Origin of the sequence: Buttiauxella massiliensis (assembly GCF_902500225.1) — a bacterium.
GTDB lineage: Bacteria > Pseudomonadota > Gammaproteobacteria > Enterobacterales > Enterobacteriaceae > Buttiauxella > Buttiauxella massiliensis.
This window is the reverse complement of sequence record NZ_LR722660.1, coordinates 57672-115342: the sequence shown is the minus strand read 5'-3', so window position 1 is coordinate 115342 and position 57671 is coordinate 57672. Positions and strand designations below refer to the sequence as shown.

The window sequence follows — 57671 nt, the reverse complement described above, 5'->3', positions numbered from 1 at the left end:
TATGCGCAGAACCAGAAAGAGCTTAAAACTTATTATCAACAGGTAGATAGCCAGGGCGATGCGCTGTGGCGCGGTCTGGCATTAACCCGCGATGACTGCATCCGACGTGATGTTATCAAAGCGCTGATCTGCAACTTCCAGCTTAAATTTGCTGAAATCGAGCAGCTTTGGGATCTGAACTTTGCAGAGTATTTTGCGGAAGATTTGAAGCTACTCGAACCGCTGGCCAACGATGGGCTGGTGGATATCGACGGCAAACATATTCAGGTGACGCCAAAAGGCCGCCTGCTAATCCGTAATATCTGCATGTGTTTTGATAGTTACTTACGTCAGAAGGCGCGACTGCAACAATTTTCCCGTGTCATATAAAACTAAAGGCGGCTTGAAAGCCGCCTTTTTGTTACTCCATTCCCAACTCTTTCAATTTACGCGTCAGGGTATTTCGCCCCCAGCCAAGTAAACGAGCCGCTTCCTGCTTGTGGCCTTGCGTATGCCGCAGTGCCGTCGTTAGCAGTGTGCGTTCCATTTCTGGCTGCGCTTCAGAAAGCAGGTTCTGATGACCGGAACGTAATGCGCGGTCGGCCCATTGCGCCAGTAATGTCGCCCAACTGTCTGACTGAGAATGTGTAGGGCTGTCCGGAACCGTTGTCTCGAATAACTCAGCCGGTAAATCCTGAATCAGCACTTCCTGGCCCGCAGCCATTACTGTTAACCAGCGGCAGGTGTTTTCCAGTTGACGCACGTTTCCGGGCCAGGCCAGGCGCGTTAATGCATTTTCCGTTTCGGGATGCAGCAGTTTTGCTTCCACGCCCAGTTCCTGAGCCGCTACTTGCAAGAAGTGGCGAGTTAGACGCGGAATATCCTCGCGGCGTTCACGCAGCGGTGGCAGATGAACACGAATCACGTTCAGGCGATGGAATAAGTCCTCACGGAATTTTCCTTCCTGCACGCGTAACTCTAGGTTCTGGTGCGTCGCCGCAATGATTCGCACATCAACTTTCACCGGCGCATAGCCACCAACGCGGTAAAACTGCCCATCGGCTAACACGCGCAATAATCGAGTCTGCACATCCAGCGGCATATCACCGATTTCATCGAGGAACAGCGTACCGCCGTCGGCCTGCTCAAAACGGCCCTGGCGAATTTGATTAGCACCGGTAAACGCGCCTTTCTCATGGCCAAACAGCTCGGACTCAATCAAATCCTTCGGGATTGCTGCCATGTTCAGCGCAATAAAAGGTGATTTCACTCGTGGGCTATGTCGATGCAGAGCGTGTGCAACTAACTCCTTACCGGTACCCGATTCGCCGTTTATCAACACACTTATTGATGAACGGGAGAGGCGGCCAATAATTCGAAACACATCCTGCATAGCTGGCGCTTCACCAATAATATCGGTGGTTGGCCCATTAACCTGTACATTGCGCGGTTGCTGCTGTTCCTGATAGTGACTAATGGCGCGCTCAACGAGTGCTACCGCTTCATCAATATCAAAAGGTTTAGGCAGGTAATCGAAAGCGCCTTGCTGATAAGCACTCACCGCAGCTTCAAGATCTGAATGAGCCGTCATTATGATGACCGGCAACATCGGGTGGCGTTGTTTAATCTGCTTTAGCAGCGCCAGGCCATCCATGCCGGGCATGCGGATATCAGATAACAATACGTCCGGGGTCTTGGTTGCAAGAGCGTTCAGAACTTCATTGCCACTCTCAAATGTGGTGCAGCTTAAACCCGCTCCAGTCAATGCGCGTTCCAGCACCCAACGGATGGAGCTATCGTCGTCAACGATCCAAACTATCCCTCGTTGCATAAAGACCTCTACTTACGAATAGGCAGGTAAACCGAAAACTCGGTATGGCCTGGCCAACTGTTAAATTCGATTTTTCCCGAATGCTGATCGATCAAGTTGCGTGCAATAGAAAGACCTAATCCTGTCCCTCCCTCACGTCCGCTCACCATTGGGTAGAATAGTGTGTCCTGCAGATGGGCCGGAATACCCGGACCGTTGTCTTCAATATCAATACGTGCAGCCAGGCGATAGCGAGTGCCGTGCAGAGTAAGCTGAAAAGCGGTACGCGTACGTAACACTATTTCGCCACCATCACTGCCCAGCGCCTGAAGCGCGTTACGCACAATATTCAGTAAAATCTGTTCAATTTGCTCCGGGTCGTGCGCCAGCTCTGGCAAACTTGGGTCGTAATCTCTTACCAGCGTCACATTTGCAGGCAACTCCATCGACACCAGTTTCATCACTCGCTCCGTCACTTTGTGAATACTTTCAGTGACGTGCATCCCCGGCTGTTGTGGGCCTAACAGTCTGTCGACCAGGTTACGCAAGCGGTCAGCCTGCTCAATAATCACCTTGGTGTATTCAGTTAGCGACGGTTCTGGTAATGCTCTGGCCAGCAGTTGGGCTGCTCCACGCAATCCACCAAGCGGATTTTTAATCTCGTGCGCCAATCCACGAACTAAATCTCGGGCGGCAATTTGTTGCGCCTGCTGCAATTGCTCCTGACTTAAGCGGCGTTGGTTATCCATCGGCGCCATTTCCATCAGGATGTACCCTTCAGGTAAACGTTGTGCAGTCAGGGAAAGAATGTGGGAGCGGCTATCAATAACCAGCGTGACTTCGTTATCGGTAAAACCCTGGCCTGCGGTCAGGCTTTCCTGCATCAAACCAACATTGAGCGAAAAGTAACTCAACAGCTCTGGCAGTGGTGTGCCGTACAGCTTGCGCGAACTTTGCGCCAAAAGTTGCTGTGCAGCCGGGTTGGCGTAATGGACCGCCAGCTCGTCATCGACCAGTAAAATGCTGTTGATTAAAGAATTCAGGATCTGCCCAGCATCGGGCAGTGTGCCGGTTGCCATACAGCAGTCTCCGATAATTTGCACTGTGATGGTGCATTATAGTTTCCTGGCGGCAAATAACGTTGCTGCAACAGGTTATTTGTGGATAAAAAAGCCCATCAACGATGGGCTAAAATTGGAGATGACTACTTATTTAAACGCTGTAGTACAGCTCAAACTCAACTGGGTGCGGAGTCATACGCACACGGTCGTTTTCTTCCATACGCAGCGCGATATAAGCATCGATAGCTTCATCAGTGAACACGCCGCCCGCAGTCAGGAACTCGCGGTCTTCGTTCAGGCAGCTCAGTGCTTCTTCCAGAGAGCCAGCAACTTGTGGGATCTCTTTCGCTTCTTCTGGCGGCAGGTCGTACAGGTTTTTGTCCATTGCTTCACCCGGATGGATTTTGTTCTTGATACCATCAAGACCAGCCATCAGCAGTGCTGCGAAGCACAGGTACGGGTTAGCAGCTGGGTCTGGGAAACGCACTTCGATACGACGTGCTTTCGGAGATGCAACAACTGGGATACGGATTGAAGCAGAACGGTTAGCTGCAGAGTAAGCCAGCATTACTGGAGCTTCGTAACCCGGGACCAGACGCTTGTAGGAGTTGGTGGTTGGGTTAGCCAGGGCGTTGATGGCTTTAGCGTGTTTGATAACACCGCCGATGTAGTACAGCGCTTGCTCAGACAGGCCAGCATATTTGTCACCAGCGAACAGGTTTACGCCGTTCTTAGCCAGGGACATATGGCAGTGCATACCAGAACCGTTATCGCCAAACATTGGTTTTGGCATAAAGGTCGCTGTTTTGCCGTAAGCATGAGCAACGTTGTGAACCACATATTTGTAGATCTGAATTTCATCTGCTTTTTTAGTCATGGTGTTGAAGCGGGTAGCCACTTCGTTCTGACCAGCAGTTGCTACTTCGTGGTGGTGAGCTTCAACAACCAGGCCCATTTGCTCCATAGTCAGACACATTGCAGAACGCAGGTCTTGTGCGGAGTCAACTGGTGGAACTGGGAAGTAACCGCCTTTAACAGCAGGACGGTGACCTTTGTTGCCGCCTTCGTATTTGGTGCCGCTGTTCCATGCGCCTTCGATATCATCGATAGCAACGTGAGAACCGGAAATAGAGCTACCGAAACGAACGTCGTCGAACAGGAAGAACTCTGGTTCTGGCCCGAACAGTACGGTATCGGCGATGCCAGTAGAACGCAGGTAATCTTCAGCGCGCTTGGAAATGGAGCGTGGGTCGCGGTCATAACCCTGCATGGTGCCTGGCTCAAGAATGTCGCAACGAATGATCAGCGTAGAATCAGCGAAGAACGGGTCAATGACAGCAGTAGACGCATCTGGCATTAGAACCATGTCTGACTCGTTGATGCCTTTCCAGCCACCAATTGAAGAGCCATCAAACATTTTGCCTTCTTCGAAGAAGTCAGCAGTAACCTGATGAGCAGGGATAGTGACGTGCTGTTCTTTACCTTTGGTGTCAGTGAAGCGCAGATCAACAAACTTCACTTCGTGTTCATTCAGCATCGTCAAAACGTGTTCAGCGGACATACTTAACTCTCCCGGATTTGGTCATTGAATTGGCTTGTTGCCCTGAAATGATTAAAGCGAAATCTGTGCCAACTTTTAAATTACCCCAAAAAGGCGCTATCATGCGCACTATAGTGCAAAAGGGCTGCACCACGATGGATAGTTTGCACCAATGTAGTGCTTCAGTCTGAGATTTGAGCACCATATTGGTGCAATTTTCGTTGTGGCTCCCTTTTTTGCTCCGTGAAAGCGATCACAAACCATTACTTTTTACATTGTTTGTAAAAGTTCTTTGTGATCCTGTTATGTCCTTCGATTAATACGTGTACAATAACGCGCTATTTCTAATGCCTGAGGCAAAGTTGTGATCGAAAATCTGCGTAATATCGCCATCATCGCGCACGTTGACCATGGTAAAACTACCCTGGTTGATAAGCTGCTGCAGCAATCTGGTACTTTCAGTAACGAACGTGCTGAAGCCACCGAACGCGTGATGGACTCCAACGATTTGGAGAAAGAGCGTGGGATTACCATCCTCGCTAAAAACACCGCTATCAAATGGAATGACTACCGTATCAACATCGTTGATACCCCTGGGCACGCCGACTTCGGTGGTGAAGTTGAACGTGTAATGTCCATGGTAGACTCCGTTCTGCTGGTCGTTGACGCAATGGATGGCCCAATGCCGCAGACGCGCTTCGTAACCAAAAAGGCATTTGCCCACGGTTTGAAGCCAATTGTTGTAATCAACAAAGTTGACCGTCCTGGCGCGCGTCCTGACTGGGTTGTTGATCAGGTATTTGACCTGTTCGTTAACCTTGATGCGACCGACGAGCAGCTCGATTTCCCAATCATCTATGCATCAGCATTGATGGGTATCGCAGGTAACGATCACAATGAGATGGCGGAAGACATGACCCCGCTGTACCAGGCGATTGTTGACCACGTTAAAGCACCATCCGTTGACTCTGATGGTCCGTTCCAGATGCAAATCTCCCAGCTTGATTACAACAACTACGTTGGCGTTATCGGCATCGGTCGCATCAAACGCGGTAAAGTGAAGCCTAACCAGCAAATCACTATCATCGACAGCGAAGGTAAAACTCGTAACGGTAAAGTCGGTAAAGTACTGACTCACCTCGGTCTGGAGCGTATTGAATCCACCGAAGCTGAAGCCGGCGACATCATCGCGATTACCGGTCTGGGCGAGCTGAACATCTCCGACACCCTTTGCGATACGCAAAATGTTGAAGCGCTGCCAGCACTGTCTGTTGATGAACCAACTGTTACTATGTTCTTCAACGTCAACACCTCTCCGTTCTGTGGCAAAGAAGGTAAATTCGTTACCTCTCGTCAGATCCTTGACCGCCTGAACAAAGAGCTGGTGCACAACGTTGCACTGCGTGTTGAAGAAACCGAAGATGCGGATGCATTCCGTGTATCCGGTCGTGGCGAACTGCACCTATCTGTGTTGATCGAAAACATGCGTCGTGAAGGCTTCGAACTGGCTGTGTCCCGTCCGAAAGTAATCAACCGTATGATCGATGGTCGTATGCAAGAGCCGTTCGAAAACGTGACTCTGGATATCGAAGAACAGCACCAGGGTTCTGTAATGCAGGCAATGGGTGAGCGTAAGGGCGATGTCAAAGACATGATCCCTGACGGCAAAGGTCGTATCCGTCTGGATTACCTGATCCCAGCACGTGGCCTGATCGGCTTCCGTACTGAGTTCATGACCATGACTTCTGGTACTGGTCTGCTGTACTCCACATTCAGCCACTACGACGACGTTAAGCCAGGCGAAATCGGCCAGCGCCAGAACGGCGTGCTGATCTCTAACGGCCAGGGTAAAGCAGTAGCATTTGCGCTGTTCAGCCTGCAGGACCGCGGTAAGCTGTTCCTGGGTCACGGTGCAGAAGTTTACGAAGGCCAGATCATCGGTATTCACAGTCGTTCTAACGACCTGACTGTAAACTGCCTGACCGGTAAGAAACTGACCAACATGCGTGCGTCCGGTACTGACGAAGCAACAACTCTGGTTCCTGCATTGAAGATGTCTCTGGAGCAAGCTCTGGAATTCATCGATGATGACGAACTGGTAGAAGTGACTCCGACTTCCGTACGTATTCGTAAGCGTCACCTGACTGAAAACGACCGCAAACGTGCGGGTCGTGGTAGCAAAGAAGCGTAAGTTTCTTTCCTGCAAAGCATTGAAGCCCTGCCTGTTTAGGCGGGGCTTTTTTTTGCTTAATAACTCGCAGAACCCGGATCGCTTTTTTATCAGCGATAGTCAAAGCTACCCTTTACCGCTACAGTTATTTGTCCATGCGCAAAGGAGAGGCTTATGCTGTATATCTTTGATTTAGGAAACGTCATCGTTGATATCGACTTCAACCGAGTAATGGGGGTCTGGAGCGATTACAGCCGTGTCCCGCTAGCGAATTTGCAGAAAAGCTTTGTAATGGGCGAGGCGTTTCAACGCCACGAGCGGGGGCAAATTAGCGACGAAGAATTTGCTGCTGCGGTATGCGAAGAAATGGGCATGGCGTTGAGCTTTGATCAGTTCTCTGCCGGTTGGCAGGCTATTTTTGTTGGTCTACGCCCGGAAGTTATTGATGTGATGAACAAACTTCGTGAACAAGGCCATCGTGTCGTTGTGCTCTCTAATACCAACCGCTTACATACTTATTTCTGGCCAGGTGAATACCCGCAAATAGCCGAGGCGGTAGATAAAATCTATCTGTCCCAGGAAATGGGCATGCGTAAACCCGACGTTGAGATCTATCAAAAACTCCTCGAAGAAGAAGGGTTTTCTGCCAGTGAAGCCGTCTTTTTTGACGACAACGCCGATAATATTAAAGGAGCTCAACAGGTGGGGATCACCAGCATTTTGGTGACCGGTAAAAACACGGTGCCCGATTATTTCTCAACAAGCCTATGATAAAAGACGTTCATCGCAAAACGAGCAAGCACCTCAGGCCCTGTATCGCCTGGGGTAAATTGCTCTGGCATCGGATTGACCAGGACAATATGACCACGCTTGCAGGTAACCTTGCTTACGTGTCATTGCTCTCACTGGTGCCTTTGGTTGCGGTAGTGTTTGCGTTATTTGCAGCTTTCCCGATGTTTGCCGACGTTAGCATCCAACTGCGCCATTTTGTCTTCTCAAATTTTCTGCCCGCGACGGGCGATATCATCCAGCGCTATATCGAACAGTTTGTTGCTAACTCCAACAAGATGACTGCTGTGGGGGCCTGTGGCCTTATCGTTACTGCATTGCTGCTGATGTATGCCGTGGATAGCGCGCTAAATACTATCTGGCGCAGCACGCGAACCAGGCCAAAAATATACTCGTTTGCCGTCTACTGGATGATTTTGACGCTAGGGCCGCTGCTGGCAGGTGCGAGTCTGGTGATCAGTTCGTATCTGCTTTCGCTGCGCTGGGTGACGGGCTTTAACAGCACGATTGATATCGTGTTGCGTATCTTCCCTTTGCTGCTCTCCTGGCTGTCATTCTGGATGTTATATAGCATTGTTCCAACCACTCGAGTCCCGGTGCGAGATGCACTGATTGGCTCGCTGGTGGCTGCTCTTTTGTTTGAGCTTGGGAAAAAAGGTTTTGCCCTCTACATCACCATGTTTCCCTCTTACCAATTGATTTACGGCGTGTTAGCCGTGATCCCCATTTTATTTGTCTGGGTCTATTGGACCTGGTGTATCGTGTTGCTCGGCGCCGAAATTACTGTCACTCTCGGTGATTACCGCAAACTCCGTGTCGAAGCACAGCAGGAAGAATTGGAAGAACCATGATTGCATTAATACAGCGTGTCACCCACGCTCGCGTCACCGTGGACGGTGAAGTGACGGGTGAAATTGGCCCGGGACTTTTAGTGTTATTGGGTGTCGAAAAAGAAGATAACGAACAGAAAGCGAATCGCCTTTGCGAACGTGTTTTGGGTTACCGCATTTTTGGCGATGAAAACGACAAGATGAATTTGAACGTTCAGCAAGCCGGTGGCAGCGTACTAGTTGTGTCGCAGTTTACCCTCGCCGCTGATACCGAACGCGGTATGCGCCCGAGTTTTTCTTGTGGCGCAGCACCTGAGCTTGCTGAAGAGCTATATGAATACTTTGTCCAACGCTGTCGACAGCAGGGCATTGTTGCCGAAACAGGTCGCTTTGCCGCCGACATGAAAGTCAGCCTGACCAACGATGGCCCAGTGACGTTTTGGTTACAGGTCTGAATTCGCAGCCTTTACGGTCCCGCGTAACAAGAGAGAGTACATGTATGTATCACCTTCGCGTACCGCAAACCGAAGAAGAGCTTGAGCTCTATTACCAGTTTCGCTGGGAGATGCTACGTAAGCCGTTGCATCAACCCAAAGGCTCCGAGCGCGATGCCTGGGATGCCTTAGCTCACCACCAGATGGTGGTAGATGAAGAAGGCAATCCGGTCGCAATTGGCCGTTTGTATATCAATGCTGATAACGAAGCAGCGATCCGTTTTATGGCGGTTCACCCCTCGGTGCAAGACAAAGGTCTGGGTACGCTGGTGGCAATGACGCTGGAAACTGTCGCGCGCCAGGAAGGGGTTAAACGTGTGGTATGTAGCGCACGTGAAGATGCCGTGGAGTTTTTTGCCAAACTCGGTTTTGAGAATCAGGGTGAAATCACCACTCCTTCCACCACACCTATTCGCCATTTTCTTATGATTAAACCGGTCGCCTCGCTCGATGACATTCTCCATCGCGCAGACTGGTGTGGTCAGTTACAACAGGCCTGGTACGAACATATTCCGCTTAGCGAGAAGATGGGTGTGCGCATCCTGCAATACACCGGGCAGAAATTTATTACCACCATGCCGGAAGCGGGGAATCAAAATCCCCATCAAACCTTATTCGCTGGCAGCCTGTTTTCGCTGGCAACGCTTACCGGCTGGGGGCTGATTTGGCTGATGCTGCGTGAACGCCATCTTGGCGGCACGATTATTCTGGCTGATGCACATATCCGATATAGCAGCCCGATCACCGGAAGACCGGGAGCGATTGCTGACTTAGGCTCGTTGAGCGGCGATCTGGACCGTCTCGCGCGTGGCCGCAAGGCTCGCGTTGCGTTGCAAGTTGAGCTTTACGGTGATGATACGCAAGGCGCTGTTTTTGAAGGTGTGTATCTGGTTCTCCCCGCGAAACCTTTTGGCCCGCTTGAAGAGGGCGGCAACGAAGAAGAATAGTTGAAGGGTTACAGCCCGGCGCTTATGCGCCGGGTACTTCTCCATTCTGCATGGTCTGTTGTACTTGTTTTCCGTCGGCGCTGGTGGCCTGTAGTGTCCCGTTCACCGTGGGTTTCAGTGGTGTTTGAGCTGCAAGGTTACCGGTTACTGAAAGCTGCAAATTACCGTTGCCTTCAAGCGGCAGCGCTGGCCATCCCCATTGCTGCAACACATTTACTGGCACCGCACGCCCGCGCAGATTCATCGCCGCATTTCGTTGTGGAGCCTGCGAGATAGCGCCAGTCGCTTCCAGCATACCTTCACCAGTAAAAGCACTAAGTTCTGTAATAGATATTTGGCTGTCAGCAGCATTCAATGAAATGGATGGGCGGCGAACATCGACGCGGTTAAACGTGGCGGCCGCGGCGTTCAGTGTGGCGTTCCCACTCCATATTCCCCACTGGCTATTGCGCACTACTTCGAGATTGTTCGCCGTGCCATCTAATGCGGTGAGCTGGAACGGGAAGGCGGGATCAATATCGATGATCAAATTGCGGTTTGCCGACAGTTTTTTAATCGTCACAGTGTTTAACCACTGCGGTAAAGGCTCTATCCAGCGTGCTTTCCAGTCAGCTGGCAGCGTATATTCCAGCCCGGCAAAAACCAGCTCATCAAGTGCCAGTTTTTTCTCATTGCGTTGCCATTCGCCTGAGGCGCGAACCATGCCTCTTTCCCAACGGGAAGTGAACTGGCGAATCACAGCGGTTTGCGGGTTAAAATCGATATTCACGATAGGGTCGTTTAGCTGCAACGCACCAATAATAAAATCACTGGCATTCATCGATAAACGCCCGTCATCGCTTTGCCAGCCGCCCTTTGCCAACATCAGGTTGCGCAAACTCAGATCTAAATCGGTTATTGCCCAGTCTTTTCCTTCCATGCGCGCATCTGTCACCTCAAGACTATCGATTTTCAGTGAAGGGACACTGCCAAGAGGGGCCAGGAAATCGGTAATGGATTTATTGGTTTGTAGGCGGATATCGTTGAGCCGTAAGCTGCCAATCTGCCAGGAGCCATCGGCAAGGCGGTTTGCATTACCGGTGAGCGAGCCACGCGCAATGTCTGCACCGATGGTTGAGAGCGTCACCTGTTCGTTATTAATCGCACCTTGCAACAAAACGTTGGTAGCCGGAACACCGTTAAGTGTCATGGAGCCGGCGCTAAATTGAATATCAGCAGTATTACCCAGCACTTTACCTTGCTCTGGCTGCCAGGGTATTACTCCTCCGTTGACGCGTTGAGCGTGCAGATCCCACCCAGTATTTGGGCTGTTGATTGCCATATCGCTCAATTGCAGCATATCGGACTGGAAGGGTAGCGGGGCAGCATTGGGGCTGATATTTAGCGTTCCGTTTTGCAGCAAAATCGTATCGACGTGCAAAGGCTCTGAAAATTGACGTGAGCTCAGGCCAATATCAATATTTTGCGCAACCAGAGTCGCTGGCTGGCCTTTGCGTCCGAAGGTGACGTTTGTCAGCGTGACATGAGTGGGCGATGCCCACTTGTGGTCGATCACTTCAAAAGAGAAATTGTAATCACTCTTCTCATTGACCCAACTACTGATTTGGGATGCTCCCCAACGAGTTTGAAGTAATAAATAAGCGGCTATGAGTGCCACTATTATGACAACCAATAAAGCTATGATCAGCTTTCCTAGAAATTTCATTGTCTTCCATCCCATGAAGTTTCGGTAAGGGTGTTATGCCCCATTTACCGTTATAGCTCAAGGATGGGATTGTCAGGAGGGGTAACACGCGCTGGCGCTAACAAATAACCAGCGCGTGAGGTACATCAATTTTTTTCAGGTGGGAAAATCAGGTTTAACGCGATAGCGGTGATACCACCGGCAGCGATACCGGAGGAGAGCAACGTTTTTAGCCAGTCAGGAGCAAACTGAAGAATCAGTGGCTGCTGTGAAACGCCCATACCCACCGCCAGAGACAGCGCGATAATCATAATCGCACGACGATTTAGTGGCTCGCGGGAGACTATACGCACACCGGAGGCAGCGATCGTGCCGAACATCACGATAGTTGCGCCACCTAAAACTGGCTCAGGAATGTGCTGCACAAACCCACTTACTGCCGGGAACAGGCCCAACACAATCAGCATCAACGCGACGACAAATCCAACATAACGGCTGGCAACACCCGTAAGCTGAATCACGCCATTGTTCTGGCCGAAGCAAGAGTTAGGGAAAGTATTGAATACGGCAGAAACGCAGGAGTTCAGGCCGTTGGCCAGTACGCCTCCTTTCAGTCGCTTCATATAAAGCGGGCCAGAAACCGGTTGCTCGGAGACGTCAGACGTCGCCGTAATATCGCCAATGGTTTCAAGGGATGTCACCATAAAGATCAGCATCAGCGGAATCAGTAGGTTCCAGTCAATGCCCAGGCCGTAGTAAAGCGGCGTTGGCACCATAATTAAATCAGTATTGGTTGATGGCGCAACATCAGGCAGCATGCCCATCGCCCAGGCAAGTGCGTAACCTACTGCCATGGCGATAACCAGCGAAGCCACGCGCAAGTACGGGTTGCGCTGGCGATTCAGAAGAATAATGACCACTAATACTGCGCCTGCCAGCAGCAGATTTTTCGGTGCGCCAAAGGTGTGGTCGCTCATTGCGCCGTAGCCACCGCCAATAGATGTCAGTCCAACCTGAATTAAGGAAAGACCAATAATCATCACAACTACGCCGGAGACCAGTGGCGTGATAATGCGGCGAGCAAGGTGCAGGAAGCGCGATAAAAGCATCTCGGTGCAGCTTGCGAGCATTAAGGTGCCAAAAAGTGCAGCCATCATCGTCGGAACATCAGCCCCGCCATTCTTTAATGCCATGCCACCCATAATCAGCGGTGCGACAAAGTTAAAGCTGGTGCCTTGAATAGACAGAAGCCCAGAGCCTACCGGGCCCCACGCTTTAATCTGGATAATTGATGCCACGCCTGATGCGAACAGGGACATACTGATAATGTGTTGGGTATCTTCTGCTGGAAGTCCCAGAGCCTGGCAAATCAACATCGCAGGTGTGATCACCGCGACAAACATAGCTAATAAATGCTGCCCAGCAGCGAATAGAGTTTGCGGGAGAGGTGGACGGTCCTCCAGGCGGTAAATCAACTCACTGGAACTAGTGTGGGCAATCGGTTGCGCACCTTCAGACTCAACAGCATTAACAGACATTAGAAATTATCCCCTCCCGAAAAAACGGTGATTTTAGCGGACTGAAGGCCAAAAGCAAACGTTTGCTAAGGGTGTTTCCTAAGATAAAAAGTGTATATGCCGAGCTTTTTATATAACTTTCGACTGTTTTTTGGTTAAAATCCAGCTGCTGACTTTTCTAGAACCTGAAATTCCAGTGAAGGATAATTAAAAGCGTCTGTGAGAAATATGCGCAAACAGGAGCACTTCTATGTTTTATCTCGACACCCTTTCTACCCTTGTTGCTGCGACTCTCGTGTTATTACTGGGCCGAAAAATGGTCCACACCATACCGCTATTAAAAAAATACACCATCCCTGAACCCGTAGCGGGTGGACTCTTAATCGCCCTTGCCTTGCTGGTACTCAAAAAAAGTGTCGGTTGGGAATTTGAATTTGATATGAGCCTCAAAGATCCTTTGATGCTTGCCTTCTTTGCCACAATCGGCCTGAACGCCAACCTGTCTAGCTTGCGAGCGGGTGGCAAAGTTGTCGGTATTTTCCTGGTTGTGGTGGTGGGTTTGCTGGTCATGCAAAACGCCATTGGTATCGGTATGGCGAGCCTGTTGGGCCTTGATCCATTAATGGGTTTACTGGCGGGTTCTATTACGTTATCAGGCGGGCATGGTACGGGTGCAGCCTGGAGCAAACTGTTTACCGAACGTTATGGTTTCCAGAATGCCACCGAAGTGGCAATGGCTTGCGCAACATTTGGTCTGGTATTGGGCGGTTTGATTGGCGGGCCAGTGGCGCGTTATCTGGTCAAACACTCCTCAACACCCGATGGCACACCAGAAGATAGCATTGATCCAACCGCATTCGAAAAGCCAGCGGTAGGGCGCATGATCACCTCTATGGTGTTGATAGAAACCATCGCGATGATTGCTATCTGCCTTACGGTCGGTAAGTTTGTCGGCCATCTCATTCAAGGCACCAGCTTCGAATTGCCGACATTCGTTTGCGTGTTATTTGTTGGGGTTATCCTCAGCAACACCATGTCACTGCTCGGTTTCTATCGGGTATTTGAACGTGCGGTTTCCGTATTAGGGAACGTCTGTTTGTCGCTGTTCCTCGCCATGGCGCTGATGAGCCTCAAGCTGTGGGAACTGGCTTCGCTGGCGTTGCCGATGCTGGCAATTTTGACCGTACAAACCATCTTTATGGCGTTGTATGCGATTTTCGTGACTTATCGCTTGATGGGGAAGAACTACGATGCGGCGGTTCTGGCTGCGGGGCATTGTGGTTTTGGCCTTGGGGCAACGCCAACGGCGATCGCCAATATGCAGGCGATTACCGAGCGCTTCGGCCCGTCACATATGGCGTTCCTGGTAGTGCCGATGGTTGGCGCGTTCTTTATTGATATCGTTAACGCGCTGGTCATCAAGATGTATTTGATGCTGCCAATCTTTGGCTAAGCCATCAGGCGTTTGAATAGCGTTCCGTTTCAGGCATCCAGCGTTCAATGAGCGCGGTTGCCTGCTCGGGATAGCGTTCATGAATATGGCGCGCTAGGCGCTGTACTTCCGGGATCATCGCCTGGTCGCGCAATAGATCCGCTACTTTAAACTCGGCACTTCCCGTCTGGCGTGTGCCGAGTAATTCCCCCGGACCACGAATTTCTAAATCTTTCTGAGCAATCACGAAGCCATCGTTGCTATCACGCAGTACCTGTAAACGCAGCTGTGCGGTTTTCGATAGTGGTGACTTGTAAAGCAACACACAGTGAGATGCAACCGCACCACGACCCACACGGCCACGAAGCTGATGGAGCTGAGCAAGACCCAGACGCTCAGGGTTTTCGATAATCATCAGGCTGGCATTTGGTACATCAACACCAACTTCAATAACCGTTGTCGCAACCAGCAGATGAATTGAACCTTCTTTAAAAGCCTGCATCACAGCCTGCTTTTCCTGCGGCTTCATGCGGCCATGAACCAGGCCGACATTCAGATTAGGCAAGGCTATTTTTAGCTCATCCCACGTAACTTCCGCGGCTTGGGCTTCAAGCAGCTCAGATTCTTCAATCAACGTACAAACCCAGTACGCCTGACGGCCTTCATTGCTACACGCTTCTCGCACCCGCTCGATAATATCGTTGCGGCGTGAGTCTGGAATAGCGACGGTTGTTACCGGAGTACGGCCAGGTGGGAGTTCATCGATCGTAGATGTGTCTAAATCGGCGTAAGCCGTCATTGCCAGCGTGCGCGGAATAGGTGTAGCAGTCATGATGAGCTGATGCGGGTGGAAGCCCTGAATCTGGCCCTTTTCCCACAACGCCAGGCGTTGATGAACACCAAAGCGATGTTGTTCATCAATGATAACCAGTGCAAGTTGCGAGAACTGCACCTGTTCCTGGAAGATCGCATGCGTTCCCACCACCATCGACACCTGACCGCTTGCGATCGCGTCCTGTTGAGCGATACGCGCTTTCCCTTTTTGCTTGCCTGCAAGCCAGCCCACTTCAATGCCCAGAGGCGCAAACCACTGGCGGAAGTTATTGGCGTGCTGCTCGGCGAGCAATTCGGTTGGTGCCATCAGGCCCACTTGTTTGCCATGCGCAATCGCACGCAATGCGGCGAGTGCGGCAACCAGAGTTTTACCTGACCCCACATCACCTTGTACCAGGCGCATCATTGGTACATCCAGCGCTAAGTCGTGTTCGATTTCGGCCACAACGCGAGCCTGCGCACCTGTTGGTTTAAACGGCAGAGCAGCCAACAGGCGGTTTTTTAATTCGTCATGATCATGCAAAGGCAGCGCGTGATAACGCTGAGCACCCGCGCGCAGCGCGAGCATGCTCAGGTTATGTGCCAGTAATTCTTCAAGGATTAATCGCTGCTGAGCCGGGTGCTTTCCCGTCTCCAGATCGGCGAGCTGCATTGATGGCGGCGGGCGATGCAGAGTGCGTAGCGCTTCTGGCAGACTCATCATTCCCTTGCTCAAATCAGCCGGTAGCAATTCGGCAATAGCGCAGGTATCCAGTAATTCAAGTGCCTGGTCGGTCAGTTTGCGCAGCGTCGCCTGACGAATGCCTTCCGTCGTCGGGTAAACCGGCGTCAGTGTTTCCTGCAATTCTGGTGTACTGAGGTCGCCCTGAACGCGGTATTCAGGATGAATCATTTCTGCGCCGTGCGTGCCGCGTTTTGCTTCGCCATAGGCAAGCACGCGTTTACCGGTCGCGAGGCTGTTTTTCATTGCCGCGTTGAAGTTGAAAAAACGCATCGTCAGGATGCCGGTACCGTCAGAAATCTGGCAGGTCATCATACGGCGGCGGCCAAAACTGATATTGCAGTTCAGCACTTCACCTTCCACCGTGGAGTAAACGCCTGGCAGCAGGTCATTGATAGGGTAGAGATGGGTACGGTCTTCGTAGCGAAGCGGCAGGTGGAGCAGAAGATCCTGAATGGTGTACAGGCCAATTTTGGCCAGTTTGCCGCTCTGGCTGGCGCCGACTCCGGCAAGCGTGCTTAACGGTATGGCATCCAGCAAACGGCCTTTCATCCAGCTACTCCGCAGATTGCATAGTGGCCCACCATGCGGCATCAGCTTCTATCTCACCTTGCTGATTCACATGTGGGTAGGGCAAACCTTTACGGCGGGAAACTCGCGCCAGTACAGGGTAGCCGCCTTCAAACAGCAGGCGCTGTTGTTCGGATTCCGGCAGGGTGCTGTTTTCGCGCTGGTACATCCCGGCATTCTGGCGCTGGCGCTGTGCCTCATAAAGAATAAGTGCGGAAGCAACGGACACATTGAGCGATTGCACCATCCCGATCATCGGAATAATGATGTCCTGGTCTGCCAGCGCTAAAGCTTCTTGAGTGATACCGGTTTTTTCCTGCCCCATCAAAATACAGGTCGGGCGGGTGTAATCAATTTCGCGGAAATCGACGGCTTTATCAGAAAGGTTGGTGGCGAGGATTTGCATCCCGCTGCTTTTTAGATAGCCAACTGCTTCGCCAATGTCGCGGTGCGTTTTAACTTCAACCCAGGAATTACTTCCCGCAGCAGAAGAGGCCATGGTGCGCATTCGGTTACCCGGCCAGACTGCGTGAACTTCATGTACACCCACAGCATCTGCGGTGCGAATAATCGCCGAGACGTTATGAGGTTTATGGACTTGCTCCATGCAGACGGTCAGATCAGGTTGACGCCTGGCGAGCATCTCGCAAATACGCGCATAACGTTGAGGATTCATAACACTAGTTTCGGTTGCGGGTAACTTTGATCACATCCGGCATCACGCGGATTTTGCGCATAATATTAGCCAGATGAACACGATCGCGGGCAGACATACGGATAAACGCGCTATAGACGCGACCATCTTTTTCTTCGGTATTCAGGCTGTGGATATTTGAGCCTGCTGTGTTGATAGCAGCCGTCAGATTTGCCAGCGCACCCTGATGGTTGAACATATCTACTTTGATTTCAGTGAGGAACTCTTGCTCTGTTTCCTTATCCCATTCCACCGCCATAAACTTCTCGGCTTCTTTCTGGTAGCCACGAATATTCCTGCAAGACTCATGGTGGATAACCAACCCTTTACCAGGGCTAACGTGAGCAACTATCGGGTCGCCAGGAATTGGGCGGCAACACTTAGCAAAAGTAATCAGCACGCCGTCTGCACCTTTGATAGGCAGATGGCTATGCGGCAGAGCATTCGCCTGTAAAGACGCTTGTGATTCACCTTGCAGGTTTTTCGCGACAACTACACTCATGGCGTTACCCAAGCCAATTTCAGCCAGCAAATCATCAAGCGTGGCGAGTTTCATGCGCTCAAGCTCACGTTGAATATTTTCTGGCGGAACTTCGGCAAGCTTGCGGCTACCACCTAACGCATGGTTAAGCAGGCGGCGCCCGAGGCTAACAGAGTCATCACGTTTAAGGTTTTTCAGCATCTGGCGAATTTTGGCGCGGGCTTTAGAGCTCACAACGAAATTCAACCATGCGGCATTCGGGCGAGCGCCCGGTGCGGTAATGATTTCGATTGTCTGGCCGCTACTGAGCGACTGAGACAGCGGATAGGGTTGTCTGTCGACACGAGCACCAACGCATGCGTGGCCGATATCGGTATGTACGGCATAGGCGAAATCGACAGGTGTCGCACCAGCCGGCAATTCGACAATGCGCCCTTCCGGGGTGAAAACGTAAATCTCATCCGGGAACAGATCGGATTTTACGCTCTCGATAAATTCAAATGAGCTACCGGCGCTTTGCTGGAGCTCCAGCAAGCTCTGCATCCAGCGCTGGGCACGGATTTGCGCGGTAGTACCACTCTCACCTTGCTCTTTATAAGCCCAGTGAGCAGCAACACCCATTTCTGCCATCTGGTCCATATCTTCAGTACGGATTTGCACTTCAACCGGCACACCGTGTGGGCCAATCATTGAAGTATGCAGTGACTGATATCCGTTCGCTTTTGGAATGGCGATATAGTCTTTAACCCGGCCCGGACGTGGCTTGTATAGGCTATGCATCTGCCCAAGAACGCGGTAACAGGTATCCATGTCGTGAACAATTACGCGGAAGGCGTAAATATCCATAATCGAGTGGAAACGCTGCTCTTTGAGCGTCATTTTGCAGTAAATGGAATAAAGGTGTTTTTCGCGACCGCTGACGCGGCACGGAATACCGGCTTCTTGCAAACGACCATCGATTTCAGAGAGGATTTTTTGAATCATCTCTTTGCGGTTACCGCGTGCCGCTTTAACCACTTCTTTAATGACGCGGTAACGGTTCGGGTAAAGCGCTTCAAAGCCCAGCTCTTCCAACTCGGTTTTCAGATGATGAATACCAAGACGGTGTGCCAGAGGGCTGTAAATTTCGAGGGTTTCGCGAGCAATGCGTCGACGCTTATCAGGGCGCAAAGCCCCAAGAGTGCGCATGTTATGCGTACGGTCGGCGAGTTTGATCAGAATGACGCGGATGTCTTGCACCATCGCCATGATCATTTTGCGGAAGTTTTCAGCCTGAGCTTCTTTCTTATCGCGGAATTTCAGTTTGTCGAGCTTAGATACCCCTTCCACCAGTTCGGCAACGCTTTTGCCAAACAGTTGTTCCATATCCTGGTAGGTGGCAGGGGTGTCTTCGATCACATCATGCAGTAGTGCAGCCATCAGTGTTTCATAGTCGAGTTTCATCTCGGCCAGAATGCAGGCTACAGCTACAGGATGGGTGATATAGGGTTCACCGCTTGAACGTGCTTGTCCCTCGTGAGCATCACGCGCAACAAGGTATGCTTGCCGAAGTCGCTTAATCTGCTCCTCGGGCAAGTATGGTTGAATCAGTTGATTCAGGCTTTCAAACAGATACAAGGGCTACCCGCAGGCTAATTAACGACGACCTTCAGCAATAGCGGTAACAGCCTGCAGTTCTGCGGCTTCCTGCTCTTGCTGTTCCTGACGATCACGAACATCGAGAATCTGGTTAGTGATCAACCCTTCTTCGATTTCGCGCAGTGCGATTACAGTCGTTTTATCGTTTTCTTCAGGCACTAGTGGATCTTTACCACCAGTTTGCATCTGACGAGCGCGACGTGCGGCGACCAGAACCAGGTCAAAACGGTTACCAATTTTCTCAACAGCGTCCTGAACAGTTACGCGTGCCATAATTAAAATGCTCCACAGATGAAGAAATGACTGGGCATGATACTGAAACTGGGCTCAGTCTGCCAATAGTTTGCTGATTAAAGCGTCATGTCGCGCTTTTTGGCGACCCATTCGTAGACGCTCGGCACGAATGATAATTTTTAAATCTGACAGTGCGGTGTCAAAATCGTCGTTGACGATTAAATAGTCGTATTCAGCGTAATGGCTCATTTCTGCAACAGCCTGCTCCATTCGCTTCGTAATAACTTCTTCACTGTCCTGCCCACGGCCACGTAAGCGACGGTCTAACTCGTCTTTCGACGGTGGCAGAATAAAAATACTGCGGGCTTGCGGCATTTTCTCACGAATCTGCTTGGCACCTTGCCAATCGATATCCAGAAAAACATCTACACCTGTTGCCAAGACTTGCTCAATGGCATGGCGTGAAGTGCCGTAGTAATTACCAAACACTTCCGCGTGTTCAAGGAAAGCGTCTTCAGCAATCATCTGCTTAAACTCTTCCTTTTCCACAAAGAAATAGTGCTCGCCATGTTTCTCTCCCGGACGAATACCACGAGTGGTATGGGAGATAGAAACTTGCGTGTCATACAGCGGTTGTGTCTTTAACAAAGCCTGGATGAGGCTGGATTTCCCTGCGCCACTTGGGGCGGAAACGATATAAAGCGTGCCTTGAGCCATGAGTTCTAACTTATTCGGTAAGCATAAAAAGAAGTGCGTATACGGGCCTATTATACACGCCGTCTACGTGTCACGGAGAATTTGTCGCACTCACCAGCAATATTTCTGCCATTTTGCGCAAGGATTTCCAAAAAGCATGCCGTATTACTGCAACACATTAAAAACCTCTGAAAGCCCCTCGCATCCTTTTTAAAACCCAATCGCACAGCTTGTTTTTGAGCGTTATATCTCTCTTTGCTTTTACGCGGAGGGTCATATGAGGTGGATAACAAAGTTTATCGGGTTGCTGGGGATGTTCAGCGCAATGGCGGCAGCATCATGTCCGGTCTGGTCCTCTGAGCAAGCCCAGCAGGAGATGGCGACATTGAAAGAAAAGCTTGGGGAATGGGATCAAGCCTATTATCAACAAGGTGTTAGTATCGTCAGTGATGCTACATACGATGGCCTACGTAACCAGTTCAATAATTGGCAGCGGTGCTTTAACCCAACAGAAGAACCTCAACAGCCTGGGTTATTCACGCATGGCAAAGCGCTTCATCCCGTTGCTCATACTGGTGTTAAAAAACTTCCCGACAGAACAGCCGTTGGATTGTGGGTAAAAGGCAAAACCGATCTCTGGGTACAGCCGAAAGTGGATGGTGTGGCAGTGACATTGGTTTATCGCCAGGGTCGCCTCGTTCAACTTCTGAGCCGGGGTGATGGTGAAAAAGGACAGGATTGGACAGTAAAAGCCAAAAGGATTCCTGACATCCCTCAAACCCTTATCGGCCCACTTGCCAATAGTGTGCTGCAGGGTGAGATCTTCTGGAAAAGAGATAATCACGTACAGAAAACAATGGGCAGCATTAACGCCCGAGGAAAAACTGCTGGCGCTATGATGCGCAAGGGTGACACTGCTTTACTCAAAGAGTTGGGGATCTTTATATGGGCCTGGCCCGACGGCCCAACGCAAATGAACCAGAAAATGGAAGTACTTGCGCAGGCCGGTTTCCCGCTGACTAAAACCTGGTCAAAGTCCGTTAATTCTATAGATGAGATATTGAAGCAGCGCGAGTCATGGTTTACGACCCCATTACCCTTTGTGACAGATGGCGTGGTTGTCCGAGAAGGGGTTGAACCAACGGGAAAGTACTGGGCTCCGGGAAAGGCTGCATGGGTAGTTGCATGGAAATATCCGCCATTACAGCAAGTTGCTGAAGTTAAAAGCGTTCAGTTTGCTGTGGGGCGTACGGGCAAAGTCTCCGTTGTACTTAATCTGCATCCCTTACAGATTGATGATAAACACGTTAAACGAGTAAACATCGGTTCAGTTAGAAAATGGCAGGCGTTGGATATTGTCGCAGGCGATCAGATAATGGTGAGCCTTGCCGGGCAGGGAATTCCTCGTTTTGACGAGGTTGTGTGGCGAGTTAATCCGCGCAATAAACCGCAACCACCATCCGAACAAAAGAACACGACGCTGAGCTGCCTCTATTTTGAGAGCGGGTGCCGTGAGCAGTTTATTGCTCGCCTCACGTGGTTAAGCTCTCCGGAAATACTGAATATCAACGGGGTTAGTGTGCGTTCCTGGCAGCAGCTCCAACAAAATCTCAACCTGGAACATATCTTTTCCTGGTTGGCAGTCACTCAGAATGATTTGTCTCAGATTAGTAATGCGTCTGTCGCCAGAACGGCACATCAGTGGCAGCAATTCTCGCAAGCCCGGCAGCAACCATTCAGGCAGTGGTTGCTGGCATTTGGCTTACCGTTACCAAGAGCGGTACTCACCACAATGCCCGATTCACAATGGTCACATTTGGTTGCCAGGGATGAGCTTAGTTGGCAAAAGCTGCCGGGAGTAGGTCCGATAAGGGCAAAAAAACTGGTGGAGTTTGTGAATCATCCCCAAATAGCTGCACTAGCGGCTTTTCTGGCACAGCAAGGAATTCGGGGATTTATTGATCAGTGATCTGCATGTTTGTAGTGGAACACAGGCAATCCAAGGCGCAGACGTAATGCCAGCAAACGTGTCGTGAATCCGAAGATAAGTGTGGAAATGATCACCACGTCCTGGTTCGAAACATAGTGCTGCAAAACGATATAGAGCACTGCTGAGGCGAATGCTATGCCAGCATACAGTTCCTTTTGGAAAACCAGTGGGATACGTTTACAGAACATATCGCGCAGGACACCACCAAATACACCGGTCACTACGGCTGCAATAATGGCGATGATTGGGCCTTCACCCATATCCAAGGCGATTTGTGCGCCGATGATAGAGAAAACAACCAATCCAAGCGCATCGAGAACCAGGAAAAGGCGGCGCAGATGAGGCATCACAGGAGCAAACACCGTGGTGAGTACAGCGGCAATGGCCACAATCACGACGTATTCAGGGTGTTTCACCCAGCCTAACGGGTAGTGCCCAAGCAGAATATCACGTACAGAACCACCGCCAAGTGCAGTAGCCGTCGCAATAATGATGACACCGAAAGTATCCATGCGTCGGCGGCCTGCTGCGAGTGCACCGGTCATTGCCTCGGCGGTAATCCCGACCAAATAAAGAATATGTAATAGCATTGATACCTCCAGTGGAAACGCTGAGAGGGTAACGTTTTGTGAACAATGTCACGATTGAGTTTTTTTAAAGCGAAGCGGTTTTGATTACATTTACTAATGCATAAATGCTTCTTGTGGCAGAAAGGTAGGGGTTTTCTGTGCTTTATCTATGTGAAGTGGATTACTTAAATTGACGCTTAAGGTCGCCTGGATGGTAAAAGCCCGCATAGTGCGGGCTTAGAAAGGCAATGTGAACATCACTCGATATTCTGAATCTGCTCACGCATCTGTTCAATCAGCACTTTCAATTCAATCGCTGAATTGGTGACATCTGAATTGATAGATTTTGATGCCAGAGTATTCGACTCGCGGTTGAATTCTTGCATCATAAAGTCGAGGCGACGGCCAACAGCTTCTTTTTTCTTAAGAATGTTGTATGTCTCTTTGACGTGCGCTTCCAGGCGATCCAGCTCTTCAGCAACGTCGACACGCTGAGCCATCAGCACAAGTTCTTGCTCCAGACGGTTATTCTCAAGCTGAACTTGTGCATCTTCCAGTTTTGCCACCAGGCGTTCACGCTGCCATTTTAAAACTTCAGGCATCTGTGCACGAACATTGACGACCTCAGCGCTCACGCCTTGCAGGCGTTGCTCAATCATCGCCTTCAGAGCTTCGCCTTCGGTTTCACGAGCAATAATGAAGTCATCCAGTGCACCATCAAGGGCTGCAAGAATTTCAGCGGTGATGGCATCAAGATCTTGTTCCTGAGCCGACATCACGCCTGGCCAGCGCAGAATATCAACCGGATTGATTTCGCCTTCGTCACTCTGCATTTTCACCCAGTTAGCTGCTTCAACTAGCTGTTTAGCCAGTTTTTCATTGAGCAGCAAAGAGCTTTGAGAGCGAGCATCAGGTTCGAAACGCAGGTTACATTCGATTTTTCCACGGGTTAAGCGGGTGCGGATACGCTCGCGAGCCACTGGTTCGAGGCTGCGGAACTGTTCCGGCATACGAATATAAGTTTCGAGATAGCGTTGGTTTACCGAACGTAACTCCCAGGAGGCGCTGCCCCATTCGCCTTTTACTTCACGTCGGGCATAGGCGGTCATACTGCGGATCATATTTCGTAACCGTATTGCGTAATAGATGTGGGGATTATAGCCATGCCTGGACTTCCAGGATAGGAATAAGCGAGTGAAGTCCGTATAATGCGCAGCCACATTCGTTTTAGCCCGGAGATAACCCATGCGTCCATCAGGTCGTAGCGCCGAACAAGTGCGTCCAGTCACCCTGACTCGTAATTACACCAAACACGCAGAAGGCTCCGTGCTGGTCGAGTTCGGCGACACTAAAGTACTTTGCACCGCCACTGTTGAAGAAGGCGTTCCGCGTTTTCTGAAAGGCCAGGGCCAGGGCTGGATCACAGCAGAATACGGGATGCTGCCTCGTGCAACGCATACTCGTAACTTCCGTGAAGCAGCAAAAGGTAAGCAAGGCGGTCGTACTCTTGAAATTCAGCGTCTGATTGCTCGCTCGCTTCGCGCAGCAGTCGATTTGAAAGTTCTGGGTGAATACACCATTACGCTGGACTGTGATGTTCTGCAGGCTGACGGCGGTACTCGTACAGCTTCAATCACTGGTGCTTGTGTTGCTCTGGCTGATGCACTGAACAAGCTGGTGGCCGCAGGTAAGCTGAAAACCAACCCGATGAAAGGGATGGTAGCTGCAGTATCAGTTGGTATCGTTAATGGTGCTGCTGTTTGCGATCTGGAATATGTTGAAGATTCTGCCGCAGAAACCGACATGAACGTCGTGATGATGGAAGATGGCCGTATGATTGAGGTTCAGGGCACCGCTGAAGGCGAGCCGTTCACCCATGAAGAGCTACTGGCGCTACTAGCGCTGGCACGAGGGGGAATTGAATCTATCGTAACGGCGCAGAAGGCGGCGTTAGAAAATTGATTTTAGGCGACTCTGAGAGTCGCCTTTTTTTTTGTCTTAATTACTGAGGAGCAAATCCATGAAACCGTATCAGCGCCAGTTTATTGAGTTTGCGCTTAACAAGCAGGTACTTAAGTTTGGCGAATTCACGCTGAAATCCGGGCGTACCAGCCCTTATTTCTTCAATGCCGGGCTGTTCAATACCGGGCGCGACCTGGCGCTATTGGGCCGTTTTTATGCTGCCGCGTTAGTGGATTCCGGAATTGAGTTTGATTTGCTGTTTGGGCCGGCTTACAAAGGGATTCCAATCGCGACGACTACCGCCGTTGCGTTGGCCGAACATCACGAGCTTGATCTGCCATATTGCTTTAATCGCAAAGAAGCCAAAGACCATGGTGAAGGTGGCAATCTGGTTGGTAGTGCGCTGCAAGGGCGTGTAATGCTGGTGGATGATGTAATCACCGCAGGTACCGCAATCCGTGAGTCCATGGAAATTATTGCCGCTAATAATGCATCACTGGCTGGCGTGCTAATTTCTCTGGACCGCCAGGAACGTGGCCGTGGTGAGATATCAGCGATTCAGGAAGTTGAGCGTGATTACCAGTGCAAAGTGATTTCAATCATCACTCTGAAAGACTTGGTTGAATACCTTGAAGAAAAACCTGAGATGGCTGTGCATTTAGCGGCTGTGCAGGAATACCGTACTCAGTACGGTGTGTAAGAAAAAGGGCCTTTAAAAGGCCCTTTTCAATTACTGAAGCTGGGAAGCAACCAGTGGCCATCGGGTATCAAAATCATCGGTAGGTAGATAGCGGAATTCGCTACGTACAAAACGCGACAATGTCCCTTCGCAAAATGCCAGAAGCTGGCTTGCCAGCAGCGATTCATCGGTTACAAACCCTTCGCCTTCACGCATCTTCTTTTCGCGCATTACCTGACGCAATTGCACTTCAATACGTTCAAAGAGCTGGTTGATGCGGCCTTGCAGGCGGTCTTGTTCAAACATCAGCGCATGGCCGGTGAGAATACGTGTAAGTCCCGGGTTGCGTTCGCCAAACCCGAGAATCAGTAGAACAATCAAACGTAACCGAGAGTGTGTGTCTTTCTCATCTTTCAAAATGAGATTGATACGGGTAATTAGGCTGTCTTCAATAAACTCGATAAGACTATCGAACATTTTCGTTTTACTAGGAAAATGTCGATAAAGTGCAGCTTCGGAAACGCCAACAGCCGCCGCGAGCTTGGCAGTTGTGATTCGTTGGCTTCCATCACTGGATTCAAGCATTTGGGCCAGAGACTGAAGTATTTCTTCGCGACGATTCCGTTTCGCGGTTTGTTTTTCTGCCATGTTCTAAAATACCCCTGAAATAACACACTTGTCAGGCAAGTAGCCACACAGCGCTCGCAAACTTAAAGTTTGCGGTTTTTTCACATTTTTTACGCTGTGGGGTTACGTTTATAAACGAAGTTACTGGCGACCCGAATGGCCGAAACCGCCTTCGCCTCGGTCACTGGAGTCGAAATCTTCAACCAGATTGAATTCAGCCTGAACAACAGGCACAAATACCATTTGTGCAATGCGCTCGCCGGGTTCGATGGTGAAGTGGTCTTGTCCACGGTTCCACACGGAAACCATTAACTGACCCTGGTAATCGGAGTCTATCAGCCCGACAAGGTTGCCTAACACTACGCCATGCTTATGACCAAGTCCTGAACGAGGCAGAATGACTGCCGCCAGAGATGGATCGGCGATATGGATAGCCAGTCCGGTTGGTATCAGCTTGGTAATGCCAGGAGCAAGCTCTACGGCCTCATCCAGACAGGCACGTAGGTCAAGACCTGCGGAGCCGGAAGTTGCATAAGTCGGCAGTGGGAACTGTTGGCCAACGCGTGGGTCCAGAATCTTAACATCGATTTTTTTCATCATAACGGGTAACTATCTCGTTCAGTAAAAGATGGCCAAGGAGTTCCTTACGCTCAAGAGGTAAGACTTTATCTCCATCCTGCCAGAAAAGGTGCAATGCATTGTTTTCGCTGTTAAATCCCTGACCTTCTTGTGAAACATCGTTCGCACAAATCAGATCGAGGTTTTTACTCACGCGTTTTTGCCTGGCGTATTCTTCCACATTATTTGTTTCGGCGGCAAACCCAACAACATAAGGACGATGAGTTAAAAGTGCTGCGACACCGGCGACAATATCCGGGTTTTTTATCATTTTTATTGTGATTTCATCGCCTTGCTTTTTGATTTTTTCTTCAGCAACGGCGGCGGCACGATAGTCTGCAACAGCCGCACAGCCAACAAAAATTTGCTGCCCCTGGACATGTTGTTGAACCGTGGCTTCCATTTCGAGGGCCGTGGTGACATCAATGCGTTTTACCCATGGTGGAGTTGGCAAAGAAACAGGGCCGGAAATTAATGTCACATTTGCACCACGTGCAGCAGCAGCAGCAGCAATTGCGTAGCCCATTTTCCCTGAGCTATCGTTGGTGATGTAACGCACCGGGTCCAGGCGTTCACGAGTTGGGCCTGCGGTAATCATGACATTAAGATGTTGCAGATCTTTGATGACAGTAAAATGTTGCGCTGCCATCTCAACAATCGCTAATGGGTCAAGCATACGGCCAGGGCCTATATCGCCACAGGCCTGGCTGCCGCTATCGGGCCCCCAGATCAATAGGCCGCGTGTAGATAAAACCTCAAGATTGTGCTGAGTTGCTGTTGCCCGATACATTTGTTGGTTCATGGCTGGCAAAACGGCAACGGGTGCGGGTGTTGCAAGGCAAATCGTGCTCACAAGGTCATTTGCCATCCCTGCGGTAATGCGGGCAATTAAATCAGCTGTCGCCGGCGCAAGAATAACTAAATCAGCCCATTTGCCTAATTCGATATGCCCCATAGCCGCTTCTGCTGCGGGATCTAACAAGCTATCTGACACAGGATAACCTGACACGGCTTGTAAACTCAGTGGCGTAATAAAGGCTTTGGCGGCCTCAGTCATTACTACCCGCACCTCAGCGCCGCGTTCGCGCAGACGGCGTACCAGCTCTGGCGTTTTGTAAGCAGCGATACCGCCGCTCACACCCAGAACAATTTTTTTGCCAGCAAGCCCAATCATGATTTTTCCACCAGAAGTCACAGTCATCTGAATATTTTACCACACTCATTCGGTATCGACTTTTTGCAGTTTGCGAGACATCCCGCATGGAGAATATCTGCGTGTCGTATGCGTTGCTTGAGTTGTGCTAAATAGTGATAACGAAGGGCAAGGAGGTTCTGATGGATGAGTCATTGAGGCAAGACAAAGCGGATATGCCGCGGGAAAAGCTTTTGAAATTTGGGGCTAGCGCATTATCTGACGTGGAGTTACTGGCGCTTTTCTTACGCACTGGCTGCAGGAATATGAATGTCATGGCATTTGCGCAAAGCTTGCTACATCAGTTTGGCTCGTTAAGTCGGCTGCTGTCGGCTGATTATTCGCAATTCAAAGATGTGAAAGGTATTGGGAGCGCGAAATACACCCAGTTGAATGCCATTGCTGAGCTTGCGAGGCGTTATTACTATTCTCGTGGTGTTGAGGAATTAACGCTCAAGGGGCCTGATTCCGTAAGGGATTTCATCCAAAGCCAACTGACCACAGCAGAGCGTGAGATCTTTATGGTTATTTTTTTAGATAATCAGCATCGGGTGATTAAACATTGCCCTATGTTTTCGGGAACATTGAACCATGTTGAGGTTCATCCGAGAGAAATTGTGCGTGAAGCGATGAAATCCAATGCAGCGGCGCTAATACTCGCGCATAATCACCCGTCTGGTCGAGCAGAACCGAGTAAAGCTGATCGTGTTATTACTGAACGTATCGTAAAAGCTTGCCTGTTTATGGAAATTCGAGTGCTCGATCATCTTGTTATTGGCCGTGGAGAGTACGTTTCTTTTGCCGAACGTGGGTGGATTTAAGACGAATTGCGCGATCCTTGGGGATCTTTGTCTGTTCGGGACTTGAGCACATGCGTTAGGCAGCGTATACTACGCCACCTTTGAGAATCTCGGGTTTTGGCATTATGCGCCTGGCACTGTGGTTCACATTGAACCGCCAGGGACCAGGCTTGCGGCCTGACGAGGCGCCATAACCCTATACGAAGCTCGAGCTAATTTGATTTTTGGAGAATAGACATGTCCCGAGTCTGCCAAGTTACTGGCAAGCGTCCGGTGACCGGTAATAACCGTTCCCACGCAATGAACGCGACCAAACGCCGTTTCCTGCCGAACCTGCACTCTCACCGTTTTTGGGTTGAGAGCGAGAAGCGTTTTGTCACACTGCGTGTATCTGCTAAAGGTATGCGTGTAATTGATAAGAAGGGTATCGAAACGGTCTTGGCCGATATGCGTACCCGTGGCGAGAAGTACTAAGAGGAACTAAGTCATGGCTAAAGGTGTTCGCGAGAAGATCAAGCTGGTTTCTTCTGCTGGTACTGGTCACTTCTATACCACCACGAAGAACAAGCGTACTAAGCCGGAAAAATTGGAATTGAAAAAATTCGATCCAGTTGTCCGTCAACACGTACTGTACAAAGAAGCTAAAATTAAATAATTTTAGTATCTTTGATGAAAACCTCGCTTCGGCGGGGTTTTTTTGTTTTAGGACTTTGAGTGTGGAGGATTGATGCCTGAGTTACCTGAAGTAGAAACCAGCCGACGTGGTATAGAGCCGCATCTGGTTGGTGAAACCATCTTGCATGCTGTCGTGCGTAATGGTCGACTGCGTTGGCCTGTCTCCGATGAAATCCATGCTCTGAGTGATAAACCCGTTTTAAGTGTGCAGCGTCGCGCTAAGTACCTGCTGCTCGAACTTCCCGATGGCTGGATTATTATCCATCTTGGCATGTCGGGTAGCCTGCGCATTCTTCCTGAAGATTATCCCGCTGAAAAACATGACCATGTCGATTTGGTGATGAGCAATGGCAAAGTCCTGCGTTATACCGATCCGCGCCGTTTCGGTGCATGGCTGTGGGCGAAGGAGCTGGAAGGTAGCAATGTGCTGGCGCTTCTTGGCCCAGAACCACTGAGCGACGAATTTTCGGCTGATTATCTGCGTGAAAAATCCGCGAAAAAGAAAATCGCCATTAAGCCGTGGCTAATGGATAACAAGCTGGTGGTGGGAGTGGGTAACATTTACGCCAGTGAATCGCTGTTTGCTGCGGGGATCCATCCGGACAGAGCTGCGCAGTCATTGTCTCAAATAGAATGTGATTTACTGGTTAAAACGATAAAAGCGGTGCTGCTTCGTTCGATAGAACAAGGCGGGACGACGCTAAAAGATTTCCTTCAGTCTGATGGTAAACCGGGCTATTTCGCTCAGGAATTACAGGTTTACGGACGGGCCGGTGAGCCGTGCAGAGTTTGTGGTGCGCCAATTATTATCAGTAAGCATGGGCAGCGCAGTACTTTTTATTGCCGCCACTGTCAGCACTAATTATCACCCGTCATCATGCAACTCGGATGCTATAAGGGCTGTTTGAGTTTTTCCAGTAACGCCTTGCAAACTGGCTCTGGCAGGAAATGTGCAACATCACCATGATGGCGGGCGACTTCTTTTACCAGCGATGAAGAGACAAAAGACCACTCTTTCGAGGGCATCAGGAATACGCTTTCAAGCTCTGGCATTAAATGACGGTTCATATGAGCCAGCTGCATCTCATATTCAAAATCTGCTGCTGTGCGTAGCCCGCGGACCAGGACATTCGCCTGCTGGGTCTTCGCAAAATTCGCCATCAGGTCGCTAAATCCGACAACTTCTACATTAGGCAAATGCGCCGTAACCCCTTGAGCGAGTTGAACTCTTTCTTCCAGTGTGAAGAGGGTTTTTTTATGCGGGCTGTTAGCTATAGCCAGAATTAAGGTATCGAACATCATCGCCCCGCGAGTCACTATGTCCAGATGACCATTGGTAATGGGATCAAATGTGCCTGGGTAAATCGCTCGGGTGGTCATAGTGGTTTGTTTTCCGTGTAGCTTTGATTCAGTGCCCAGAGTTCAGCGTACTTGTTAAACGTGTATTGTGCATTGACGACCGCAAGTAACCAGCCCTGCTTCCCATCGAGAAAACCAGCACGCAAAAACAGAGTTTTACAAAATGCCCCGAACGTGTGACCGAAAATACCTGCAATGGAGACTCGTTTGCCGCGTTGATGACGCTCTTGCGCCCACGCGGTCGCATAATTTAACTGTTTGCGTTGGAAGCTTGCGAAATCACGGCAGGTCAAATGGAGCAAATCCCCTTTAAGCGGGATAACTTTTGCCCCGTGTGCCTTGAGAGATTCATGAACCTGATTATCATTATAGTGGTAACGCGAGCGGGCATAGAGGCGAGTCACACGATCGGGATACCAGCCGCTGTGGCGCATAAAGCGTCCGAGGAACAAGTTGCGGCGTGCAATGCTGTAAACAGTATCTGGCTGAGGATTTTCTAGTACCGCTTGGAGTGTGCTAGCCAGTTCGGGTGTGACGCGCTCATCGGTATCGATCATCAAAATATAATCGTGGCTGGCATAGCTCTGTGCGAGCTGACGTTGTTTGCCAAAACCCTGCCAGTCTTCATTAATGAAAACTTTCGCACCTGCCTGAAGGGCTATCTCGACGGTAGAATCGGTACTTCCTGAATCCAGCAACACCACCTCATCTGCCCATGAGACTGAAGCCAGGCATTCTGGCAATACGTCTGCCGCATTTTTAGCGATCATCACGACGGACAAACGATTGGGCATTAATGGCTCCGTTGTGGCAGATAAGGTTGCAGTAATTGTAGCAAGCGTTGCAGTGCGCCTTGATTCTGGTGAAGTACTTCAACTGCATGGCGACCGTAGTAAAGACGATAATCTTCATCAGTCAGCAACGTGGTGATTTCATTGACCAGTGAGTTGGCATCGGTGACGGTAATCAGCCCATCAGCATTCTGCAATCTGGCGCATATATCTTTGAAATTGAAGGTGTGCGGGCCCATTAAGACCGGAATTGCATGAGCAGAAGGTTCCAGCGGATTATGGCCTCCACGCTCAACCAAACTGCCGCCAACAAAGGCGAGATCGGCAATCCCGTACAGCATCATCAGTTCGCCCATCGTATCGCCAATCACCACTTGCGTGCTGTTGGACGGTTTTTCTCCGCTGCTGCGCATGATGTAACTGAAACCAGCTTTCTGAGCCATATCCCGTGCGTCTTTAAAACGTTCCGGGTGGCGTGGGACAAGAATGAGTAATAAATCAGGGAATTTGGCCAGTAACTGGCGGTGCGCATCAAGAATAATGCTCTCTTCGCCATCATGGGTGCTGGTAGCAATCCAGACTTTGCGATGTGGAGCCCATTGGCGGCGTAGCGTAATCGCGCGTGCGGCAAGCTCTGGAGTCACAGAGATATCAAATTTCAGGCTGCCGGTAACAGTCAGTTGCGAGCGTTTCAATCCTAGTTCGATGAAACGGCCGCCATCTTCTTCATTTTGCGCAGCAATAAGCGTGATTTTGCTCATCAGGCGACGAGTGAAATTACCCAGCTTTTTATATCCATTTGCCGAACGGGCAGAGAGACGGGCATTGGCAATAACCAACGGGATTTTACGTTTATGTAATTCGTTGATCATGTTTGGCCATAGCTCAGTTTCCATCACGATGACTAATTTCGGGCGCACGGTGTTGAAAAAGCGCTTCATGGCGCAGGGGAGATCGTAAGGTAAATAGACGTGATGTACGTTTTGCCCAAACGCCGACTGAGCACGTTCAGAGCCGGTAGGGGTCATCGTGGTGACGGTAATCGGAATCGTTGGGTAACGATGGCGTAGGGCTCGCACTAACGGAATTGCGGCCAGTGTCTCACCTACGGAAACTGAATGCAGAAGAATACCATCGGGCTCCACTTTTCCACGGCAATAACCGTAGCGTTCCGCCCAGCGTTTACGATACGCGGGAGCTTTACGGCTACGGAGTAATAGTCGCAGCCATACAATTGGCTGAATAAGATAGAACAGTGCGGTATACAACGATTCCAAGCGAATTTTCCGTATTTTCATTATCGGCGGGCAAATTCTAAGCATTCGGGAAGCTTAAAGCTATTGTTTTGGTAACTTCACGAAGGCATTGCTTAGTATTCGGAGCAGTTTGTGTCGTGTTGCAAAAATGACGGGTAGTAAGCACTACCCGTAAAAGAAATGTTTCTCAACCAGGTACTCGTGTTGCTTTCTTTAGTTTTAGATAACGACGCCCCAAGCGCCAGCGCAGGCGGAAGCCGCGGGCATTTTTCCAGATAAGGCGCCAGATACCGCGATCAAAAAACTCCTGGATGATCATCTTCTTTTTATGCGGATCTTTCATGTTGTTGAAAGTATGCAGTATTCCAAGGCCTTCTTTTGCAATTTGCCAATTGCAGGCTGGAATGTTTTTGACGGCTTCAGGATAGCGCTGGTTAATAGCATCCAGCATCTCCAGAATTTTCATGTAGTGGCGAGCGGAGCGGATGAGTGTGTCATCAGTATCGGGTTTGTGGGAAACCGAGGCTGAATGAATGTAGTAATCGTAGTATTGCTCGTCAGTATATTGAACACGTTCTGCGGCTAGTAACACTTCAGTTGTCCACGGAATGTCCTGATGGCGCAAACCAGGTTCAAACGTCAATCCATGTTCACGAATAAAATCATGGCGATAAAGATTCAGCCACGTGACATGCAGAAACTTGCGTGAATCGAGAGCGCGCTTTAGCCACTGTGGGCCGGTCAGTACATCAGTAGACTGAAGTTTGTCCTGCGGGAAAATTGGGCGTGAAGGTTTCTTATTATTTTCATAGACGTAATTACCATTGCAGGTGACAACATCCAGGTTGTTTTTCAGCGCTAAATTAAGAAGATGACGGTACATGCCAGGTTTAAAGTCGTCATCAATGTCCGGGAAGGAAAGGTATTGGCCTGTAGCCACTGCAAGTCCTGTATTACGTGCAATAGAAACGCCTTGGTTTTCCTGCTCAAGAACTTTCATACCGGGGAATTTGCTGCGCCATGCTTCAATTATCGCCATCGAGCCATCGGTTGAACCATCGTTCACCATAATGACTTCCATGTTATTGATGTTCTGAGCTTCAAGGCAGGCAAAAAATTTGGCCAAGAAAAGTTCGCCGTTATAAACAGCAACGACAACGCTAAGAAGTGGACGTAGGTTTTGTGGCATAAAATTACCTGAAAATTTCGTTATCTTTCTTCTGCCGCCAGCGACAAGTACTGCTGGCAGATGGCACCAATGCTATAAGACTCAATCTTCGTGGAATCGATAATCGGTGGATTGTTATAAATATCCAGCATGGTATTCGCAAGTTCCTGAGCAGTCATACCCGAAAGGCCACGTGCCAGTCCCTCTGTGAGAATTTCTGCTGGCCCACCCGGGCAGCGAGTACTGACTGCTGGTGTCTGGCAAATCAGAGCTTCCACTAATACGTTACCAAACCCTTCGCAATCTGAGCTCAACAGCAGCATGCGTGCATTGGCAATCCATGGATAAGGATTGGGAACGAATGATTTGATAATGACGCGGTCGGCAACGCCCGCGGCAGAAGCCATTGCTTTAATTTCGGCAATGCGTTCTTCACTACCGCTACCCATCAAGACTAATGGAACCTGAATCTTACTAAGTGCATAGGCATTGATGAGTCGATCATGGCGCTTATGCTCATGGAAACGCCCAACATGAATGAGATAGTCCTGCCCCGCCATCTCACATGGCTCTTTCGCTCGTAAATGAATCCCGTCAATGTCGAATGGGTTATGTATCACGGAGCTGCGGGAAAGCGTGATGTCGAAACCCTGAGTAATATCTTGCAGCACCGCTTTAGAGACGGCGACGACGTTACTGTTCTGGTAAACACTTTGAATTTTTTTACGTTTTAACCAACGGGAGAAGCCATGGCGATGTTGGAGATACGAGAAGGAGAACATGCCATGCACGCAATACCAGAGCTTTTCACGCGGTATAGATTTTGTGTGGGCAACAATGCGATCGGTTTTATGCAGATGCGAAAAGATGAGGTCAAATTTCCCTTTTTTCTGCGCTTGTTCAACTGCGCTATCGAGCAGAGCTGCACGGCGAGAGAGTTCAGTTAGCTTGCGCCAGGGTTTTTTGCAGGTATCCAGAATGACTTGATAATCAACGCCTTCAGGGATGTCATAGTCACAGACACGGCGCAGAGAAAATACGGAAACCTGATGGCCCATGCCCACCAAACCTTGCGATAGGGTTAGAACGGTTTTTTCAGCACCGCCGCCAGGTAAACCATCAATAACCATTAGGATACGCATCATCTAATCCAGTATGTTTTGATACAGCGAAATAAGTTGCTGTGAAAGTTTTTCCGGTGTCGCATCCCTGACTCGTTCACGAGCAAATATCCCCATACTTTCATCAACAAAGCGCGATGGTATTGCCATTACCGCTTCTGACAATCGTGGGATATCGAGTGCATCACAAACGTATCCATTTTGTCCGGTTGTAATAAATTCAGCACCACCACAGGTGTGTGAAGTAATAACCGGTAAACCACATGCCATTGCTTCAAGTATCACATTAGGGAATGGATCATATAGCGTTGGCAGTAATAGTCCATCAACAGCTTGATAGAAAGGTAGTGTGTTTTTCTGCATCCCCATAAACCGTACTCGGTTCTGGCACCCCAACGATTGTGCCAGTTCTTGGTACTGTTTATCGGCTTTATCCTGTCCGACAACGACAAGATAGCGATCTGTGCCCGCGATGGCTCTTATCGCACTGGCAAGCCCTTTGCGCTCAAATCCCGATCCTACAAAAACCAGCGCCACCGCATTTTGCGGGATGGTCATTTCATTCCGTAACTTAGCTCTCAATTCTTCATTTGCTGGAACGAAGCGGGACGAGTCAATGGCATTATAGATGACATGTATCTTGTTAGCAGGTATAGAGAAATCTTCGATTATTTCTTGCTTCACCATTTCCGCATTGCAGATTACGGCTTTTAGCTCAGGAGCCTGGTACATAGTCCTTTCAGCTTGCATGACATAGCGGTGGTATCTGTCCATAAACAACCACTTTCCACGCCATGCCGGTAAAATTCTGGCTCGCTGCATTAACCAGCGGCGATGAACACCATCACCAGCCCGATAAATATCACACCCTGCGATGCGCTCATGACTCTGAACAATATCGAAATTTTCACGTTGCCAAAGTTTCCTGGCCGCATCAGCAAAGCCTTTTTCACGGCTGATTCGACCAAGCTTCATTGGGTCACATATATGAATATGCCAGTTATCCTGGCGTTCGCCTTCCCATTGCCGGGTGATAACGTTGAGTTCCATGTCATGGGCACTTAATGCTTCAAGTGCACGTGAAACGAAACGCTCAGCACCTCCATCCGGGCGATATTTTTGGCGGACGATTGCCAGACGGCAGCGCTTCATAACAATTGTTTCCTTGCGGCAGCAACAACGACACCAACCGGAATGGCATCGAGATAACGTTCTTTCGTATTGGTATCAATCTTGTCTGGATCGGGAAGCTCACCAAAATTTCCAGCCCAGATAACATCACCGACGACATCCCACGGGCTCCAGAACGTCAATTTTGACGGGCCAAATAATGCGATGCAGGGCGTTCTTAACGCAGCCGCCATATGCATAGGTACAGAATCAACGCCAATAAACAAACGAGCATGATCGATGAGCGCAGCTAATTGTCGCAGGGTTAATTCACCAGCGAGGGAATGAATGCGTTCTGGCGGGCATAATGCGCGGATTTTCTCAATCATCGCTTTTTCATTCTTATCGGGACCGGAAGTCAAAATAAGAGTATGGCCGTCATTTTGTAGCGCTGTGATAGTTTGCGCCATTTTGCTCTCATCCCAGCATTTGAAGAACCAGCGGGATGTAGGCTGCACCACGATAAATGAACCTTCCACACCTTTGCTTTGCAACGTAGTTTGCACGGTTTGCCAGTCTTCAGGCTGGTAACTCATCGTCACACTGCGACATTCAGAGATACCAAGCGGAGCAAGGATGGATAAATTTTGTTCAACGGTATGCAGAGTCTGATGGTGGGCTACTGATGCAAGCTGCGTATGGCAATTGCGCCAGAACCACCCGCGACGTTTATTGAAATCGAAACCGATGCGTGAAGGGGCGCCAGTGAAACGAGTCACAATGGCGCTACGCCACTGATCGGCAAGGTTGAAAACCAGATTATATTTTTGCTCGCGCAGCGTTTTGAGTAACTGCCATTCTTTGCATAAATGCTGGCGAGTACCTAGTTTTCGCCACTTACGGTCAATGCCATAAATACGATGAATGAACGGATAAGCCGCTAGCATATCGCGTGTTTCTTCATATAGCAGGACATCAATTTCTGCCTGTGGCCATGTCTGATGTAATGAGTTGATCACTGGGGTGGTGAGCAGCATGTCACCATGATGGCGCAACTTTATCAGTAGAATGCGAGCAGGTGGCTCGCTTGCGAGAGAATTCAAGGCGTTATTCATTATCATCTTTAGGTGATCAACCAGAGGGTGATTCTAATAGACCTTGAGTATGGTTGCTACATTTGTGCTCAGAAGTCAGAAATTTGAACGTAAGCGGTTTGCCCTAATCAGACAGGCTGCGTAACATGATGTAAACCTCGTGTTAGCTCAGAGACGGAAATGACTAAACCAGCATTCATCATTACTATTGATACCGAAGGCGATAATCTGTGGCAAAACCACCGGCAAATCAAAACTGAGAATGCCCGTTTTTTACCTCGTTTCCAGGCATTGTGTGAGAAATATGGTTTTAAACCGGTTTGGCTGACAAATTACGAAATGGCTATCGACCCGGATTACATCGAATTTGCTAAGGATGTAATTGCTCGTGGCCAGGGTGAAGTTGGCATGCACTTGCATGCATGGAATAGCCCACCGGATTATGATTTAACCGGTGATGACTGGCGCTGGCAGCCTTATCTGATTGAGTATCCTGATGAGGTCCTACGCGAGAAGGTGGTTTATATGACCACTCTATTGGAAGAAACTTTCGGCACAAAAATGATCAGCCATCGTGCAGGTCGTTGGGCATTTGATAGCCGTTACGCCAAACTTTTGGTGGAGCTGGGTTATAAGGTGGATTGTTCAGTGACCCCAAGGGTTAACTGGCGAAATGCTAAGGGTGCGCCAACAGGCAATGGTGGAACGAATTATCAACATTTCCCGACCCAGGCTTATTTCATGGATCTGGAAAATATTAGCCAGTCCGGTAACTCTACGCTGCTCGAAGTCCCAATGAGCATTCAATATAAGCACAGCCCGTTAATGAATAGCTTTAAACAAAGCTATGACCGGCTTCGTGGTAAATATCGTAGTCCTTCCGTTCATTGGTTGCGCCCATCGGGCGGTAACTCAGCACAAATGATAGCGGTTGCGGAAAAAACATTAGCTGAGGGCAACGACTACGTGGAGTTTATGCTCCATTCCTCGGAGTTTATGCCGGGTGGTAGCCCTACATTTAAAAATGAAGCTGATATCGAGCAGTTATATCAGGATTTAGAGACGTTATTTTCATGGCTTGCTGAAAGAACGGTGGGGATGACGCTGGCTGAGTATTATGGGCTAAAAGAAAAACAAGTGCAGTAAACTGCACTTGTTTTTTCATAATTATGGTGCTGTCGATTTTATTGGTGTACTTAGAATTACAGATAAGGGGAACCAGAATAGGAACCAAAATTCTTGAGGATTTCCAATAATAAACATTCCCTGAGACATATAATAAATCAGAGAAAATATAAAAATAGATCCTTCTATTTTATGATTGACTCTTATATGTTTGGGGACTTGAAGTAATCCATACCCAATAACCATCATTAGCATTGAAAAACCAATCAGACCACCTTTTAGTAATGATGCGAGATAAATTGTATGGGTTGTGGAAATGTTTTGGCCGATGCTATTTATAAACGTTAAATTTTGATCAAAGCCCCAACCCCAAACCAGTTTTTGTTTTGCAAGTTCTAGTGCATTTTGCCAAATGCCGAATCGAATAAAGCTCTGTTGGTATAAGCTTTCAAGTCGATCGATGAATATAGCTGAAAAATTTGTCAGAAATACAACTGCTATAACTATGCTGATTATTCCAAGGCCATAAAATATATGCTGTTTAGTATAACGTGGATTTATGATAAATAAGAGTATAAACGCGGCAATAAAAGCGATTAGTGGCCCACGACTTTGAGTGAGTAAGAGCGATGTGAGTAGAATGGGTATTAACAAATAGAGCCAGTTTTTACCTGTTTCACGAATAAATATTAATCCGCAAAAAATACCTATTGCCATGTAGCCACCCAAATCAATAACATTATCCGGTGCCCAAGGGAAAGCAATATCAAGTCTATTGACTGCGAGTGTTGTCTTGTCAACCATAACTAAAGTAAAAATTGAAAGCAGAGTCATGCCGATATATACAGCACCCATAACATACTTTTTATAACCAAGTTTTTCCATCTGACGATAGAGACATATGAAGGTTAAGAGATAAAGTGCATGCTTCAATGTTGAGCTTATATTACCGGGGTTATTAGACCATAGATTAGAAAGGGAAAAATATATTAAGAATATTAGCGGGAAAATTAACCCTTTTAAATAGGGCTGATCATTGATGAAGGTTATTCTCGTTTTATGTGAGAAAATTAATGTCCCTATAAAGAGGATAAGTGAAACATGGAAAAGAAGGTTGACTTTTGAGATGTTGCAAAAAATAGCACTGAAAAAAATAAATGCTATAAAAATTAATGCATATGATTTCTCTACGCGCGAGGTTTTATTTAAAAGCATCACGATAATCCAGTTTTGGGAAAATATAAGACGGAATTGCGCTATCTTGGGATAAGTTTATGACTTCAATATTTTTATTTCTCAATGCCTGGCTGGCAAGAGTGAAAGCTGGAATGATAATGTCATGCAGTTTCTCATTAAGAAAAGAGGGGAGCATATTATCAGTTGTTTCATAAAATCTAGGTTTAGAAAAATTGTTCATATCTAAACCTGCAATATATATTTTATTAAATCCTAAAAAAGCGAGTATTTGGAGAGACCAATATACAACTGTTCCGGCATCAAACACTCCGGTCCTAATGTCATAATTAAATGCAATCCTATCTGAGTTTTTAAGAAATAAAATATCCTGATGAGATGTGAATGTTTTTTTTACATTATCCGATAATATTTTTTTCTCGTATATTTTGTAGCATTTATCCTCAATGACAACTAACTTACATTTAATGTTGTTCATTGAGAATCTATCAACAATTTTAATAATACCATGCATTGTAGTGAATAACGTTAAATCACTTTTAGCTATAATTTTCTCCAGAAACTCTGGTCTATTATCAATAAAAGTCATATCAACTATGATGTAAATATTAAAATCAACTTCTTTATGAAGACTCCAGGCACCATTAACCCCAATAGTTGGTAATTTAGGAATAGATGAAAAATCTATTTTTTTTATCGAAGGACCTGTTGCAATTAGTAGAACCCTACCATTATAACTACCTCTGAGAGTTGATAAGTTTTGTAGTGGGATTTGACTGCTTTTATAGAATAATTCAGAGATTGCACCAAATTCATCTCGTTGGATTTTGATATAAGGCCATAGATTTTCATTATGACGCATACTTCTCGGATGCGTATAGCGATATATTTGTTTCGTCAAGGTGCCCATCAGATTCTCATTTTATCCTATTATCTATTGTTCTCATGATTAGTAATAAAGCTGTAAATATCAGATAAATCATCATCACTCAACGCAAACATCTCTTCTCTTGAGCGATCAAAATAGTAAGGAGCTTCAAAGATATATGATTTTTCATACTCTTTGTGACCAATCAACAGAACGTTGCCTAACGGACGCTGCTCTTCAATGCAGCACGGGCCATAAATGAGAACAATAGGGACACCCACTGCATCTGCTATATAAACATTTCCAGAATCTGATGCAATATAGAAATCCATTTTACTAATAGCAAAAGGGACATCTTCCAAAGGTAATTCGCCAATCAGACTCACAATATTTTCTCGTACTCCGACTTCACGATGCAAGTCATCGAGCCATACTTGTTCGCTTTGAGGACCGAAAACATAGTAAATACAATTTAAGTCGCCTAACGCATCAAATACTTTTTTCCATACTGCGGCAGGAATTGTTTTTGATTTGTTTCCTGCAGATATACTCAGACCAATTTTGATAACATTTTGTTTATCAAGCGATATTGGGTAGGACTCAGGCTTTCTTAATGGCCGGGTTGCATGCTTAGGAACATTACGCCAGCTCAGGTTACGCTCAGCGAGCTTAAGGTAATCGTCGACAGTTAATTGGTCTTTTCTGTGTTCAACAGTACCAGTAGCTGTAAAGTAAAGCGGAGCTTGATACCAGCGACGCGTATAAGTCGACAGGTACTGTTTGTTCTTCGCATTGCAGACGGATGCAAAGAAAAGATTCGTACTATTTGGATGTAACAAGTAAACATTTTCGTAGCGATTCATAAACTTGAAAGCCAGGTGAAACTTGCGCCATAGGCTCTTTTTATGTTCTTCAATCAAGAAAATGGTATCGATAGTTTCATCATGCTTAGCCAAAGGAAGAACTGTTTTGCTGATCAAAACATCACTATGCTTCAGATGGGCGAGCAAGGGCGTTACGTTGACGAAATCGCCTATTTTTGCCGTTTGAATGAGTAAGTTCCGGCCTGTTTTTTTATAAAACAGTTTTCCGATCAATTTGAACGGAAGAAAGAGGATAAAGAGGATTAGATAGCTCATTAATCGTTATTCTGTCTTTAAGTGGCTAATTTTCTGGAGTGCGGTAAATGTGTCTACAGCGGTGATGTTAGCCATACTTTTTCCTGCGCCCCTGATTTCATGTTGATTTTCACCGTAGCCACCAATTAAACCCGGATCGGTTGGGCCATACAATGTAATGTTTGGCTGACCTAATGCGGCGGTCAGATGGCTTAATCCGGTATCGACGGAGACAACAGCTCTGGCTCCAGCAAGTTGTTTGGCTACCTGTTCAAGGGACAGACGTGGCAACACTTCAACATTATCAAATCCTTCAGCCAAACGAATTGCCCGTTCGTGCTCGTGATTTGTGCCCCACGGGAGTTTAATACGTAAGCCAGTATTGTGCATTAATTGAATAAGATCTCGCCAGTGTGATTCCGGCCAGTGTTTTTCATCGCGTGTGGTGGCATGAAGGAAAATCATATATCCCCCCATATCTGATGGCGCGGTAGCCAGAAAATGCTGGGCTATTGCATAGTCACCTTGTTTTTCAGGCTTCTGATAACCAATACTTTTGGCAAATAACTCGCGAGTACGTTCCACTGCATGTTGCTGTTTCGCGATTGAATGCCGGCGATTGTAGAAGAGGCTGGCTAACGGTTCACGGGCGCTATTCCAGTCCATACCATGTTTTGTCCCGCGGGCTTTACGAGTCACCAGAGCAGCGCTCTTTATTAATCCCTGGGCATCAACGATGAGATCGTAATTCTCAACACGTAGCGCTTGATAGAATGCCGCACGCTCGGCTTTCACTGCTGTTGAAAACCAGCTTTTACGCCAGCGACGAATCGCCACTGGAAGAACTTTATCGACAGCCGGATGCCAGGTGGGGATTTGTGCAAAGCCTTCTTCTACTACCCAATCGAAGCGGATACCAGGAATGGCGTTCATTGCGTCAGTCAGCGCAGGCAAAGTATGCAGCACATCACCCATTGACGATGTTTTGACGATTAATACCCGCATTACGCTTCGTTCTCCGCTAGCAGCAAGGCTGCAAGCTCTTCCATGACTCGCTCAGGAGTAATATCAATCAAACTTTGATGGTAGCCTTCTGCGGCGTCGCCTTTACGCACTTTGTGATAGCCGCTAATCAGGCGAATGACTCGCGCTTTATGCGATAACGGTGGGGTAAAGTCTGGGCTGCTTGGGCCATATAACGCAACAAGTGGGCGATTGAGCGCTGCGGCAACGTGCATTAAACCGGAATCGTTGGTGACCACAGCCTGGCAAGCGGCAATCAAAATGACGGCTTGCTCGAGTTCAGTATCTCCCGCCAGATTACGGCAATAAGCCTGCTGCTGCGTGGTTAATGCAGCAACAATATCATTCCCGGCTTCTTTATCTTTTGCCGAACCAAACAACACAACTTGATAGCCATCATCAATGAGTTTGCCTGCAAGGGTTGCGTAGTGATAATGCGGCCAGCGTTTCGCCGGACCAAATTCAGCACCAGGGCAGAAACCAATAATCGGGCGTTTGGCATCGAGGCTAAATGCAGCAGTCGTCTGGAGCTTTTCGCTTTCGTTAACTTGCAACTTAGGCCATAGCAACGGCTGGGGGAGATCTTTAGCCGACTGCATTACTCCTTTCTCATAGGCTAACGCAACGTAACGCTCGACCATTAATGGCCAGGCTTGCTTATCCAGCACGCGAGCGTCGTTGAGCAATCCGTAGCGCATTTCACCGCGCCAGCCGGTACGTTGCGGGATATTGGCAAAGAAAGGAACCAGTGCAGATTTGAATGAGTTTGGCAGCACATAGGCTTGATCGTAACGTTTAGCACGCAGGGCGTGTCCAAGACGGCGACGTTCGCCAATCTCCAGAGCGCCATGCCCAAGTGGCATCGCCAACGCTTCGTTAACTTCTGGCATACGTGACAGTAATGGACGGCACCATGCCGGTGCCATCACATCAATGATTGCCTGGGGATAGCGCGCCTTGAGCGTGCGATAGAGACTTTGCGACATCATCATGTCGCCCACCCATGACGGGCCAATCACCAGTATTTTCATACGTCAGGCTACCTGCTTATGCGTCACGGTTCAGCCAGGCCATATATTCTGTTACGCCTTCGGCAACAGTTTTGAATGGCTTGTCGTAACCTGCGGCACGCAGATTGGTTAAGTCGGCCTGAGTAAATGCCTGATAGCGGCCCTTGAGTTTTTCCGGGAATGGAATGTATTCAATGCTGCCTTTTTTATGGAATGCCAGGGCTGCGTCAGCAACGGCCTGGAAGGATTCCGCACGACCGGTACCGCAGTTATAGATGCCGGATACGCCGTTCTGCCAGAACCACAGGTTAACCGCTGCAACATCACCCACGTAAATGAAGTCGCGCTTAAAGCTATCGCTGCCTTCAAACAGTTTTGGATTTTCGCCGTTGTTCAACTGAGTATTCAGATGGAATGCAACGCTTGCCATACTGCCTTTATGGCCTTCGCGCGGCCCGTAGACGTTGAAGTAACGGAAGCCAGTAATCTGGGAGTTAGCTTCAGGCAGAATTTGGCGCACGTATTCGTCGAACAGGAATTTGGAGTAACCGTAAACATTCAGCGGCTGCTCGAATTCACGAGACTCGATAAAATCGCTGTTGCGGCCGCCATAGGTTGCGGCTGATGAGGCATACAGGAATGGAATTTCGCGTTCGAGGCAGTAATGCAGAACTTCTTTTGAGTACTGATAGTTATTATCCATCATGTACTTGCCATCCCACTCGGTGGTGGAAGAACAAGCACCTTCATGGAAAATTGCTTCGATATCGCCGAATTCTTCACCTGCCATAATCTGGATTAAGAAGTCTTCTTTATCCATGTAGTCGGCAATATTCAAATCAACGAGGTTGGCGAACTTGGTGCCATCCTTCAGGTTGTCGACCACCAGGATATCAGTATGTCCGATATCATTCAGTGACTTAATGATGTTGCTGCCAATAAGGCCAGCACCGCCGGTGACAATAATCATAAGCGAAAACCTTAAAAAAAGAGGGCCGTAAGGCACAATACCTCACGCGCTAATGGCTCTTATCATACCATTACATTCATGGACCCGCCTAATATGAGGAAGTTTCTACGCCTCGTGATTTATGCTGCAAATTTCAATTTCATTGAAGCGTAATCTCGTGTCCTGGTATAGGTTTGGGTAATATGTGTCGAAATTAGCCATGCCTGGAGAATCGCAATGCGCGGAGATTTTTACCAACAGTTAACAACCCAACTTGAAACCGCACGAGCGGAAGGGTTGTTTAAAGAAGAACGTATCATTACTTCTGCTCAACAAGCCGATATTACCGTTGCTGATGGCAGCCATGTCATTAACTTCTGCGCCAATAACTATCTGGGGCTCGCTAACCACCCGCAACTGATCGATGCCGCAAAGCAGGGCATGGATACACATGGTTTTGGGATGGCATCTGTGCGTTTCATTTGTGGAACACAAGACAGCCATAAAGAGCTGGAAGGTAAACTTGCGGGCTTCCTCGGAATGGAAGATGCGATTCTTTACTCTTCCTGCTTCGATGCCAACGGCGGCCTGTTTGAAACGCTGCTCGGCCCAGAAGATGCGATTATTTCTGATGCCCTGAACCACGCGTCTATTATTGATGGCGTGCGTCTGTGCAAAGCGCAGCGTTATCGCTATGCAAACAACGATATGCAAGAACTTGAGGCTCGCCTGAAAGAAGCGCGTGCGGCAGGGGCTCGTCATATCATGATTGCCACCGACGGTGTGTTCTCTATGGATGGCGTGATTGCGAACCTGAATGGCGTTTGCGATCTGGCTGATAAGTATGACGCGCTGGTGATGGTTGATGATTCTCACGCGGTTGGTTTTGTCGGTGAAAATGGTCGTGGCACGCATGAATATTGCGATGTGATGGATCGTGTAGACATCATTACCGGCACGTTGGGCAAAGCGCTCGGCGGCGCATCCGGCGGCTATACAGCGGGTCGTAAAGAAGTGATTGAGTGGTTGCGCCAGCGCTCTCGCCCATACCTTTTCTCTAACTCTTTGGCACCGGCTATCGTTTCAGCATCCATCAAAGTTCTGGAAATGCTGGAAACCGGCGCTGAAATTCGTGCTCGTCTGTGGGCAAACGCGAGTTTGTTCCGCGAGAAAATGTCCGCAGCAGGTTTTACCCTGGCGGGTGCGGATCACGCCATCATCCCTGTGATGTTAGGTGAAGCGGTTGTGGCGCAGAACTTTGCGCGTGAACTGCAAAAAGAAGGCATTTATGTCACTGGGTTCTTCTTCCCGGTAGTACCAAAAGGTCAGGCGCGCATCCGTACTCAGATGTCAGCGGCCCACACGACTGAACAAATTGAACGTGCGGTTGACGCATTTACGCGTATCGGTAAACAGTTGGGCGTTATCGCCTGAGGGAGCGGTCATGAAAGCATTAGCGAAACTGAAAGCAGAAGAAGGCATCTGGATGACGGATGCACCCACGCCTGAAATGGGTCATAACGATCTGCTGATCAAAATCCGTAAAACCGCAATCTGCGGCACCGATGTGCATATTTATAACTGGGACGAATGGTCGCAGAAAACTATTCCGGTTCCGATGGTTGTCGGTCACGAATATGTGGGTGAAGTTGTCGGTATTGGCCAGGAAGTTAAAGGCTTTAAAATTGGCGATCGCGTCTCCGGTGAAGGCCATATCACTTGTGGTCACTGCCGTAACTGCCGTGCCGGCCGTACTCACTTGTGCCGTAACACAACAGGTGTTGGTGTAAACCGTCCGGGTTGTTTCGCAGAATACCTGGTGCTGCCTGCTTTCAATGCTTTCAAAATCCCTGACAACATCTCAGACGATTTAGCCTCTATCTTTGACCCGTTCGGCAACGCTGTTCACACAGCGCTGTCCTTCGATCTGGTTGGGGAGGATGTGCTGGTTTCAGGCGCTGGCCCAATCGGTATTATGGCGGCGGCTGTCGCTAAACACGTTGGTGCGCGTAATGTCGTGATCACCGATGTGAACGAATACCGTCTGGAGCTGGCGCGTGAAATGGGCGTGACCCGCGCGGTGAACGTCAGCAAAGAAAACCTGACCGACGTAATGAAAGAGTTGGGCATGACTGAAGGTTTTGATGTGGGTCTGGAAATGTCAGGTGCTCCACCGGCATTCCGTACCATGCTCGATACCATGAATCACGGTGGCCGTATTGCGATGCTGGGTATTCCTCCGTCAGATATGTCTATCGACTGGACGAAAGTCATCTTCAAGGGCTTGTTCATCAAAGGTATTTACGGGCGAGAAATGTTCGAAACCTGGTACAAAATGGCGGCGCTGATTCAGTCTGGCTTGGATCTGTCACCAATCATCACTCACCGTTTTGGTATCGATGATTTCCAGAAAGGTTTTGATGCCATGCGTTCCGGGCAGTCTGGTAAAGTCATTCTTAGCTGGGATTAATTCTTGCTGAGTTGATTAAAAAAGGCCGGGAAACCGGCCTTTTTAACATCTTTACTCGCTTGCCGTCTGCTTTTCAGCATCCGTCAGATAACGTACTTTTCGCGTGTAATCCTGCCCTTTAAACAGCAATTCACTATCCGACGAAACCAGATATTTTTGCCATTCAGAAAGTGGGAAACCGCCATGCGCGCCGATGACTTCTTTTGGAATCACTGACGGTGTGCCACCAATGCGTTTTGATACCGGCCAGTTTACCCAGTCACCTAAATTCACTGTTTTGAAATCCAGCAAATCGAGCAATGCCGCCAGCGGCAATTGATCTGTCGGCGGCTGAGAATCATCCATCAGCTTCCACGTATCCTGGAATAAAGCCAGCCAAAGAGGGCATAGCCGGTGCCAGGTGCTGCGAGTTGCGGCCAGGAAAGCACTATTGACGTGATGTTCGAGAGTCGGACGAATAGTACCCTGATAATAAGCTGGCGCTTTCCCTTCTGGTGCATTTGCCAGTTTTGCAATCATTTTTCCCTGGCGGAAACTGGAGTAGAGGGTATTTTCCTCGACTTGCAGTTCAGGCATCTGTAACAGGTTTAAATCCGAGTCAATAATCAGCGCGCCTTCGGTCCTGGCATACAGTGGCGCTTGAATCTTAATCAAACGGCTACGATAGATTTGCTTGAAACGATAGTTGTCATCTCTTTCCGGGACCTTCAGCGTGACGACTCGGGTTTTGCCTGGCAAATCGGTAAAAGCACTGGCCGGTTGGTCGGAAACGATGACGATTTCTTCGAGCAGTGGTGCGAAACTCTCGGCAAAAATAGCCGAAAGCGTACCTTCCTCAATATAATCTTCGCCGACACATGGGATTACAACAGAAGTGACAGGAACGGTTTTAGCTCCGCTTGCCGCCTGTGCTAAAGGGATATTATGTCGCGCCGTAATATGGCGATATTTTGGGTTCAGAAATTTAAACATATTCATTCCGGGTTGGTTTTACTGCGCCAAGTACGGCTTCGACACCGGCAACATAGTGTTCGATCGCATAGTTATCAATCACGCGTTGGTAGGCGGCTTGTGTAAGGGCATCACGTAATGCGCTATCTTGCCATACTTGCTGAAGATGCGAAGCGAGCATAACGGTATCGCCATAAGGATAAATCAGACCGGTACGTCCGGAGTCGATTAACTCTGCCGTCCCCGTCACATTTGAACCGATCACCACGGTTTTAAGCAGCATGGATTCGAGCACCACACGCGGTAACCCTTCGCTTTTCGATGCCAGAATAAAGACATCAAATGCGGCCAGATAATCCAGGGGGTTGTTACGAAAGCCGGTAAAGATAACCCGATCGGCAAATCCATAATCAGCGGCCTGGCGCTGTAGTTTTTCGCGATCGGCCCCTTCGCCTACCAGAACAAATTTCCATTTTGCGTCGGGATGTTGCTGCTGAAAACGGTGCAAAGCTTCCAACGTATGGTGGCAGGATTTTCTTGGGATAAGTGACCCGATACTACCAAACAAAAATGTATCGTCGCCAATGTCCAACGAGCGACGTACCGCCTCGCCAGAAGGTAAGGGCTGGTGAATATCAATGGCGTTAGGAACAGTCGTGCAGAGAGATCTTTTCACGCCGTGGTTAAGCAGCACGCTTTCCACGCCATGAGAGACGGCGATTATAGCGTCGCCTGTGCGGTTGACGATTTTTGTAATCGCCTGACTCATTACTGGTTCGATACGGCAGTGCTGTACTACCGCAACATTGAGCGGCTCGGCGGCCAGATATCCTTCCAGGTTAGAGCCAGGCTGGTTATTCATATAGAGAATTTCGTAGCCATCTTTCTGCAACCGCTCACGCAATGCCATCGCGTTAGGTTTGATGCGCCATTGCTCATCAATATATGCGGTGACTTTTTTGCGCCCTGACTTGCTGAAAAACAAAAATGAGCGAGCAACTTCCTTGCAGATTTTTGCCCAGCCAGGTTGCTTGCGTTGTGGAATAAAAATGACAGGAATCTGAATGCTCTTCAGCACTTTCTCAATGGTTTCACCTTCACCGCGCGCATAGTTGTAGTAAAAGCAGCACGTGATATCAAACCGTTGGCGGTCAATACGTTTGAGCAGTTCCAACATACTGTTGGTACCGCCGCCCCACTCTTTACCGTTATCCAGCAAGAGAATTTTATGCCGCTGTTGCGTCATCGTAAACCGACTCCTGTAGCTTTATTCAACGCGGCATTATAAGGGCTATCAACCGTGATAACTATCCCGCGACATTTCCAACTGTGGATGTGCTTTTTCCCCAGCCCTGCCACTGATGCTGCATATATTGCATTAATTGGCTCTGGCTGATGCTTTCACTCAACACAGTAAAGAACGTAGTGGCATAGACAGGTTGCAAAGGTTGTTTCGGTTTGCACAAACTAATGCCTTTAAATGGATTACGCGGTTGCTCTGTCGGTTTGCCGGGCACTACAGGGCGAGTATTGTTTGGTTTCGAGGTATCAACCTGCGGTTCGTTCAACAAGCTGCTCGGGCGGACCAACGTAATATCTGAAGGCAGGTTGTACACCATCTGTTGCAATACGCGCACGGTTGTTGGATGCGGGTGGCCGATGGCTATCGCAGAGCCATTTCGGCGCGCTAACTCTACTGCACGATTAAACTGGAAACGGATATCGGCTTCGTTTTGCGTATCGTCGAGGAACACTTTGCGTTTGATAACCTTGACGTTAGTTCCCGCTGCCGCCCGCATTGACTGGCTATTGCCAATCGTCATGCTGTCGAGGAAATAGAGATTATATTGCCCCAGCGCCTGCATCACTTTTTGCATGCCAAACAGGCTGGATGTCATCGCGCTGCCCATATGGTTATTGAGTCCCACAGCATAAGGAACATCATTAACCGCTTCGCGAATAATGCGTTCGATTTCGCCGCTGCTCATATCCGGGCGCAAAGTATCTTTTTCCAGCGGCTGTTTGCTGAGCGGAGCCATCGGTAAATGGATTAGCACTTCATGCCCGGCATTGTGCGCTTTGGTTGCCATTTCGCGGGCGTGAGGGGCGTTGGGTAAAACAGCCACGGAAATATTAGAGGGGAGTGCTATAACCTGGTTTTCTTGTGCGGGGCGATAACCGAAGTCATCTATAACGATTGCCAGCTTTCCGGCGTAAACAGGGGTTGTCAGCATAAGTGTGCTGACGAGAGAGAAAAACACACGACGGAATTGAAGCAAAACTTATCTTCCCAACCACGGTTGTGGATTGACTGCCTGGCCCTGGCGGCGAATTTCGAAATAAAGTGACGGGCGGCCCTGACCACCACTGTTACCCACCAGAGCAATAGCCTGGCCGGCGCGAACTTGTGTTCCAACATTAACCAACGCGCTTTGGTTGTAACCGTACAAACTCATATCGCCTTTGCCGTGTTCTACCACGACAACCAGGCCATAGCCCTGCAACCAGTCGGCAAGAATTACGCGTCCATCGGCAATGGCTTTAACTTCAGTGCCTTCACCAGCGGCGATAACAATCCCTTTCCAACGTAGTTCACCCTGGAGCTGTTCGCCATAACGATGAAGGATTGAACCGCGGACCGGCCAGAAAGCTTGCCCACGAGCGGCACCCAAACCACCTGTACGTGAAATCAGCGAGCGTTCACTTTCGGTCGGTTTGTAAGTACTGCCTTTGCTGCTCGCTTCTTTTTGGCGATCGCGAACCTGTTCAGCTTCGCGAGCTTCTTTTTCTGCTCGAGCCTTAGCGGCGGCTTCTGCACGGGCAATTTGCCCCTGCAAGCGGGATTGGTTCTGGCGCATTTCGCTCAGCTTTTGCTGATCTTGCTGCAAAGAAGATTCGAGAGTGGATAGCGTCTTTTTGCGCTCGTTACGGGCACTTTCCAGCCTGGTTTGCTGGGCTTGCTGTTCGTAGAGCAATGTCTGTTGTTCGGTTTGCTTAGACTCCAGACTCGCTTTTTGCTCGTCAACTTCCGCTTTGGTTTGCTTTAGGTTCTCGATAGTTTCCTGACGCGCTGCGTTCAGGTAACCAAAATAGGCCTGCAAGCGTTGCCCGCGCTGACTTTCTTCACCGCTTAAAATTAGCTGAATGCCGGTGTGTTGACCCTGACGGAAAGAAGCGTCGAGTTGTGCGGCCAGATTGCGTTCCTGCGAGGCCTGCTGCTTTTGCAGTTTCGCGAGTGAAGCATTCATGGTGTCGATTTGGCGGTTGAGTTCGGCAAGCGTGTTTTGCGTATCGCGCAGCTTGCGGCTGGCTTCGGCGATAGCTTTTTCTTGTGCCTGGAGTTGAGCGAGTAATGTAGAGCGTTGTTGCTGTTGCTGGCGTACCGCACGTTCTTGAGTAGCAATATCCTGCTGGATAGATTTTAACTCGGCGCGATCGTCGGCATGGCTGATCGAGGGGCATAACAATACGCCAGCGCTTAACACGCTGGCGTACATCACAGGCCTGACTGAAAACAGTTTCGTTTTCACGGCCCATGTTATTGAAAAAATCGCCTTTCCCCTCATGGGGAGGGATTATTCCACGATGAACAGCGGCTTGCCAGTCATCTCTTGCGGGATTTCCATACCCATCAGGCTCAACATAGTTGGTGCGATATCAGAAAGCTTGCCGCCTTCTACCGCTTTCACACTACGATCGCCCACATAAATCAATGGAACAGGCAGGCTGGTATGCGCGGTGTGCGCCTGGCCAGTTGCCGGGTCAGCCATCTGTTCTGCGTTACCGTGGTCAGCGGTGATCAGCAATTGCCCACCCACGTTTTCAACTGCAGAAACAACCTGAGCAATACAGTTATCCAGCGCTTCGATTGCTGCGATAGCCGCTTCGTAAACACCGGTATGACCCACCATATCGCCATTTGGATAGTTACAAATGATGGTGTCGTACTTGCCGCTGCCGATCGCTGCCAGCAGTTTTTCGGTCAATTCTGCGGAGCTCATTTCCGGTTGCATGTCATAAGTCGCAACTTTCGGAGAGTTAATCAGAATGCGGTCTTCGCCAGCAAATGGTTCTTCAACGCCACCGTTATAGAAGAAGGTAACGTGAGCATATTTTTCAGTTTCGGAGATGCGCAACTGAGTTTTATCGTGCTTCGCCATCCACTCGCCAAAGGTATTGGTCAGTGAAGCTGGTGGATAAGCGCAAGCGGCTTTGATGTCTGCTGCATATTCGGTAAGCATCACGAAATCGCCGAAGTTAACCACTTTCTTACGGGCAAAACCGTCGAAGTCAGCATTAACGAAAGTACGGGTGATTTGACGAGCACGGTCCGCACGGAAGTTCATGAAGATCAGAGCATCGCCGTCGTTCATGGCTGCATCTGCTTCACCTTCTGCACGAATCACAGTCGGTTTAACGAATTCGTCGTTCTCATCGCGAGCGTAAGCTGCTTCCAGACCCGCAACAGCGGTTTCTGCCTGGTATTCGCCTTGAGCCAGAGTCAGCAGGTCGTAAGCCAGTTCAACGCGATCCCAACGGTTGTCGCGGTCCATAGCGTAGTAACGGCCAATCAGGGACGCAACGCGACCTTTGCCCAGTGCGGCAAACTTGTCGGCAAACTTCTTCAGAGAGGATTCAGCGCTGCGTGGCGGGGTATCGCGACCATCCAGGAATGCGTGCAGGTAGATTGCTTCAGCACCTCGTTCTGCTGCCAGTTCAATCATCGCCAGAATATGTTCTTCGTGGCTGTGAACGCCACCGGCTGATGCCAGGCCCATGATGTGAACCGCTTTGCCAGCGGCAACGGCTTTGTCTACAGCCGCAGTCAGCGTTGGGTTGGCAAAGAAAGTACGTTCTTTAATTTCAACATCCAGACGAGTCAGATCCTGGTAAACAATGCGGCCTGCGCCGAGGTTTACGTGGCCAACTTCGGAGTTACCCATTTGGCCTTCTGGCAGACCGACTTCCAGGCCAGATGCGTTGATCAAAGTGTGTGGGCGCTGGGCCCACAGGCTATCCATAACCGGGGTTTTAGCATTCAGAATAGCGTTATCCTGCTGCTCTTCGCGGTGACCATAACCATCCAGAATCACCAGAACCATAGGTTTTTTAGTAACTGACATTGCGACAACCTCTAAGTCAAAGACAAAATTTGCGTAATTTTACTACAGGCTGCGGGGTAAATAGCCGCAGAAGATCAAAGAAAGAGGCTGGATTGTGATCGGTTTTACGTCGTTGCGGTAATTTTTTTCGTAACAGTCCGCAGAATCTACATTACCTGGCGCAGACTGGCTGTATTTGGCACAACGCAAATGTATACTCCTCACCTGGTTTTTTCATATTACTTAGTCGGGAGTTACACCCCCCCATGCAAGAAATTATGCAATTCGTGAGTCGCCATCCCATACTTAGTCTGGCGTGGGTTGGCTTACTGGCCGCCGTACTTTTCATGACCTTTAAAGGTTTAACCTCTAAAGTTAAGGTCATCACCCGTGGTGAAGCAACACGCCTTATCAACAAAGAAGATGCCATTGTTGTCGACGTGCGTTCGCGTGATGATTACCGTAAAGGTCATATCGCTAACTCATTGAATGTACTGACCACTGATATTAAAAGTGGCAACTTCGGTGAGCTGGAAAAACATAAAGCGCAGCCTGTGATCGTCGTTTGTGGTAATGGTATTTCCTCTCAGGAATCAGCGGCGTTATTGACGAAAGCTGGTTTTGAAAAGGTGACTTTGCTGAAAGAAGGTATTGCTGGCTGGAGCGGGGAAAACCTGCCATTAGTTCGCGGTAAATAATGCTACGCACACTGAGGTAAAACCATGGCGAATATTGAAATCTACACTAAAGCAACCTGTCCATTTTGCCATCGTGCAAAAGACCTGCTGCAAAGCAAAGGGGTCAAGTTTCAGGAATTAGCGATTGATGGCGATGCTGTTAAGCGTGAAGAGATGATTAAACGCAGTGGGCGCACCACAGTGCCGCAGATTTTTATTGATGCACAGCACATTGGTGGTTGCGATGACTTGTATGCACTCGACGCTCGTGGTGGACTCGATCCCCTGCTGCGCTAGTGCAGTTCCTTTGTCGCTTACTGCCGTTTAAAGGACGTATTAATTTTTTAAGGGTTTAACAATGTCAGAACAAAACAACACAGAAATGGCTTTCCAGATTCAGCGTGTCTACACCAAGGACATCTCTTTCGAAGCACCAAATGCACCACACGTATTCCAGAAAGACTGGCAGCCTGAAGTGAAGCTGGATCTCGATACTGCTTCAAGCCAACTGGCAGACGACGTTTATGAAGTTGTGTTGCGTGTAACCGTGACCGCAACATTGGGTGAAGACACTGCGTTCCTGTGTGAAGTTCAGCAGGCTGGTATCTTCTCCATCGGTGGGATCGAAGGTCCGCAGATGGCCCATTGCCTGGGTGCGTACTGCCCGAACATTCTGTTCCCTTATGCACGTGAAGCAATCACTAGCCTGGTTTCTCGTGGCACCTTCCCGCAGCTGAACCTTGCACCGGTTAACTTCGATGCGCTGTTCATGAGCTACCTGCAGCAGCAATCTGGCGAAGGCGAAGGTGCTGAAAACCATCAGGATGCCTGATGAACAGCCTTAATGCTTCAATGACTGTGATCGGTGCCGGCTCGTACGGCACCGCTCTTGCCATCACACTGGCGCGTAATGGTCACCACGTTGTACTGTGGGGCCATGACCCTAAACACCTTGCTGTATTGCAGGCCGATCGCTGTAATGCCGCGTTTCTTCCTGACGTACCTTTCCCTGACACTCTTCACCTTGAAAGCGACTTAGCGAAAGCTTTGGCGGCCAGCCGTAATATTCTGGTAGTCGTACCGAGCCATGTATTTGGCGAAGTGCTGCGTCAAATTAAACCGCTGATGCGTGCTGATGCTCGTATCGTCTGGGCGACTAAAGGTCTGGAAGCGGAAACCGGTCGTCTGTTGCAAGACGTGGCGCGTGAAGCGTTAGGGGATGATATTCCTCTGGCGGTGATTTCCGGCCCTACGTTTGCCAAAGAGCTGGCAGCGGGTTTACCAACGGCAATTGCGCTGGCAGCAACCGACGAAACCTTCGCTCAGGATCTCCAGCAATTGCTGCACTGCGGCAAAAGCTTCCGTGTTTACAGCAACCCGGATTTCATCGGCGTGCAGTTGGGCGGTGCGGTGAAGAACGTGATTGCGATTGGCGCGGGCATGTCTGACGGTATTGGCTTCGGCGCGAATGCTCGTACGGCGCTAATCACTCGCGGTCTTGCGGAAATGACACGTCTTGGTAGTGCTTTAGGCGCTGACCCTGAAACGTTCATGGGAATGGCTGGCTTGGGCGACCTGGTATTGACGTGTACCGATAACCAGTCACGTAACCGTCGCTTTGGCATGGCGCTGGGGCAGGGTGCGGATGTGGATTCGGCACAGCAGCAAATCGGTCAGGTGGTTGAAGGTTACCGTAATACCAAAGAAGTTCGGGAGTTGGCGGCGCGTTTTGGCGTTGAAATGCCAATAACCGAGGAAATTTATCAGGTATTGTATTGCGGAAAAAACGCTCGCGAGGCAGCATTGACGTTGCTGGGTCGAACGCGCAAGGATGAACGGAACTCAGGCTAAAAAAATAGCTACGACTTGATGGAACAACACAACCGCAATAACTGAAGCGTTCCGGTACTTTGTGCCGGGCGCTGTTTTTCTGTCTGGAGAGAGCAATGTCGTCTGAAGAACTGGATCTGGTGTGGAGCAACATTAAAGCCGAAGCGCGAGCGCTTGCCGATTGTGAACCGATGTTGGCCAGTTTTTACCACGCAACTCTCCTCAAGCACGAAAACCTGGGCAGTGCGCTGAGCTATATGCTCGCCAATAAACTTGCCTCACCAATTATGCCAGCCATTGCGATTCGTGAAGTTGTCGAAGAAGCCTATGCGGCAGAGCCACAAATGATTGCCTCCGCTGCCTGTGATATTCAGGCCGTGCGCACCCGTGACCCGGCAGTCGATAAATATTCTACCCCGCTGTTATACCTGAAAGGTTTTCATGCTTTGCAGTCCTACCGTATCGGCCATTGGCTGTGGAAGGAGGGGCGCAGGGCTTTGGCGATATTCCTGCAAAATCAGGTTTCGGTTTCATTTCAGGTAGATATTCACCCAGCGGCGAAAATTGGCTGTGGGATCATGCTCGATCACGCCACCGGCATTGTGATCGGTGAAACGGCCATCGTCGAAAACGACGTGTCTATTTTGCAGTCGGTAACGCTGGGCGGTACCGGCAAAACCAGCGGTGATCGACACCCGAAAATTCGTGAAGGCGTGATGATTGGTGCCGGGGCAAAAATCCTCGGCAACATTGAAATTGGGCGCGGGGCGAAAATTGGTGCGGGTTCTGTGGTGTTACAACCAGTGCCGCCTCATACCACGGCGGCTGGCGTTCCTGCGCGAATTGTTGGCAAGCCTGAAAGCGATATGCCTGCCATCGATATGGATCAGCACTTCAACGGAGCCAACAACGGCTTCGAGTACGGCGACGGAATCTAACTTCTCAGAACGGCGCCGGGATACCCAAGCTGGCGCCACGCTTCATACACCACCACCGATACTGCGTTCGACAAATTCATGCTGCGGCTATCCGGCATCATCGGAATACGGATTTTTTGCTCAGCAGGCAAAGCATCAAGAATCGTTGCTGGCAGGCCGCGCGTTTCCGGGCCAAACACCAAATAATCCCCATCCTGATAGCTTACTGCGCTGTGCGCAGGCGTACCCTTTGTGGTTAATGCAAAAATTCGTTGTGGGTTTTCCGCCGCTAAAAATGCGTCATAGTTGTGATGGCGATTAACGGCTGCAAACTCATGATAATCTAGCCCTGCGCGGCGTAGACGCTTATCGTCCCAGCCAAAGCCTGTCGGCTCGATGATATGCAACCGGAAGCCGGTATTGGCGCATAGACGAATAATATTCCCGGTATTGGGTGGGATTTCTGGTTCAAACAAAACGATATTTAGCATACTGCCCCCATAAGACCTGGCGCGCAGAATATCAATTTATGGGAGGAAGGAAAACAGGCCCCGAAGAACCTGTTCTTTATGGCTAAAAATTAACGATGATACAGCGGCAGCCAAAGCACTAACCGCAATCCGCCCAACGGGCTGTCATCGGCTTTCACCCAACCACGATGTTGCTGAACGGCAGTTTCTACAATCGCAAGCCCCAACCCAGTTCCACCAGATTCGCGATCGCGCGCTTCGTCTGTGCGATAGAACGGACGGAAAATTTGCTCACGATCTTCCGGGCTGACGCCTGGGCCATCATCATCCACCGTGACAGTAATCCCTTTATTATCAACGGAGAAGTTAACGGCGATTTTGGTATGCGAGTAACGTAATGCGTTGCGGACGATGTTCTCCAACGCGCTTTCCAGTGCGTTAGGGTTACCGTACATCAACCACGGGCCTGGCGGATAAGTCACTTCCAGCGATTTGCCCATCTGTTCGGCTTCAAAGGCGGCGTTATCCAGCACTTCGGACCAAATTTGATTGGCTTTCATCGTCTCGCTCGCCAGCGCGTTTTTCTGCTGGTTGCGGGACATCACTAACAAGTCGTTGATCATGCCATCAAGACGCTGAGCTTCCGTTTCGATGCGCTCCAGCTCCTTGCTTTCACCCGTTTTGCGGCGCAACAAAGCTGTGCCTAACTGCAAACGGGTTAGCGGGGTACGCAGTTCATGGGAAATATCAGACAACAACCTTTGTTGGCTTGTCATCATCCTTTCCAGCGCGGTAATCATCTGGTTAAAACTGGCTCCGGCGGCGAGAAACTCTT

At 49.2% G+C, this 57671-nt stretch carries 57 protein-coding genes (2 of these 57 cut by a window edge); 22 read left to right on the top strand and 35 right to left on the bottom strand.

Translation table 11 applies throughout. The features are described 5' to 3' along the window. Window positions 1–369: the 3' end of an oxygen-independent coproporphyrinogen III oxidase gene (gene hemN, locus GC128_RS17845; protein WP_151995415.1), read on the top strand. Its footprint begins 1005 nt before the window's first position; only the last 369 of its 1374 coding nucleotides appear in the window; its start codon lies beyond the left edge, outside the window; its stop codon occupies window positions 367–369. A gap of 31 nt (window positions 370–400) precedes the next feature. Here hemN and glnG read toward each other — a convergent pair whose 3' ends face one another. The 3 genes from glnG to glnA form a co-directional block, all read right to left on the bottom strand. Next, entirely contained in the window at window positions 401–1810 is a 1410-nt protein-coding gene (glnG, locus tag GC128_RS17840) for a nitrogen regulation protein NR(I) (protein ID WP_151995414.1), read from the bottom strand. Window positions 1811–1818: 8 nt separating this feature from the next. Next, window positions 1819–2868, bottom strand: coding sequence for a nitrogen regulation protein NR(II) (gene glnL / locus GC128_RS17835; protein ID WP_151995413.1), 1050 nt, complete (start codon window positions 2866–2868; stop codon window positions 1819–1821). Between the two features lie 133 nt (window positions 2869–3001). After that, window positions 3002–4411, bottom strand: a complete 1410-nt coding sequence (glnA, locus tag GC128_RS17830) for a glutamate--ammonia ligase (protein WP_151995412.1) — start codon at window positions 4409–4411, stop codon at window positions 3002–3004. A gap of 343 nt (window positions 4412–4754) precedes the next feature. On the opposite strand from glnA, the gene typA reads away from it, so the two are divergent. The 5 genes from typA to fabY all read left to right on the top strand — a co-directional run bounded on the left by typA (window position 4755) and on the right by fabY (window position 9620). Beyond that, entirely contained in the window at window positions 4755–6581 is a 1827-nt protein-coding gene (gene typA, locus GC128_RS17825; protein WP_064514962.1) for a ribosome-dependent GTPase TypA, read from the top strand. A 153-nt stretch (window positions 6582–6734) separates the two neighbouring features. Continuing rightward, window positions 6735–7331 (top strand): glucose-1-phosphatase, encoded by a 597-nt coding sequence (gene yihX, locus GC128_RS17820; RefSeq protein ID WP_151995411.1) that lies wholly within the window; start codon window positions 6735–6737, stop codon window positions 7329–7331. After that, window positions 7328–8200, top strand: a complete 873-nt coding sequence (locus GC128_RS17815) for a virulence factor BrkB family protein (protein ID WP_064514966.1) — start codon at window positions 7328–7330, stop codon at window positions 8198–8200. Before yihX ends, GC128_RS17815 begins: the two co-directional genes overlap by 4 nt. Beyond that, window positions 8197–8634, top strand: coding sequence for a D-aminoacyl-tRNA deacylase (dtd, locus tag GC128_RS17810; protein ID WP_064514968.1), 438 nt, complete (start codon window positions 8197–8199; stop codon window positions 8632–8634). The genes GC128_RS17815 and dtd overlap by 4 nt, the downstream gene beginning before the upstream one ends. Before the next feature lie 44 nt (window positions 8635–8678). Next, the gene (gene fabY / locus GC128_RS17805; RefSeq protein WP_151995410.1) at window positions 8679–9620 is read left to right on the top strand and encodes a fatty acid biosynthesis protein FabY; all 942 of its coding nucleotides are present in this window, start codon (window positions 8679–8681) and stop codon (window positions 9618–9620) included. 22 nt (window positions 9621–9642) lie between these two features. Here the strand turns inward: fabY and GC128_RS17800 are convergent, their stop codons facing one another. After that, window positions 9643–11325 carry an AsmA family protein gene (locus GC128_RS17800; protein WP_151995409.1) on the bottom strand — a complete coding sequence of 561 codons (1683 nt, stop codon included), beginning with the start codon at window positions 11323–11325 and terminating at the stop codon, window positions 9643–9645. Between the two features lie 125 nt (window positions 11326–11450). Beyond that, on the bottom strand, window positions 11451–12842 hold the full coding sequence (locus GC128_RS17795) for a nucleobase:cation symporter-2 family protein (protein WP_151995408.1): 1392 nt from the start codon (window positions 12840–12842) through the stop codon (window positions 11451–11453). 229 nt (window positions 12843–13071) lie between these two features. On the opposite strand from GC128_RS17795, the gene gltS reads away from it, so the two are divergent. Then, window positions 13072–14274, top strand: a complete 1203-nt coding sequence (gene gltS, locus GC128_RS17790; protein ID WP_151995407.1) for a sodium/glutamate symporter — start codon at window positions 13072–13074, stop codon at window positions 14272–14274. Window positions 14275–14278: 4 nt separating this feature from the next. Here gltS and recG read toward each other — a convergent pair whose 3' ends face one another. Genes recG through gmk form a run of 5 tightly spaced genes read right to left on the bottom strand, consistent with a single transcriptional unit; the run spans window position 14279 to window position 20142 of the window. Then, window positions 14279–16360, bottom strand: coding sequence for an ATP-dependent DNA helicase RecG (gene recG / locus GC128_RS17785; protein WP_151995406.1), 2082 nt, complete (start codon window positions 16358–16360; stop codon window positions 14279–14281). A gap of 4 nt (window positions 16361–16364) precedes the next feature. Next, complete coding sequence (gene trmH / locus GC128_RS17780) at window positions 16365–17054, bottom strand: tRNA (guanosine(18)-2'-O)-methyltransferase TrmH (RefSeq protein WP_151995405.1); 690 nt, start codon at window positions 17052–17054, stop codon at window positions 16365–16367. Between the two features lie 4 nt (window positions 17055–17058). Further along, a complete protein-coding gene (gene spoT / locus GC128_RS17775) occupies window positions 17059–19170 on the bottom strand; it encodes a bifunctional GTP diphosphokinase/guanosine-3',5'-bis pyrophosphate 3'-pyrophosphohydrolase (RefSeq protein ID WP_134187697.1) in 2112 nt (703 codons plus the stop codon). Between the two features lie 18 nt (window positions 19171–19188). Beyond that, on the bottom strand, window positions 19189–19464 hold the full coding sequence (gene rpoZ / locus GC128_RS17770; RefSeq protein ID WP_034461476.1) for a DNA-directed RNA polymerase subunit omega: 276 nt from the start codon (window positions 19462–19464) through the stop codon (window positions 19189–19191). Between the two features lie 54 nt (window positions 19465–19518). Next, a complete protein-coding gene (gmk, locus tag GC128_RS17765; protein WP_034461475.1) occupies window positions 19519–20142 on the bottom strand; it encodes a guanylate kinase in 624 nt (207 codons plus the stop codon). Window positions 20143–20398: 256 nt separating this feature from the next. Here gmk and ligB point away from each other — a divergent pair, with 256 nt between their 5' ends. Next, window positions 20399–22090 (top strand): NAD-dependent DNA ligase LigB, encoded by a 1692-nt coding sequence (gene ligB, locus GC128_RS17760; RefSeq protein ID WP_151995404.1) that lies wholly within the window; start codon window positions 20399–20401, stop codon window positions 22088–22090. On the opposite strand, the gene GC128_RS17755 is transcribed toward ligB, so the two are convergent. Together GC128_RS17755 and GC128_RS17750 are read right to left on the bottom strand one after the other, a co-directional pair. Further along, entirely contained in the window at window positions 22084–22701 is a 618-nt protein-coding gene (locus GC128_RS17755) for a trimeric intracellular cation channel family protein (RefSeq protein ID WP_151995403.1), read from the bottom strand. The genes ligB and GC128_RS17755 overlap by 7 nt on opposite strands. Window positions 22702–22937: 236 nt before the next feature. Continuing rightward, the gene (locus GC128_RS17750) at window positions 22938–23801 is read right to left on the bottom strand and encodes a YicC/YloC family endoribonuclease (protein WP_151995402.1); all 864 of its coding nucleotides are present in this window, start codon (window positions 23799–23801) and stop codon (window positions 22938–22940) included. A gap of 124 nt (window positions 23802–23925) precedes the next feature. Here GC128_RS17750 and rph point away from each other — a divergent pair, with 124 nt between their 5' ends. Next, entirely contained in the window at window positions 23926–24642 is a 717-nt protein-coding gene (gene rph, locus GC128_RS17745) for a ribonuclease PH (protein ID WP_034461471.1), read from the top strand. A gap of 58 nt (window positions 24643–24700) precedes the next feature. Continuing rightward, window positions 24701–25342, top strand: a complete 642-nt coding sequence (pyrE, locus tag GC128_RS17740) for an orotate phosphoribosyltransferase (RefSeq protein ID WP_151995401.1) — start codon at window positions 24701–24703, stop codon at window positions 25340–25342. A 30-nt stretch (window positions 25343–25372) separates the two neighbouring features. On the opposite strand, the gene slmA is transcribed toward pyrE, so the two are convergent. From slmA to coaBC, 3 genes are all read right to left on the bottom strand, one after another. Next, window positions 25373–25969 carry a nucleoid occlusion factor SlmA gene (gene slmA / locus GC128_RS17735; protein WP_151995400.1) on the bottom strand — a complete coding sequence of 199 codons (597 nt, stop codon included), beginning with the start codon at window positions 25967–25969 and terminating at the stop codon, window positions 25373–25375. A gap of 120 nt (window positions 25970–26089) precedes the next feature. Next, window positions 26090–26548, bottom strand: coding sequence for a dUTP diphosphatase (gene dut / locus GC128_RS17730; RefSeq protein ID WP_193216278.1), 459 nt, complete (start codon window positions 26546–26548; stop codon window positions 26090–26092). Further along, a complete protein-coding gene (coaBC, locus tag GC128_RS17725) occupies window positions 26526–27737 on the bottom strand; it encodes a bifunctional phosphopantothenoylcysteine decarboxylase/phosphopantothenate--cysteine ligase CoaBC (RefSeq protein WP_151995426.1) in 1212 nt (403 codons plus the stop codon). The genes dut and coaBC overlap by 23 nt, the downstream gene beginning before the upstream one ends. Window positions 27738–27901: 164 nt before the next feature. On the opposite strand from coaBC, the gene radC reads away from it, so the two are divergent. From radC to mutM, 4 genes are all read left to right on the top strand, one after another. Continuing rightward, entirely contained in the window at window positions 27902–28579 is a 678-nt protein-coding gene (radC, locus tag GC128_RS17720) for a RadC family protein (RefSeq protein ID WP_151995399.1), read from the top strand. A gap of 216 nt (window positions 28580–28795) precedes the next feature. After that, window positions 28796–29032 carry a 50S ribosomal protein L28 gene (gene rpmB / locus GC128_RS17715; RefSeq protein WP_034461465.1) on the top strand — a complete coding sequence of 79 codons (237 nt, stop codon included), beginning with the start codon at window positions 28796–28798 and terminating at the stop codon, window positions 29030–29032. Between the two features lie 13 nt (window positions 29033–29045). After that, on the top strand, window positions 29046–29213 hold the full coding sequence (gene rpmG, locus GC128_RS17710) for a 50S ribosomal protein L33 (RefSeq protein ID WP_002208990.1): 168 nt from the start codon (window positions 29046–29048) through the stop codon (window positions 29211–29213). Between the two features lie 72 nt (window positions 29214–29285). After that, the gene (gene mutM, locus GC128_RS17705; RefSeq protein WP_151995398.1) at window positions 29286–30095 is read left to right on the top strand and encodes a bifunctional DNA-formamidopyrimidine glycosylase/DNA-(apurinic or apyrimidinic site) lyase; all 810 of its coding nucleotides are present in this window, start codon (window positions 29286–29288) and stop codon (window positions 30093–30095) included. A 29-nt stretch (window positions 30096–30124) separates the two neighbouring features. Here mutM and coaD read toward each other — a convergent pair whose 3' ends face one another. The 7 genes from coaD to rfaQ form a co-directional block, all read right to left on the bottom strand. Then, on the bottom strand, window positions 30125–30613 hold the full coding sequence (coaD, locus tag GC128_RS17700) for a pantetheine-phosphate adenylyltransferase (RefSeq protein ID WP_151995397.1): 489 nt from the start codon (window positions 30611–30613) through the stop codon (window positions 30125–30127). Beyond that, a complete protein-coding gene (locus GC128_RS17695; protein WP_151995396.1) occupies window positions 30610–31386 on the bottom strand; it encodes a glycosyltransferase family 2 protein in 777 nt (258 codons plus the stop codon). Before GC128_RS17695 ends, coaD begins: the two co-directional genes overlap by 4 nt. Next, entirely contained in the window at window positions 31386–32660 is a 1275-nt protein-coding gene (gene waaA, locus GC128_RS17690) for a lipid IV(A) 3-deoxy-D-manno-octulosonic acid transferase (protein ID WP_034461461.1), read from the bottom strand. The genes GC128_RS17695 and waaA overlap by 1 nt, the downstream gene beginning before the upstream one ends. Window positions 32661–32826: 166 nt before the next feature. After that, complete coding sequence (locus GC128_RS17685) at window positions 32827–33828, bottom strand: glycosyltransferase (protein WP_151995395.1); 1002 nt, start codon at window positions 33826–33828, stop codon at window positions 32827–32829. Between the two features lie 20 nt (window positions 33829–33848). After that, complete coding sequence (locus GC128_RS17680; RefSeq protein ID WP_151995394.1) at window positions 33849–34949, bottom strand: glycosyltransferase; 1101 nt, start codon at window positions 34947–34949, stop codon at window positions 33849–33851. Between the two features lie 3 nt (window positions 34950–34952). Beyond that, entirely contained in the window at window positions 34953–36080 is a 1128-nt protein-coding gene (locus GC128_RS17675; protein ID WP_151995393.1) for a glycosyltransferase family 4 protein, read from the bottom strand. Continuing rightward, window positions 36077–37153: a putative lipopolysaccharide heptosyltransferase III gene (gene rfaQ, locus GC128_RS17670; RefSeq protein ID WP_407643525.1), complete on the bottom strand. Its 1077-nt coding sequence runs from the start codon at window positions 37151–37153 to the stop codon at window positions 36077–36079. Before rfaQ ends, GC128_RS17675 begins: the two co-directional genes overlap by 4 nt. 159 nt (window positions 37154–37312) lie before the next feature. On the opposite strand from rfaQ, the gene GC128_RS17665 reads away from it, so the two are divergent. Then, on the top strand, window positions 37313–38278 hold the full coding sequence (locus GC128_RS17665; RefSeq protein WP_151995391.1) for a polysaccharide deacetylase family protein: 966 nt from the start codon (window positions 37313–37315) through the stop codon (window positions 38276–38278). A gap of 21 nt (window positions 38279–38299) precedes the next feature. Here GC128_RS17665 and GC128_RS17660 read toward each other — a convergent pair whose 3' ends face one another. Genes GC128_RS17660 through rfaD form a run of 6 tightly spaced genes read right to left on the bottom strand, consistent with a single transcriptional unit; the run spans window position 38300 to window position 44440 of the window. Next, on the bottom strand, window positions 38300–39472 hold the full coding sequence (locus tag GC128_RS17660; protein ID WP_151995390.1) for an O-antigen ligase family protein: 1173 nt from the start codon (window positions 39470–39472) through the stop codon (window positions 38300–38302). Beyond that, entirely contained in the window at window positions 39459–40361 is a 903-nt protein-coding gene (locus tag GC128_RS17655) for a sugar glycosyltransferase (RefSeq protein ID WP_151995389.1), read from the bottom strand. Before GC128_RS17655 ends, GC128_RS17660 begins: the two co-directional genes overlap by 14 nt. Window positions 40362–40381: 20 nt before the next feature. Continuing rightward, on the bottom strand, window positions 40382–41458 hold the full coding sequence (locus tag GC128_RS17650) for a glycosyltransferase family 9 protein (RefSeq protein WP_151995388.1): 1077 nt from the start codon (window positions 41456–41458) through the stop codon (window positions 40382–40384). Window positions 41459–41464: 6 nt separating this feature from the next. Continuing rightward, entirely contained in the window at window positions 41465–42442 is a 978-nt protein-coding gene (gene rfaC / locus GC128_RS17645; RefSeq protein ID WP_151995387.1) for a lipopolysaccharide heptosyltransferase RfaC, read from the bottom strand. Beyond that, entirely contained in the window at window positions 42442–43491 is a 1050-nt protein-coding gene (gene rfaF, locus GC128_RS17640) for an ADP-heptose--LPS heptosyltransferase RfaF (RefSeq protein WP_151995386.1), read from the bottom strand. The genes rfaC and rfaF overlap by 1 nt, the downstream gene beginning before the upstream one ends. Window positions 43492–43507: 16 nt before the next feature. Further along, window positions 43508–44440, bottom strand: a complete 933-nt coding sequence (gene rfaD / locus GC128_RS17635; protein ID WP_064515027.1) for an ADP-glyceromanno-heptose 6-epimerase — start codon at window positions 44438–44440, stop codon at window positions 43508–43510. Window positions 44441–44656: 216 nt separating this feature from the next. On the opposite strand from rfaD, the gene kbl reads away from it, so the two are divergent. Beyond that, window positions 44657–45853, top strand: coding sequence for a glycine C-acetyltransferase (kbl, locus tag GC128_RS17630; protein ID WP_151995385.1), 1197 nt, complete (start codon window positions 44657–44659; stop codon window positions 45851–45853). Window positions 45854–45863: 10 nt separating this feature from the next. Next, window positions 45864–46889, top strand: coding sequence for an L-threonine 3-dehydrogenase (gene tdh / locus GC128_RS17625; RefSeq protein ID WP_151995384.1), 1026 nt, complete (start codon window positions 45864–45866; stop codon window positions 46887–46889). 51 nt (window positions 46890–46940) lie between these two features. Here tdh and GC128_RS17620 read toward each other — a convergent pair whose 3' ends face one another. From GC128_RS17620 to gpmM, 5 genes are all read right to left on the bottom strand, one after another. After that, the gene (locus GC128_RS17620; RefSeq protein ID WP_151995383.1) at window positions 46941–47861 is read right to left on the bottom strand and encodes a hypothetical protein; all 921 of its coding nucleotides are present in this window, start codon (window positions 47859–47861) and stop codon (window positions 46941–46943) included. Then, on the bottom strand, window positions 47854–49086 hold the full coding sequence (locus GC128_RS17615; RefSeq protein WP_151995382.1) for a glycosyltransferase: 1233 nt from the start codon (window positions 49084–49086) through the stop codon (window positions 47854–47856). The genes GC128_RS17620 and GC128_RS17615 overlap by 8 nt, the downstream gene beginning before the upstream one ends. Before the next feature lie 61 nt (window positions 49087–49147). Next, window positions 49148–50119 (bottom strand): divergent polysaccharide deacetylase family protein, encoded by a 972-nt coding sequence (locus tag GC128_RS17610; protein WP_370639867.1) that lies wholly within the window; start codon window positions 50117–50119, stop codon window positions 49148–49150. A 3-nt stretch (window positions 50120–50122) separates the two neighbouring features. Next, the gene (gene envC, locus GC128_RS17605) at window positions 50123–51406 is read right to left on the bottom strand and encodes a murein hydrolase activator EnvC (protein ID WP_151995380.1); all 1284 of its coding nucleotides are present in this window, start codon (window positions 51404–51406) and stop codon (window positions 50123–50125) included. Window positions 51407–51415: 9 nt separating this feature from the next. Then, window positions 51416–52963, bottom strand: a complete 1548-nt coding sequence (gene gpmM / locus GC128_RS17600; protein ID WP_151995379.1) for a 2,3-bisphosphoglycerate-independent phosphoglycerate mutase — start codon at window positions 52961–52963, stop codon at window positions 51416–51418. Between the two features lie 245 nt (window positions 52964–53208). Here gpmM and GC128_RS17595 point away from each other — a divergent pair, with 245 nt between their 5' ends. The 5 genes from GC128_RS17595 to cysE all read left to right on the top strand — a co-directional run bounded on the left by GC128_RS17595 (window position 53209) and on the right by cysE (window position 56387). Further along, complete coding sequence (locus GC128_RS17595; protein WP_151995378.1) at window positions 53209–53640, top strand: rhodanese-like domain-containing protein; 432 nt, start codon at window positions 53209–53211, stop codon at window positions 53638–53640. 24 nt (window positions 53641–53664) lie between these two features. After that, window positions 53665–53916, top strand: a complete 252-nt coding sequence (grxC, locus tag GC128_RS17590; RefSeq protein ID WP_064515041.1) for a glutaredoxin 3 — start codon at window positions 53665–53667, stop codon at window positions 53914–53916. Between the two features lie 61 nt (window positions 53917–53977). Continuing rightward, entirely contained in the window at window positions 53978–54451 is a 474-nt protein-coding gene (gene secB / locus GC128_RS17585) for a protein-export chaperone SecB (RefSeq protein WP_034461441.1), read from the top strand. After that, window positions 54451–55470 (top strand): NAD(P)H-dependent glycerol-3-phosphate dehydrogenase, encoded by a 1020-nt coding sequence (gene gpsA / locus GC128_RS17580; protein WP_151995377.1) that lies wholly within the window; start codon window positions 54451–54453, stop codon window positions 55468–55470. The genes secB and gpsA overlap by 1 nt, the downstream gene beginning before the upstream one ends. Before the next feature lie 95 nt (window positions 55471–55565). Next, window positions 55566–56387, top strand: a complete 822-nt coding sequence (gene cysE / locus GC128_RS17575) for a serine O-acetyltransferase (protein WP_151995376.1) — start codon at window positions 55566–55568, stop codon at window positions 56385–56387. On the opposite strand, the gene trmL is transcribed toward cysE, so the two are convergent. Both trmL and cpxA read right to left on the bottom strand, forming a co-directional pair. After that, window positions 56384–56857: a tRNA (uridine(34)/cytosine(34)/5-carboxymethylaminomethyluridine(34)-2'-O)-methyltransferase TrmL gene (gene trmL / locus GC128_RS17570; RefSeq protein WP_064515046.1), complete on the bottom strand. Its 474-nt coding sequence runs from the start codon at window positions 56855–56857 to the stop codon at window positions 56384–56386. The two genes, cysE and trmL, sit on opposite strands and share 4 nt — an antisense overlap. 89 nt (window positions 56858–56946) lie before the next feature. Next, a protein-coding gene (gene cpxA / locus GC128_RS17565; RefSeq protein ID WP_151995375.1) for an envelope stress sensor histidine kinase CpxA crosses the window boundary here: on the bottom strand, window positions 56947–57671 show its 3' portion. The gene runs 646 nt beyond the window's last position; only the last 725 of its 1371 coding nucleotides appear in the window; the start codon falls outside the window, past its right edge — the gene reads right to left on this strand; it ends in the stop codon at window positions 56947–56949.

Bases quoted from the DNA above. Each gene is read 5' to 3' on its own strand.
- GC128_RS17695 (WP_151995396.1), bottom strand. From the start codon at position 31,386: ATGCCCAATCGTTTGTCCGTCGTGATGATCGCTAAAAATGCGGCAGAC.
- slmA (WP_151995400.1), bottom strand. From the start codon at position 25,969: ATGGCAGAAAAACAAACCGCGAAACGGAATCGTCGCGAAGAAATACTT.
- GC128_RS17795 (WP_151995408.1), bottom strand. From the start codon at position 12,842: ATGTCTGTTAATGCTGTTGAGTCTGAAGGTGCGCAACCGATTGCCCAC.
- ligB (WP_151995404.1), top strand. From the start codon at position 20,399: ATGAGGTGGATAACAAAGTTTATCGGGTTGCTGGGGATGTTCAGCGCA.
- envC (WP_151995380.1), bottom strand. From the start codon at position 51,406: ATGAGGGGAAAGGCGATTTTTTCAATAACATGGGCCGTGAAAACGAAA.
- GC128_RS17655 (WP_151995389.1), bottom strand. From the start codon at position 40,361: ATGGGCACCTTGACGAAACAAATATATCGCTATACGCATCCGAGAAGT.
- grxC (WP_064515041.1), top strand. From the start codon at position 53,665: ATGGCGAATATTGAAATCTACACTAAAGCAACCTGTCCATTTTGCCAT.
- recG (WP_151995406.1), bottom strand. From the start codon at position 16,360: ATGAAAGGCCGTTTGCTGGATGCCATACCGTTAAGCACGCTTGCCGGA.
- fabY (WP_151995410.1), top strand. From the start codon at position 8,679: ATGTATCACCTTCGCGTACCGCAAACCGAAGAAGAGCTTGAGCTCTAT.
- rpmG (WP_002208990.1), top strand. From the start codon at position 29,046: ATGGCTAAAGGTGTTCGCGAGAAGATCAAGCTGGTTTCTTCTGCTGGT.
- rph (WP_034461471.1), top strand. From the start codon at position 23,926: ATGCGTCCATCAGGTCGTAGCGCCGAACAAGTGCGTCCAGTCACCCTG.
- dtd (WP_064514968.1), top strand. From the start codon at position 8,197: ATGATTGCATTAATACAGCGTGTCACCCACGCTCGCGTCACCGTGGAC.
- GC128_RS17815 (WP_064514966.1), top strand. From the start codon at position 7,328: ATGATAAAAGACGTTCATCGCAAAACGAGCAAGCACCTCAGGCCCTGT.
- gpsA (WP_151995377.1), top strand. From the start codon at position 54,451: ATGAACAGCCTTAATGCTTCAATGACTGTGATCGGTGCCGGCTCGTAC.
- GC128_RS17675 (WP_151995393.1), bottom strand. From the start codon at position 36,080: ATGAAGCGCTGCCGTCTGGCAATCGTCCGCCAAAAATATCGCCCGGAT.
- GC128_RS17595 (WP_151995378.1), top strand. From the start codon at position 53,209: ATGCAAGAAATTATGCAATTCGTGAGTCGCCATCCCATACTTAGTCTG.
- GC128_RS17615 (WP_151995382.1), bottom strand. From the start codon at position 49,086: ATGACGCAACAGCGGCATAAAATTCTCTTGCTGGATAACGGTAAAGAG.
- rfaD (WP_064515027.1), bottom strand. From the start codon at position 44,440: ATGATTATTGTCACCGGCGGTGCTGGCCTTATTGGCAGCAACATCATT.
- gmk (WP_034461475.1), bottom strand. From the start codon at position 20,142: ATGGCTCAAGGCACGCTTTATATCGTTTCCGCCCCAAGTGGCGCAGGG.
- glnL (WP_151995413.1), bottom strand. From the start codon at position 2,868: ATGGCAACCGGCACACTGCCCGATGCTGGGCAGATCCTGAATTCTTTA.
- rfaC (WP_151995387.1), bottom strand. From the start codon at position 42,442: ATGCGGGTATTAATCGTCAAAACATCGTCAATGGGTGATGTGCTGCAT.
- GC128_RS17685 (WP_151995395.1), bottom strand. From the start codon at position 33,828: ATGCCACAAAACCTACGTCCACTTCTTAGCGTTGTCGTTGCTGTTTAT.
- yihX (WP_151995411.1), top strand. From the start codon at position 6,735: ATGCTGTATATCTTTGATTTAGGAAACGTCATCGTTGATATCGACTTC.
- coaD (WP_151995397.1), bottom strand. From the start codon at position 30,613: ATGACCACCCGAGCGATTTACCCAGGCACATTTGATCCCATTACCAAT.
- GC128_RS17660 (WP_151995390.1), bottom strand. From the start codon at position 39,472: ATGCTTTTAAATAAAACCTCGCGCGTAGAGAAATCATATGCATTAATT.
- cysE (WP_151995376.1), top strand. From the start codon at position 55,566: ATGTCGTCTGAAGAACTGGATCTGGTGTGGAGCAACATTAAAGCCGAA.
- rpmB (WP_034461465.1), top strand. From the start codon at position 28,796: ATGTCCCGAGTCTGCCAAGTTACTGGCAAGCGTCCGGTGACCGGTAAT.
- rpoZ (WP_034461476.1), bottom strand. From the start codon at position 19,464: ATGGCACGCGTAACTGTTCAGGACGCTGTTGAGAAAATTGGTAACCGT.
- mutM (WP_151995398.1), top strand. From the start codon at position 29,286: ATGCCTGAGTTACCTGAAGTAGAAACCAGCCGACGTGGTATAGAGCCG.
- GC128_RS17620 (WP_151995383.1), bottom strand. From the start codon at position 47,861: ATGTTTAAATTTCTGAACCCAAAATATCGCCATATTACGGCGCGACAT.
- glnG (WP_151995414.1), bottom strand. From the start codon at position 1,810: ATGCAACGAGGGATAGTTTGGATCGTTGACGACGATAGCTCCATCCGT.
- GC128_RS17650 (WP_151995388.1), bottom strand. From the start codon at position 41,458: ATGAGCTATCTAATCCTCTTTATCCTCTTTCTTCCGTTCAAATTGATC.
- trmH (WP_151995405.1), bottom strand. From the start codon at position 17,054: ATGAATCCTCAACGTTATGCGCGTATTTGCGAGATGCTCGCCAGGCGT.
- gpmM (WP_151995379.1), bottom strand. From the start codon at position 52,963: ATGTCAGTTACTAAAAAACCTATGGTTCTGGTGATTCTGGATGGTTAT.
- kbl (WP_151995385.1), top strand. From the start codon at position 44,657: ATGCGCGGAGATTTTTACCAACAGTTAACAACCCAACTTGAAACCGCA.
- gltS (WP_151995407.1), top strand. From the start codon at position 13,072: ATGTTTTATCTCGACACCCTTTCTACCCTTGTTGCTGCGACTCTCGTG.
- pyrE (WP_151995401.1), top strand. From the start codon at position 24,701: ATGAAACCGTATCAGCGCCAGTTTATTGAGTTTGCGCTTAACAAGCAG.
- tdh (WP_151995384.1), top strand. From the start codon at position 45,864: ATGAAAGCATTAGCGAAACTGAAAGCAGAAGAAGGCATCTGGATGACG.
- trmL (WP_064515046.1), bottom strand. From the start codon at position 56,857: ATGCTAAATATCGTTTTGTTTGAACCAGAAATCCCACCCAATACCGGG.
- GC128_RS17755 (WP_151995403.1), bottom strand. From the start codon at position 22,701: ATGCTATTACATATTCTTTATTTGGTCGGGATTACCGCCGAGGCAATG.
- rfaF (WP_151995386.1), bottom strand. From the start codon at position 43,491: ATGAAAATACTGGTGATTGGCCCGTCATGGGTGGGCGACATGATGATG.
- GC128_RS17800 (WP_151995409.1), bottom strand. From the start codon at position 11,325: ATGAAATTTCTAGGAAAGCTGATCATAGCTTTATTGGTTGTCATAATA.
- GC128_RS17665 (WP_151995391.1), top strand. From the start codon at position 37,313: ATGACTAAACCAGCATTCATCATTACTATTGATACCGAAGGCGATAAT.
- GC128_RS17680 (WP_151995394.1), bottom strand. From the start codon at position 34,949: ATGCGTATCCTAATGGTTATTGATGGTTTACCTGGCGGCGGTGCTGAA.
- dut (WP_193216278.1), bottom strand. From the start codon at position 26,548: ATGATGAAAAAAATCGATGTTAAGATTCTGGACCCACGCGTTGGCCAA.
- radC (WP_151995399.1), top strand. From the start codon at position 27,902: ATGGATGAGTCATTGAGGCAAGACAAAGCGGATATGCCGCGGGAAAAG.
- GC128_RS17750 (WP_151995402.1), bottom strand. From the start codon at position 23,801: ATGATCCGCAGTATGACCGCCTATGCCCGACGTGAAGTAAAAGGCGAA.
- glnA (WP_151995412.1), bottom strand. From the start codon at position 4,411: ATGTCCGCTGAACACGTTTTGACGATGCTGAATGAACACGAAGTGAAG.
- secB (WP_034461441.1), top strand. From the start codon at position 53,978: ATGTCAGAACAAAACAACACAGAAATGGCTTTCCAGATTCAGCGTGTC.
- rfaQ (WP_407643525.1), bottom strand. From the start codon at position 37,153: ATGAATAACGCCTTGAATTCTCTCGCAAGCGAGCCACCTGCTCGCATT.